The sequence below is a fragment of the Streptomyces sp. NPDC030222 genome, assembly GCF_055573115.1.
Genome location: NZ_JBVICA010000009.1, coordinates 56,476 through 114,146, shown reverse-complemented (window position 1 = coordinate 114,146; position 57,671 = coordinate 56,476). Strand labels below are relative to the sequence as shown.

At 72.0% G+C, this 57,671-nt stretch carries 45 protein-coding genes (1 of these 45 running past the window's edge); 13 read left to right on the top strand and 32 right to left on the bottom strand.

Annotation, left to right across the window (positions count from 1 at the left end; genetic code table 11):
• Positions 1-108: 108 nt before the first annotated feature.
• Positions 109-825 (top strand): hypothetical protein, encoded by a 717-nt coding sequence (locus tag ACZ4Z5_RS15675; RefSeq protein WP_468262318.1) that lies wholly within the window; start codon positions 109-111, stop codon positions 823-825.
• A 98-nt stretch (positions 826-923) separates the two neighbouring features.
• Here ACZ4Z5_RS15675 and ppc read toward each other — a convergent pair whose 3' ends face one another.
• Positions 924-3,650 (bottom strand): phosphoenolpyruvate carboxylase, encoded by a 2,727-nt coding sequence (ppc, locus tag ACZ4Z5_RS15670; protein ID WP_468262315.1) that lies wholly within the window; start codon positions 3,648-3,650, stop codon positions 924-926.
• A 201-nt stretch (positions 3,651-3,851) separates the two neighbouring features.
• On the opposite strand from ppc, the gene ACZ4Z5_RS15665 reads away from it, so the two are divergent.
• Both ACZ4Z5_RS15665 and ACZ4Z5_RS15660 read left to right on the top strand, forming a co-directional pair.
• Positions 3,852-4,835, top strand: a complete 984-nt coding sequence (locus ACZ4Z5_RS15665; protein WP_468262313.1) for an acyl-CoA desaturase — start codon at positions 3,852-3,854, stop codon at positions 4,833-4,835.
• Entirely contained in the window at positions 4,832-5,503 is a 672-nt protein-coding gene (locus ACZ4Z5_RS15660; RefSeq protein ID WP_468262310.1) for a TetR/AcrR family transcriptional regulator, read from the top strand. Before ACZ4Z5_RS15665 ends, ACZ4Z5_RS15660 begins: the two co-directional genes overlap by 4 nt.
• A gap of 104 nt (positions 5,504-5,607) precedes the next feature.
• Here the strand turns inward: ACZ4Z5_RS15660 and ACZ4Z5_RS15655 are convergent, their stop codons facing one another.
• Positions 5,608-5,970 (bottom strand): VOC family protein, encoded by a 363-nt coding sequence (locus ACZ4Z5_RS15655; protein ID WP_468262307.1) that lies wholly within the window; start codon positions 5,968-5,970, stop codon positions 5,608-5,610.
• A complete protein-coding gene (locus tag ACZ4Z5_RS15650) occupies positions 5,967-6,791 on the bottom strand; it encodes a trans-aconitate 2-methyltransferase (RefSeq protein WP_468262305.1) in 825 nt (274 codons plus the stop codon). The genes ACZ4Z5_RS15655 and ACZ4Z5_RS15650 overlap by 4 nt, the downstream gene beginning before the upstream one ends.
• 181 nt (positions 6,792-6,972) lie before the next feature.
• Between ACZ4Z5_RS15650 and ACZ4Z5_RS15645 the strand changes: the two genes are divergently transcribed.
• On the top strand, positions 6,973-7,470 hold the full coding sequence (locus ACZ4Z5_RS15645; RefSeq protein WP_468262302.1) for a MarR family winged helix-turn-helix transcriptional regulator: 498 nt from the start codon (positions 6,973-6,975) through the stop codon (positions 7,468-7,470).
• A 183-nt stretch (positions 7,471-7,653) separates the two neighbouring features.
• Here ACZ4Z5_RS15645 and ACZ4Z5_RS15640 read toward each other — a convergent pair whose 3' ends face one another.
• The 13 genes from ACZ4Z5_RS15640 to rsmI form a co-directional block, all read right to left on the bottom strand.
• Positions 7,654-8,406: a LuxR C-terminal-related transcriptional regulator gene (locus ACZ4Z5_RS15640; protein ID WP_468262299.1), complete on the bottom strand. Its 753-nt coding sequence runs from the start codon at positions 8,404-8,406 to the stop codon at positions 7,654-7,656.
• Between the two features lie 474 nt (positions 8,407-8,880).
• Positions 8,881-9,840: a UDP-glucose 4-epimerase GalE gene (galE, locus tag ACZ4Z5_RS15635; protein WP_468262296.1), complete on the bottom strand. Its 960-nt coding sequence runs from the start codon at positions 9,838-9,840 to the stop codon at positions 8,881-8,883.
• Positions 9,841-10,204: 364 nt separating this feature from the next.
• A complete protein-coding gene (locus ACZ4Z5_RS15630; protein ID WP_468262293.1) occupies positions 10,205-10,918 on the bottom strand; it encodes a helix-turn-helix transcriptional regulator in 714 nt (237 codons plus the stop codon).
• A gap of 233 nt (positions 10,919-11,151) precedes the next feature.
• Positions 11,152-13,071, bottom strand: coding sequence for an outer membrane protein assembly factor BamB family protein (locus ACZ4Z5_RS15625; RefSeq protein ID WP_468262291.1), 1,920 nt, complete (start codon positions 13,069-13,071; stop codon positions 11,152-11,154).
• Positions 13,072-13,117: 46 nt separating this feature from the next.
• Positions 13,118-15,079, bottom strand: a complete 1,962-nt coding sequence (locus tag ACZ4Z5_RS15620; protein ID WP_468262288.1) for an outer membrane protein assembly factor BamB family protein — start codon at positions 15,077-15,079, stop codon at positions 13,118-13,120.
• Between the two features lie 231 nt (positions 15,080-15,310).
• A complete protein-coding gene (locus ACZ4Z5_RS15615; protein ID WP_468262286.1) occupies positions 15,311-17,104 on the bottom strand; it encodes an ABC-F family ATP-binding cassette domain-containing protein in 1,794 nt (597 codons plus the stop codon).
• Between the two features lie 24 nt (positions 17,105-17,128).
• Positions 17,129-18,463, bottom strand: coding sequence for an acyltransferase family protein (locus ACZ4Z5_RS15610; RefSeq protein ID WP_468262283.1), 1,335 nt, complete (start codon positions 18,461-18,463; stop codon positions 17,129-17,131).
• Between the two features lie 330 nt (positions 18,464-18,793).
• A complete protein-coding gene (locus tag ACZ4Z5_RS15605) occupies positions 18,794-19,702 on the bottom strand; it encodes a 4-(cytidine 5'-diphospho)-2-C-methyl-D-erythritol kinase (RefSeq protein WP_468262281.1) in 909 nt (302 codons plus the stop codon).
• A gap of 540 nt (positions 19,703-20,242) precedes the next feature.
• Complete coding sequence (gene rsmA, locus ACZ4Z5_RS15600; RefSeq protein WP_468262279.1) at positions 20,243-21,121, bottom strand: 16S rRNA (adenine(1518)-N(6)/adenine(1519)-N(6))-dimethyltransferase RsmA; 879 nt, start codon at positions 21,119-21,121, stop codon at positions 20,243-20,245.
• Positions 21,118-22,443, bottom strand: coding sequence for a ubiquitin-like domain-containing protein (locus ACZ4Z5_RS15595; RefSeq protein WP_468262628.1), 1,326 nt, complete (start codon positions 22,441-22,443; stop codon positions 21,118-21,120). Before ACZ4Z5_RS15595 ends, rsmA begins: the two co-directional genes overlap by 4 nt.
• Positions 22,444-23,209: 766 nt before the next feature.
• The gene (locus ACZ4Z5_RS15590; protein WP_468262277.1) at positions 23,210-24,094 is read right to left on the bottom strand and encodes a TatD family hydrolase; all 885 of its coding nucleotides are present in this window, start codon (positions 24,092-24,094) and stop codon (positions 23,210-23,212) included.
• A gap of 175 nt (positions 24,095-24,269) precedes the next feature.
• A complete protein-coding gene (locus ACZ4Z5_RS15585) occupies positions 24,270-24,785 on the bottom strand; it encodes a hypothetical protein (protein WP_468262274.1) in 516 nt (171 codons plus the stop codon).
• Between the two features lie 128 nt (positions 24,786-24,913).
• A complete protein-coding gene (gene rsmI, locus ACZ4Z5_RS15580) occupies positions 24,914-25,792 on the bottom strand; it encodes a 16S rRNA (cytidine(1402)-2'-O)-methyltransferase (RefSeq protein ID WP_468262271.1) in 879 nt (292 codons plus the stop codon).
• A gap of 60 nt (positions 25,793-25,852) precedes the next feature.
• On the opposite strand from rsmI, the gene ACZ4Z5_RS15575 reads away from it, so the two are divergent.
• From ACZ4Z5_RS15575 to ACZ4Z5_RS15555, 5 genes are all read left to right on the top strand, one after another.
• On the top strand, positions 25,853-27,622 hold the full coding sequence (locus ACZ4Z5_RS15575) for a dolichyl-phosphate-mannose--protein mannosyltransferase (RefSeq protein ID WP_468262269.1): 1,770 nt from the start codon (positions 25,853-25,855) through the stop codon (positions 27,620-27,622).
• A 169-nt stretch (positions 27,623-27,791) separates the two neighbouring features.
• Positions 27,792-28,310: an RICIN domain-containing protein gene (locus ACZ4Z5_RS15570; RefSeq protein ID WP_468262267.1), complete on the top strand. Its 519-nt coding sequence runs from the start codon at positions 27,792-27,794 to the stop codon at positions 28,308-28,310.
• 395 nt (positions 28,311-28,705) lie between these two features.
• Positions 28,706-28,951, top strand: a complete 246-nt coding sequence (locus ACZ4Z5_RS15565; protein ID WP_468262265.1) for a hypothetical protein — start codon at positions 28,706-28,708, stop codon at positions 28,949-28,951.
• Positions 28,952-30,632: 1,681 nt separating this feature from the next.
• On the top strand, positions 30,633-32,267 hold the full coding sequence (locus ACZ4Z5_RS15560) for a penicillin-binding transpeptidase domain-containing protein (RefSeq protein WP_468262262.1): 1,635 nt from the start codon (positions 30,633-30,635) through the stop codon (positions 32,265-32,267).
• Positions 32,268-32,440: 173 nt separating this feature from the next.
• Complete coding sequence (locus ACZ4Z5_RS15555; protein WP_468262259.1) at positions 32,441-33,325, top strand: EamA family transporter; 885 nt, start codon at positions 32,441-32,443, stop codon at positions 33,323-33,325.
• 173 nt (positions 33,326-33,498) lie between these two features.
• Here ACZ4Z5_RS15555 and ACZ4Z5_RS15550 read toward each other — a convergent pair whose 3' ends face one another.
• From ACZ4Z5_RS15550 to ACZ4Z5_RS15535, 4 genes are all read right to left on the bottom strand, one after another.
• Positions 33,499-34,704, bottom strand: a complete 1,206-nt coding sequence (locus ACZ4Z5_RS15550; RefSeq protein ID WP_468262257.1) for a serine hydrolase domain-containing protein — start codon at positions 34,702-34,704, stop codon at positions 33,499-33,501.
• 168 nt (positions 34,705-34,872) lie between these two features.
• Positions 34,873-35,685, bottom strand: a complete 813-nt coding sequence (locus tag ACZ4Z5_RS15545) for an energy-coupling factor ABC transporter ATP-binding protein (protein ID WP_468262626.1) — start codon at positions 35,683-35,685, stop codon at positions 34,873-34,875.
• A gap of 5 nt (positions 35,686-35,690) precedes the next feature.
• Positions 35,691-36,452 (bottom strand): cobalt ECF transporter T component CbiQ, encoded by a 762-nt coding sequence (cbiQ, locus tag ACZ4Z5_RS15540; RefSeq protein WP_468262255.1) that lies wholly within the window; start codon positions 36,450-36,452, stop codon positions 35,691-35,693.
• Between the two features lie 2 nt (positions 36,453-36,454).
• Positions 36,455-37,531 (bottom strand): energy-coupling factor ABC transporter permease, encoded by a 1,077-nt coding sequence (locus ACZ4Z5_RS15535; protein WP_468262252.1) that lies wholly within the window; start codon positions 37,529-37,531, stop codon positions 36,455-36,457.
• A gap of 251 nt (positions 37,532-37,782) precedes the next feature.
• On the opposite strand from ACZ4Z5_RS15535, the gene ACZ4Z5_RS15530 reads away from it, so the two are divergent.
• Complete coding sequence (locus ACZ4Z5_RS15530) at positions 37,783-38,136, top strand: SsgA family sporulation/cell division regulator (RefSeq protein ID WP_468262250.1); 354 nt, start codon at positions 37,783-37,785, stop codon at positions 38,134-38,136.
• Positions 38,137-38,411: 275 nt separating this feature from the next.
• Here ACZ4Z5_RS15530 and ACZ4Z5_RS15525 read toward each other — a convergent pair whose 3' ends face one another.
• Both ACZ4Z5_RS15525 and ACZ4Z5_RS15520 read right to left on the bottom strand, forming a co-directional pair.
• Positions 38,412-40,700 carry an MMPL family transporter gene (locus tag ACZ4Z5_RS15525; RefSeq protein ID WP_468262248.1) on the bottom strand — a complete coding sequence of 763 codons (2,289 nt, stop codon included), beginning with the start codon at positions 40,698-40,700 and terminating at the stop codon, positions 38,412-38,414.
• 231 nt (positions 40,701-40,931) lie between these two features.
• The gene (locus tag ACZ4Z5_RS15520; RefSeq protein WP_468262245.1) at positions 40,932-41,504 is read right to left on the bottom strand and encodes a TetR/AcrR family transcriptional regulator; all 573 of its coding nucleotides are present in this window, start codon (positions 41,502-41,504) and stop codon (positions 40,932-40,934) included.
• A gap of 228 nt (positions 41,505-41,732) precedes the next feature.
• Here ACZ4Z5_RS15520 and ACZ4Z5_RS15515 point away from each other — a divergent pair, with 228 nt between their 5' ends.
• On the top strand, positions 41,733-44,981 hold the full coding sequence (locus tag ACZ4Z5_RS15515; RefSeq protein WP_468262242.1) for a S41 family peptidase: 3,249 nt from the start codon (positions 41,733-41,735) through the stop codon (positions 44,979-44,981).
• A 206-nt stretch (positions 44,982-45,187) separates the two neighbouring features.
• Here ACZ4Z5_RS15515 and ACZ4Z5_RS15510 read toward each other — a convergent pair whose 3' ends face one another.
• The 4 genes from ACZ4Z5_RS15510 to ACZ4Z5_RS15495 form a co-directional block, all read right to left on the bottom strand.
• Complete coding sequence (locus tag ACZ4Z5_RS15510) at positions 45,188-45,397, bottom strand: hypothetical protein (RefSeq protein WP_468262240.1); 210 nt, start codon at positions 45,395-45,397, stop codon at positions 45,188-45,190.
• Between the two features lie 126 nt (positions 45,398-45,523).
• Entirely contained in the window at positions 45,524-46,426 is a 903-nt protein-coding gene (locus ACZ4Z5_RS15505) for an SDR family oxidoreductase (protein WP_468262237.1), read from the bottom strand.
• Positions 46,423-47,340: an alpha/beta fold hydrolase gene (locus tag ACZ4Z5_RS15500; RefSeq protein WP_468262235.1), complete on the bottom strand. Its 918-nt coding sequence runs from the start codon at positions 47,338-47,340 to the stop codon at positions 46,423-46,425. Before ACZ4Z5_RS15500 ends, ACZ4Z5_RS15505 begins: the two co-directional genes overlap by 4 nt.
• Positions 47,337-48,908, bottom strand: coding sequence for a flavin-containing monooxygenase (locus ACZ4Z5_RS15495; RefSeq protein WP_468262232.1), 1,572 nt, complete (start codon positions 48,906-48,908; stop codon positions 47,337-47,339). Before ACZ4Z5_RS15495 ends, ACZ4Z5_RS15500 begins: the two co-directional genes overlap by 4 nt.
• Before the next feature lie 123 nt (positions 48,909-49,031).
• Between ACZ4Z5_RS15495 and ACZ4Z5_RS15490 the strand changes: the two genes are divergently transcribed.
• The gene (locus tag ACZ4Z5_RS15490; RefSeq protein WP_468262229.1) at positions 49,032-49,682 is read left to right on the top strand and encodes a MerR family transcriptional regulator; all 651 of its coding nucleotides are present in this window, start codon (positions 49,032-49,034) and stop codon (positions 49,680-49,682) included.
• Between the two features lie 117 nt (positions 49,683-49,799).
• Here the strand turns inward: ACZ4Z5_RS15490 and ACZ4Z5_RS15485 are convergent, their stop codons facing one another.
• The gene (locus ACZ4Z5_RS15485) at positions 49,800-50,597 is read right to left on the bottom strand and encodes an exodeoxyribonuclease III (protein ID WP_468262226.1); all 798 of its coding nucleotides are present in this window, start codon (positions 50,595-50,597) and stop codon (positions 49,800-49,802) included.
• A 51-nt stretch (positions 50,598-50,648) separates the two neighbouring features.
• Here ACZ4Z5_RS15485 and ACZ4Z5_RS15480 point away from each other — a divergent pair, with 51 nt between their 5' ends.
• Complete coding sequence (locus ACZ4Z5_RS15480) at positions 50,649-51,122, top strand: GNAT family N-acetyltransferase (protein ID WP_468262223.1); 474 nt, start codon at positions 50,649-50,651, stop codon at positions 51,120-51,122.
• Between the two features lie 114 nt (positions 51,123-51,236).
• Here the strand turns inward: ACZ4Z5_RS15480 and ACZ4Z5_RS15475 are convergent, their stop codons facing one another.
• The 5 genes from ACZ4Z5_RS15475 to ACZ4Z5_RS15455 all read right to left on the bottom strand — a co-directional run.
• Positions 51,237-53,753 carry a hypothetical protein gene (locus ACZ4Z5_RS15475; RefSeq protein WP_468262220.1) on the bottom strand — a complete coding sequence of 839 codons (2,517 nt, stop codon included), beginning with the start codon at positions 53,751-53,753 and terminating at the stop codon, positions 51,237-51,239.
• Positions 53,750-54,454: an ABC transporter ATP-binding protein gene (locus ACZ4Z5_RS15470; protein ID WP_468262218.1), complete on the bottom strand. Its 705-nt coding sequence runs from the start codon at positions 54,452-54,454 to the stop codon at positions 53,750-53,752. Before ACZ4Z5_RS15470 ends, ACZ4Z5_RS15475 begins: the two co-directional genes overlap by 4 nt.
• 79 nt (positions 54,455-54,533) lie before the next feature.
• On the bottom strand, positions 54,534-54,908 hold the full coding sequence (locus ACZ4Z5_RS15465) for a peptidase inhibitor family I36 protein (protein ID WP_468262215.1): 375 nt from the start codon (positions 54,906-54,908) through the stop codon (positions 54,534-54,536).
• Positions 54,909-55,415: 507 nt separating this feature from the next.
• The gene (locus tag ACZ4Z5_RS15460) at positions 55,416-56,768 is read right to left on the bottom strand and encodes an ATP-grasp domain-containing protein (protein ID WP_468262212.1); all 1,353 of its coding nucleotides are present in this window, start codon (positions 56,766-56,768) and stop codon (positions 55,416-55,418) included.
• Positions 56,758-57,671 carry the 3' portion of an MFS transporter gene (locus ACZ4Z5_RS15455; RefSeq protein WP_468262209.1) on the bottom strand. 301 nt of this gene lie beyond the right edge of the window, so the window shows 914 of its 1,215 coding nt (coding positions 302-1,215); its start codon lies beyond the right edge, outside the window; the stop codon is at positions 56,758-56,760. Before ACZ4Z5_RS15455 ends, ACZ4Z5_RS15460 begins: the two co-directional genes overlap by 11 nt.

The following is a 57,671-nucleotide window of genomic DNA, read 5'->3' as shown; positions in this document are numbered from 1 at the left end:
TCAAGTGGTGCACACAGGGCGAGATCTTCCTTGACCGTCCCGTCGGCCGGCACGAGGCTGAGCCGCCTCCACACTTCCTTCACCCCATCCCGGAGTTGGGACGCTCACATGCGCACTGCAGCCTTCGCGGGCGCGGCGACCGTGGCGGCCTTCGCGCTGCTCACACCCGTCGCGTACGCCGCACCGTCCGGCGACAACGGAACCGTCAAGATCCATGACGCCGGCACCGGCGCCGAGATCCCCGCGAACGAGCCGAAGGTCTGCACGTTCTACCTCGACGGCTTCGGCTTCGACGGCGGTCAGGACGTCGCCTGGAAGATCGTCGCGGTTCCGCCCACCGGCGCGTACACCGTGGTGAAGAGCGGTTCGCTCACGCTCGACGCCAAGGGTCACGGCCGCTCCGCCGAACTGGCCCTGCCGGACGGGCACTACAAGCTCTTCTGGAACTTCGACGGCGAGAACGGCAAGGCCAAGCACAAGGTGTTCCGGACCGAGTGCGGGAACGAGGAGCCCGGGAAGCCGGGTGACGAGCCGGGCGGCAAACCCGACGACAAGCCGTCCGGGCCTGCGTCGGCCGAGCCCGGCACCGACTCGCCGACCGGGTCCGCCGAGCAGCCCGCGGCCGATCCGTCGATTCCGGCCGCGGGGCCCTCGGGGCAGGGTTCCGAGCCGAACGGCGAGCCGTCGCCGAACACCGTCGGGGACAGCGACCTCGCGGAGACCGGTTCGGGCGCGCCGGTCGGTCCGATCGCCGTCGCGGCGGCCGCACTGATCGGCGCCGGTGCCGTTCTGGTGGCCCGCCGCCGCAGGGTCCGCCGCCACTGACACCCGGCCTGCGGGCCCCGCGCCCGTGGCAGCCCGCTGACGCACGGTGCCCCCACACCCGACGGGTGTGGGGGCACTGCCGTACGGGACGGCTCCGGTCAGCCGGTGTTGCGCAGGCCCGCCGCCACACCGTTGACGGTGAGGAGCAGGGCACGGGACAGCAGCGGGTCGGGGTCCTCGCCGCGCTCGGCGGCCGCCCGCTGCCGGGCGAGCAGGGACACCTGGAGGTAGGAGATCGGGTCGAGATAGGCGTCGCGGATGGCGAACGTCTGCTGGAGCACCGGGTCGGAGTCGAGCAGCTTCTCGCCGCCCGTCACCCGCAGCACCTCACGGACGGTCAGTTCGTGTTCGGCCTCGATGGTGCCGAACACGTGCTTGAGGTCGTCGGGGACGAGGGTGTCGACGTAGTGGCGGGCGATCCGCAGATCGGTCTTGGCGAGCGTCATCTCCACGTTGGAGATGAAGTTCCGGAAGAAGTGCCACTGCTCGTACATCTCCTCCAGGACGCCGTCGAGTCCGGCCTCGCGCAGGGCGCGCAGTCCGGAGCCGACGCCGAACCAGCCGGGGACGATCTGCCGGGACTGGGTCCAGCCGAACACCCACGGGATGGCGCGCAGCCCGTCCAGGCCGGCGCCGCTGTCCGGGCGGCGGGAGGGCCGGGAGCCGAGGTGGAGGTCGGCGAGCTGGTCGACGGGGGTGGCCGCGAAGAAGTACGCGGGCAGGTCGGGGTCCTCGACCAGCTTGCGGTAGGCGGCGTGCGCGGCGTCCGAGACGGTGTCCATGGCGGCGTCCCAGCGTGCCAGTGCCTCGACGGACTGGCGGGGCGAGGTGTGCAGCGCGGACGCCTGGAGGGTGGCGGCGACGGTGAGTTCCAGGTTCTCCCGGGCGAGGGAGGGGATCAGGTACTTGTCGGAGATCACCTCGCCCTGCTCGGTGACCTTGATCTCGCCTTCGAGGGTGCCCCAGGGCTGGGCGAGGATCGCAGTGTGGGAGGGCCCGCCGCCGCGGCCGACGGTGCCGCCACGGCCGTGGAACAGCCGCAGCCGGACGCCGTACCGGTGCGCGACGTCGCGGAGCCGGCGCTGGGCGCGGTGGATCTCCCACTGGGAGGTGGTGATACCGCCGAACTTGGAGGAGTCGGAGTAGCCGAGCATGACCTCCTGGACGTCGCCGCGCAGGGCGACGAGCCGACGGTAGGAGGGGTCGGCGAGCATCTCGTCGAGGATGACGTCGGCGGCGCGCAGCTCCTCGGTGGTCTCCAGCAGCGGCACGATGCCGATCTTCGCCCAGCCCGCGTGCAGGTCGAGGAGTCCGGCCTCGCGGGCGAGGACCGCGGCGGCGAAGACGTCGTCGGCGCCCTGGCACATGGAGATGATGTACGACTCGATGACCTCGGGGCCGAACCGTTCGAACGCGTCCTTGACGGTGTGGAAGACGCCGAGGGTCTTGGCCCCGGCGGCGTCCAGGGGTGCCGGGGTCGGGGCGAGCGGGCGGCGCGAGCGGAGTTCCTTGGCGAGGAGCCGCTTGCGGTAGTCGCGCGGCATGTCGCTGTAGCGCCAGGACTCCTCGCCGAGGCGGTCGAAGAGCTGGCCGAGCGCGTGGTGGTGGGCGTCGGCGTGTTCGCGGACGTCCATGGTGGCGAGCTGGAGGCCGAACGCGGCGAGGGTACGGATGGTGCGGTCGAGACGGCCGTCGGCGAAGAGTCCGCCGCGGTGCTCGCGCAGTGAGGTCTGGATGAGCCGGAGGTCGGTGAGGAGTTCCGCGGTGCCGAGGTAGTCGCGTCCGGGCTCGTGCGGGGTGCCCTTGGCGAGGCGTTCGCGGGTGTTGACGAGCTTCTGGCGGATGCAGGTGGCCTTGAGCCGGTAGGGCTCCTCGGCGTTGAGCCGCTTGTAGCGGGGGCTGATCTCCGGGAGGAGTTCGAGGTCGTCGCGCAGGGAGTCGAGCAGCTCCTCGGTGGCGCCGGCGTAGCGGATCGAGTTGGAGAGGAGTCCGCGCAGGCTGTCGACGGTCTCCAGGGCGTCGGTGATGCCGTGCTCGTGCTGGAGGATCAGCACGTCCCGGGTGACCTGCGGGGTGACGTTGGGGTTGCCGTCGCGGTCGCCGCCGATCCAGGTGCCGAAGGTGAGGGGGCGGGTCTCCGGGGGGAGTTCGACGCCGACCCGTTCCAGTTCGGCGGCGAGGTCCTCCAGGACGTCGCCGACCGCTCCGACGTGGAGTTCGTCGAGGTAGTAGATGGCGTTGCGGGCCTCGTCGGTGGGTTCGGGGCGCGCGACGCGGAGTTCGTCCGTCTGCCAGACGAGGTCGATGTTCTCGGCGAGGCGCAGATCGTGGCGGCGCCGGTCGGCCTCGCCGACCGGGGTCTCCAGGAGGGCCGCGATCCGGCGGAGCTTGTTGAGGACCGAGCGGCGGGCCGCCTCGGTGGGGTGGGCGGTGAAGACGGGGCGCACATTGAGGTGGGCGACGGCCTCCCTGACGTGTGCCGGGTCGCCGTCCTTGAGCATGTCCGCGGTACGGGCGAGGAGGCCGCCCTCGGCAGCGCGGTGGGCGCGCAGCTCCCGGCCGCGGTGCACCTGCTCGGTGACGTTCGCCAGATGGAAGTACGTGGAGAAGGCTCGTACGAGCTTGGCAGCGGTTTCCACCTCGGTGCCGCCGAGCAGCTCGGCGGCGGCTTCGCCGTCCGTGCGGGTGAGGGCGCGCACCCGCTCGACGAGCTCCAGGAGCTCCGGGCCCTCCTGGCGGACGATCGTCTCGCCCAGGAGGTCACCCAGTCGGCGGATGTCGGCGCGCAGTTCCGCGCTCGTGGTGGGGTTGTCGGCACTGCTCACAGGTGCGGCTCCTTGCAGTTTCGAGCACGTCCGGAGGGGTGTGCGGACCGCGCTGTCCGACGTCACCAGGATAGGTGCCCCTTCGCGCCCTCTTGCCGTCGGCCGCCGCTCCGCTGCCATACTTACGAAGGCGTAGGTTACGGAACCGTAGATACGCAGCCACGCACATCCCGTGACACTCCCACCCCACAGGGGACACCTATGGCACCCACGAGCTCCGACGTGATCGACGAGACCACCAGCAAGACCGATTCCGCGCTGCTCACCGCGACCCTCGGAGGGGAAAAGCGGCGTTCGATCGAGCAGATCACGCTGCTGCTGTTCATCACGGTGCCGTTCCTCGCCCTGGTGGCGGCCGTACCGCTGGCCTGGGGCTGGGGGGTGAGCTGGCTGGATCTGGGCCTGATGGTGGCGATGTACTTCATCGGCTGCCACGGCATCACGATCGGTTTCCACCGCTATTTCACCCATGGTGCCTTCAAGGCGAAGCGTCCGCTGCGGATCGCGCTGGCGATCATGGGATCGCTGGCGGTCGAGGGTCCGCTGGTGCGGTGGGTGGCCGACCACCGCAAGCACCACAAGTTCTCCGACGCGGAGGGCGACCCGCACTCGCCGTGGCGGTACGGCGAGACCGTCCCTGCGCTGCTCAAGGGCCTGTGGTGGGCCCACATCGGCTGGATGTTCGACGAGGAGCAGACGTCGCAGCAGAAGTACGCCCCGGATCTGATCAAGGACCCGGTGATGCGGGCGGTCTCCCGGCAGTTCGTGCTGTGGACGACGGTCTCCCTGTCGGTGCCGGCAGTGATCGGCGGACTGGTGACGATGTCCTGGTGGGGTGCCTTCACCGGCTTCTTCTGGGGTTCGCTGGTGCGGGTGGCGCTGCTGCACCACGTCACGTGGTCGATCAACTCGATCTGTCACGCGGTGGGCAAGCGCCCCTTCAAGTCGCGGGACCGTTCGGGCAACGTGTGGTGGCTGGCGGTGCTGTCCTGCGGCGAGTCCTGGCACAACCTGCACCACGCCGACCCGACGTCGGCTCGGCACGGTGTGCTGCGCGGCCAGGTGGACTCGAGCGCGCGGCTGATCCGCTGGTTCGAGAAACTGGGCTGGGCCTATGACGTGCGGTGGCCGGATGCGGCCCGTATCGACTCCCGGCGCAGGGAGGAGGCCGCGCAGGCGGCATGATGGACGGCGTGGCGATCGACGGCAGTTCCAGCAGCGACAAGAACCGGCGCACCCGGCGCACCCGTATGACCGGCAAGGAGCGCCGGGAACAGTTGCTGGACATCGGTCGCGCGCTGTTCGCCGAGAAGGGCTTCGAGGGCACGTCGGTGGAGGAGATCGCGGCGAAGGCCGGGGTCTCCAAGCCGGTGGTGTACGAGCACTTCGGTGGCAAGGAGGGCCTGTACGCGGTGGTGGTCGACCGCGAGATGCGGTCGCTGCTGGACATGGTGACGGGCGCACTGACCGCCGGCCATCCGCGGGAGCTGCTGGAGCAGGCGGCCTTCGCGCTGCTGGACTACATCGAGACGTACACGGACGGTTTCCGGATCCTGGTGCGGGACTCTCCGGTGGCCCAGTCGACGGGCACGTTCGCGTCGCTGATCAGCGACATCGCCACCCAGGTCGAGGACATCCTCGGTCTGGAGTTCAAGGCGCGCGGCTTCGACCCGAAGCTGGCCCCGCTCTACGCCCAGGCCCTGGTCGGCATGGTGGCCCTGACCGGCCAGTGGTGGCTGGACGTGCGACGCCCCCGCAAGGCGGAGGTGGCGGCCCATCTGGTGAATCTGGCCTGGCACGGCCTGGACGGACTGGAGCCGAAGCCGCGGCTGATCGGCCACCGCAAGAGCTGAGGGCCGCGGGGCGGGGCACCGGGTCGTCCGGCACCGGTCTCTCGCGCACCGGCGTGGGCGCGCGGCGCCCGGGCCGGCCCCCGAAGAGGCCGGCCGGGGCGGGATCAGTCCGTGGGCTCCAGGAACTCGAGGCGGTTGCCGACGGGGTCCTCGGAGTGGAAGCGGCGGTGATGCGGGAGGTCGGCGTCCCACACCACCTTCGCTCCGTGCTCCTCCAGGCGCCGGGCGAAGTCGTCGATCCCGGTCACCCGCAGGCCCGGGTGGGCCTTCCGGGCCGGGCGGAAGTCCTCCTCGATCCCGATGTGCAGCTGGACGGCGCCCGTCCCGAACCAGCACCCGCCGCGTGCGGCCATTACCGGGGGTTTGGGGATCTCCGTCATGCCCAGGGCGTCCCGGTAGTAGGCCCGGAGGAGGTCCTCGGAGCCGGGAGGTGCGGCGAGCTGGACATGGTCGAGAGCAGCGATCACACTGCGGCCTTTCTGGCGGTCGCGAAGATGCGGCGGAACGGGAAGACGGTGCCGTGCGGGCCCGGCGGATAGGCCTTGCGCAGCAGGTCCCGGTACTGGGACAGGAACTCCTCGGTGGCGTCGGGATCGTCGGCGAGGGCGGTGAGGACGGGGCGCAGGGCGGTGCCCTTGACCCAGTCGAGGACCGGATCCTCCCCGGACAGCAGCTGGTAGTAGGTGGTCTCCCAGCAGTCGGCGGTGCAGCCGAGGTCGGTGAGGCGGCCGAGGTAGTCGGCCGGGTCGAGCACATGGACGTAGCGGCGGCCCTGGTGGGCGAGGCGGTCCCGCCACTGGGCCGACTCGCACAGCTCCGCCAGCAGTGCGTGGCTCGGCGAGGCGTAGTTCCCGGGGACCTGGAAGGCGAAGGTGCCGCCCGGGGCGAGTCCGTCGATCCAGCAGGCGAAGGACTCCGGGTGATTGGGCACCCATTGAAGTGCGGCGTTGGAGATGATCAGGTCGTAGGGCGCGTCCGGCGTCCAGTGCGCGGCATCGGCGGACCGGAAGTCCAGCCGGCCGCCGCCCGGGGTGGTACCGGCGTAGTCGCGCTGGGCCCGCTCCAGCATTTCGGGCGAGTTGTCGAAGCCGGTGATACGCGCGTCGGGCCAACGTGCCGCGATGAGGGCGGTGACATTGCCCGGTCCGCAGCCGATGTCGGCGACAAGGGCGGGCCGGTTCCGGTCGGGCGGTTCGGGGATCCGGGCGAGAAGATCGAGGAACGGCCGGGTGCGATGGCCTGAGTGACGCAGGTACTGCCGTGGATCCCATGTCGGCGCGGAATGCATGTGTCGAGCCCCCTTACGACGTATCGGTCCGGGACGGTCCTCTGCGGTGTTCTCCGTCCCCGGATGACCTCCTCCCCGCCGAAGCGGAACGAGGTTTCGGCCCGGACATGCCCAATCGTCAAGCAGAATATATCTTGACGTCAAGAGACTTAACATCGACAGACCATCTACACTGATCGTCATGGAGGACGAGGTCGACCGACTGGTTGCTGCATGGCGCCGCGAGCGCCCCGACCTCGACGTGGAACCGCTCGAGGTACTGAGTCGCGTCAGCAGGCTGGCCCGTCATCTCGACCGGGCCCGTCGGCTTGCGTTCTCCGAGCACCAGCTCGAACCGTGGGAGTTCGACGTGCTCACCTCACTGCGGCGCGCGGGCGCGCCCTACCAGCTCTCCCCGGGCCAGCTGCTGACCCAGACCCTGGTCACCTCGGGCACCATGACCAACCGCATCGACCGGCTCACCAAGAAGGGCCTCGTCGAGCGGCTGCCCGATCCCAGCGACCGGCGCGGCGTCCTGGTCCGGCTCACCCCCGAGGGGCGCGACCGGGCCGACCAGGCGCTCGCCGGACTCCTCGACCAGGAGCGGGCGATCCTCGCCGAGCTCTCGCGCGCCCAGCGCGGCGAACTCGCCGGACTGCTGCGCCGGTTGACCGCCCCGTTCGACAACGTCCCCGGCTGAGACGGCGCCCGGGCGGAGACGGAACGACTGCCGGAACAGCACGGCACAGCACAGCATGTTCACGGCGCCCAGGGCCGGGGCGGCGACCGGGACGACAGGACACCTCGGGCCGGGGCGACATCTGTGCCGGTACGGCGCCCGAACCGGCACGCTTCCCCCTGCCGTCCGGTCGTAACCCGGCGCTCAGCCCGTGCTGCCGACCACCGGACGGTCCAGTTCGACGGGACCCACCCCGGCCCGGCGGGCCAGCGCGACGGCGGCGAGCGTGGAGTGCACCCCCAGCTTGCCCAGCACGTTCTGCATATGCGTACGGACGGTGTGCGGGGACAGGAACAGGCGCTCCGCGACCGCCTTGCGCCCCAGGCCCGCCACCATGCAGCGCAGCACCTCGCGCTCGCGCGGTGTCAGCGACTCCACGAGGCGCTCGCTCTCCGTACGGTGCCGGCGAGCCGCGGTCAGTTCCCGCAGCACGCCGGTGAGCAGCGCGGGCGGCAGATGCGTCTCCTCGCGCAGCACGCCCCGGATGACGGCGAGGAGGCGTTGCAGGGAGCAGTCCTTGGCGACCCAGCCGGACGCCCCTGCCTGCAGCGCGAGCGCCGCGCGATGCGGGTCGTCCCGCTCGGCGAGGACGATCGAGCGGACCGTGGGCCGGCCCGCACGTACACCGGCCACCAGCGATATCCCGTCGACGGGGGCGCCCTCCCCGGTGTCCACGGCGGTCCGGGCGGGCTGGCCACCGGCCGCCCCCAGATCGGCGTCCACCAGCATGACGTCGAACCTGCGCCCCTCGCCGGCCGCCCGTTCCAGGCAGCGCAGGGCTGCCGGACCACTGCCGGCCGCGGCCACCTCCACGTCGGGCTCCGCGGCAAGAGCGGCGGATAGGGACTCGGCGAAGATCCGGTGATCGTCGACCACCAGAACACGGATACGAACCACAGACACCCCCTGCTGCGTCGCGGGGGAGCCCCAGGCCCCCCGGCTAGGAAGGACCGGCGCGGGCACGGCGCCCGGAACGAAAGAACAGCACAGGGCACGGCCGCCGCCGTGCCGGTACTGCTACCCCCACCCCGGGCGTCATACCCGACTGTGTCGACCCCTGATCGGCACCGGCCCCCACCGGTGCTGTGCATCAGAGTACGGACGGGTGCGGGGAGCGGAAGCCGAATTGCAGAACTGGTGGACCGGGGTTCGCGGGGGAGCACGCAGGCTCCACATCACGACATGAAGAGTCATGGAGCGAAAGTTTCATGACAACGGGTGCTATGACCGATGAATCGATCCATCGCTCGGACGCACGGCCGCCGGGGCCGTCGGGGGCACGGCCCGCGGCGCAGGGCCCGCACACCCGGTGCCGGGCTGCCGTTCCGTGCCACAGGCGCAGTGCGCCGCGCGTGCGCCGGGCCGTGCCTCTCAGCGCCCTGAACGGACGAAGTCCCAGGCGTCACGGACGATGTCCGCGAGATCCGGGTGGTCGGGGTACCAGCCGAGCCGTTCGTGGGCGCGGGTGGCCGAGGCCACCAGGACGGCGGGGTCACCCGCGCGGCGCGCCGCGACGGTCTCCGGGACGTCATGGCCCGTCACCTTGCGGACGGTCTCGACGACCTCCCGCACCGAGAAGCCGTTGCCGTTCCCGAGGTTGCAGATCAGGTGCTCCCCCGGGGTGATCGCACGGAGCGCCAGCAGATGAGCCCGGGCCAGGTCGGCGACGTGGATGTAGTCGCGCACGCAGGTGCCGTCCGGGGTCGGATAGTCGTCACCGTAGACGGCGATGGAGTCCCGTACACCGAGGGCCACTTGGAGGACCAGCGGGATGAGGTGCGACTCCGGGCAGTGGCGTTCGCCGTAGGGTCCGTGGGCGCCGGCCACGTTGAAGTAGCGCAGGGACGCGGCGGCCAGGCCGTGGGCGGCGCACTGGTCGCCGATCATGTGGTCGACGGCGAGCTTGGACGAGCCGTAGGGACTGGCGGGCACGGTCGGCGCGGTCTCGGCGAGCGGGACGGCGGCCGGTTCCCCGTAGGTCGCCGCGGTGGACGAGAACACCAGCTTCCGCACACCCGCCGTGCGCATCGCGGCGAGCAGCGCAATGGTCCCGCCGACGTTGTTCGCCCAGTACTTGCCGGGGTCGGCGACGGATTCACCGACCTGGGAGGACGCGGCGAAGTGCAGCACCCCGTCATAGCCGGAGTCCAGCCATTCGGCGCAGTCCTGGACGCGCCCTTCGACGAACTCCGCCCCGGGGGGCACCGCGTCCCGGAACCCCGTGGAGAGGTCGTCGAGCACGGTCACCCGGTGCCCGGCATCCAGCAGATGGGCGGCGACGACGCTGCCGACGTAACCCGCACCGCCCGTGACCAGGTACTTCTCGCTCATGAGATGGATGCCTCCCACAGTCGTCCGGCCGCGGCACCGGCGGCACGTCGCTGCTGAACACGCTCGTCCCGGACCTGGTGTCCGGCGAGGTACGCCAACAGTTACCGACAGACCTGTGGGAACTCTGTGCACCGCGCCAAGGCGTGTCCCGGCGCGGACTCGCACGCGCACACGGACCGGTACGAGGCCGCGCACACGGACCGCGGTACGAGGCCGCGCACACGGACCGCGGTACGAGGCCGCGCACTCGTACGAGGCCGCGCACCGGTACGACTCCGGGCACGACTGCAGGCACGACTCCGGGCACGACTGCGGCCACGGCAGCGACGACAGCAACGGCGGCAGCGGGACGTGTCCGGGCGGGTCAGCCCAGGGGCACGTCGTCCGCCCCCGCGCCGCCTCGCGACGTGGGCAGTACGGCGGCCCGGTCCAGCAGCCCGGTGCGCGCCGCCAGGGCCGCCGCCTCCAGCCGGGAGCCGACGCCCAGTTTCATCAGCACCCGCTGGACATGGGTGCGTGCGGTGCTGGGCGCGATGCCCATGCCGGCCGCGATGAGCCGGGTGTCCTCGCCTTCCGCGACGCGCACCAGCACCTCCGCCTCCCGGGGGGTCAGCAGGGCCAGCAGCCGACGGCCCTCGTCGTCGGGTTCGGCGGTCGGGTTGAGCAGTTCGGTGAAGGCGTTCTGCAGCAGTGCCGGGGCGACGGCCGCCTCACCCGCCCTGGCCTTCATGATGGCCCGTTCGACGCCCTCGATGCGTTCGTCGTGCCGCACGTAGCCGGAGGCCCCGGCGGCGAACGCGGCTGCTATCCCGCGCGGGTTCGGCACCGGCCCCAGCACCACGACGGCCACCTGCGGGCGTTCCCGCTTGATCCGGACGACCGGCTCGAACGCGCCGGGCGCGGCCGGTGCCGCCGTGCCGAGCAGACACACCTCCGGCGCCCGGCCGATCACCAGCTCGGCCGCGCCGGCGCCCGGTGCCGCCGCCGCGAGCACCCGGTGCCCGCGCAGCTTGAGTGCCGAGGCAAGCGCCTCTGCGAGCAGTCGGTGGTCGTCGACCACCATGAGCCGCACGCCCATCGGGCAATCCCCTCCCCCGGGGCCCCTGCCGCACCCCTCGGCCCCGGCCCCACCTCGTTAGACCCGGCAAGCTACACGCATGTTCGACGTTGTGTGCCCCTTACCGGTAAGAAGCCACTCGGATTGTCGAAATCCCTTTCATACGGGACTACTTGGCGGAACGAAAGCCCGCGGCCCCGGCGGGCGGGGGTTCCGCCGGCCGGGGCCGCGCATCCGTGGACCGGAAGGTTCCGTCAGTTCGTGCCGAAGGCGATCGCCAGGGGTTCCGGAGTGCCCGACAGCTTCTGGGCCTGCTTGGCGTACACGCCGGAAACGTACAGCCGGCCGCCGCCGAAGATGAACTCGGCGTACTCCGGGTTGAAGTGGGTCTCCACGAGCCGGGTCGCCTCGTCGGCCGGGTTCTCCATCAGCACGGTCTGCTTGAACGTCGCACCGTCGATGGAGACGATCTGGCCGCCCTTGTCGTACGGGGCCTCCTTGTAGGCGATGACGTTGCCGCCGTCCATGCGCAGCGGGAACACCGTGTACCGCTCGCCCGCGTCGGCCCGTCCGGACACCGGCTTGCCGGTGGTCAGGTCGAAGGCGACGACCTCGTTGGTCTCGGAGATCCGGTCCTCGCCGGTGCCCTCGTGCTCCTCGGTGCGGAGGTACAGCCGGTTGTCGCCCGCGACCACGCCGATGCAGCTCTCGACGTCCGTGGCCCCGCACTCCGCACCGTACTTGGAGTAGTCCGCGGTGATCTTGGTTAGCAGCTTGCCGGTCTTGGCGTCGATGGAGAAGAAGTCGGTGATGCTGCTGCCGTCGTCGGCCGCGTCACCGACGTCGGCCGCCACGACGAGCGGCGTGGTCGACACGATGTGCGGGTACTTGATGCCGGCCGGCATCTCGTACGAGGCCCGGACCGCGCCCTTGGCCTTGACGTCCACCACCTGGATGGACACCTTCTCCGCGCCGAAGTCGCCGCACCTGCGCACCGCGACCAGGGTCTCGCCGCCGCCGTAGCCGCGGTCGACGCAGTTGCCCGTGGTGGCGCCCCCGGGAGCCCACAGCTGGGCGCCGGTGGCCACGTCCCACGCCGCGCCGCCGCTGGTGCCTCCGGCCGCGACCGCGCCGGCGCCGATGGTGACCTCCTTGAAGTCGGCCATCCGGCTGCCGTCCGGCACGTTCTTGCGCCACAGCATCTTGCCGGTTTCCAGGTCGATCGAGGCGACCTCGGAGCAGCCGGAGTACCGCTCGGTCTTGCTGGGCTTCTTCGGCTGGAAGACGATCGCCGCCTTGTTGTCGGCGCTGATGTGGCGGGAGCCCGCGCACATCGGTCCGGGCAGCGGGAGCTTCCACGCCTGGGTGCCCTTGACCGCGTCGTAGCCGACGATCTCGAAGACGCCGCTCTTCACGTAGTACTTGTCGGTCGCCCAGGAGCCCTTGACCGAGATCGAGTCGGCGCCCTTCGGCTGGACCGGCATGGGCACCTGGAACAGCACCTTGGAGTTGACGTCGGCCGGGGGCTTCTCCTTGGCGGCGACGGCGGCTGGTTTGTCGCCGTTCTTGCCGCCCGCGGTGTTGACGGGGCGCTGCGGCTCGTCGTCACTGCTCTTCGCGTACCAGAGACCGCCGACGACGATCAGGGCGATGGCCGCGACCGCAGCGGTGACGATCACCGTCGTGGCGCCGGGCTTCTTCCGGCCGCCGCCGGGACCGCCCTGGACGCCGCTCTGGGGCATGTGGGACTGGTGCATCGGCTGGGTGTACGGCTGCGCCGGGTACCCGTACGGGTTCTGCCCCTGGACGGGCGCACCCATGGGCTGGGTGGGCGGCTGCGCCGGGTAGGCGTTGGCCGGCGGCTGCGCCGGGTAGGCGTTGGCCGGGGGCTGCGGATAGCCGTAGCCGGGCTGTCCGGTGGGCTGCTGCGGCGGCTGGGCGGGGTAGCCGTAGCCGGCAGGGCCGGGCTGCTGGGCGGGCGGCGGGGTCTGCGGATAGCCGTACGACGGCGCGGGAGCGGGGCCGGGCGCGGCCGGGGCCCCGGGTGCGGGGGTCGCCGGCCCGCCCTGCGGCGGCGGGGTCGGGGCGCCGAAGCCGCCGGCGGGCGGCTCCTGGGGCGCCCCGAAACCTCCCTGCGGAGGCGGCTGGTTGGGTGGCTGGGGTGGCTGGGTCATCGTGTGTGTACCTCGGTGTCGGAACGAGCGGGCGCGGGAAGGGGGGTCACTTGCCGTAGGCCATCAGCGTCTTCTCCTCGCCGCTGCTCGACTTCCGGCCCATGACGCGGGTCGTCATCAGGTAGAAGCGGCCGTCCACGTAGTCGATCGCCGGGTCGAAGAAGCTGCGTTCCACCTCCGCCGCGGACCGGGGGAACGGGAGCACCGCCGTGGGCTTGCCGCCGGTGACCGGGATCGTCGCGATCGCGCCGCCGGAGTTGTACTCGGGCTCCAGGTAGACCGTCACGTTCTTGCCGTCGGACTTCAGCGGGAGCATGGTGCGCCCCTTGCCGGCGGGGGAACGCCCCACCGCCTTACCGGTGTTGAGGTCGAAGGCGACGATCTCGTTGGACCGTCCGCCGCCCGCGCCGCCGGCCTTCTCCTTGGTGGGCATGTACAGCCGGTCGGCGTCCGCAGTGACGCCGAAGCAGGCCTGGAGGCTGCGCTCGATGACCGAGATGCCGCAGTCCACCCCGAAGCTGTCCTTGGTGTCGAGCTGGGAGCGGACCTTGCCGTCCGCCTTCAGCGTCGTCACGTTCCAGAGCTTCTTCTCTTCGTTCTCCGAGTAGATCACCAGCGGGTCGACGGAGTAGACCCGCTCGACCTTCCAGCCCTTGGGCAGCTTGAAGGTCCACTTGGGCTTGCCGGTGGCGGGGTCCACCTCCTGCACCTGGTGGAGGGCGCCGTACTCCCCGCCGACCGTGCAGGTGCTGACGCCGACGAGCTTGGGACCGCCCGCGAAGGACTCGATGTGGCAGGCGCCCTCGCCACGGCCGAACAGCTTCTTGCCGTCGACGACACTGAAGGCGCTGGACGTGCCCCAGCGGCTGACGGCGACCGTGTTGCCGGAGATCACCATGTCGAGGGTGCTGCCGCTGTCGAACAGGCCCTCCTTGGGGACCTCGCTCTTCCAGCCCGCCTTGCCGGTGGCCAGGTCGATCTGCTGGAGCTGGTTGCACTGGGCCTTCTCGGTGTTGGCCTTCTTGAAGGCGACCACGATCTTGCCGTCGGCGGTGGTCTGCCGGGACGCGCCGCACAGCGGGGCGGTCATCGGCACGCTCCACTTCTTCGTGCCGTCGACCGCCGAGTACCCGTTGACCTCGCGGTACGTGGCCTTGACGACGATGTCACCGGCGAACCACGGTCCGTAGGCCTCCGCGCCGCCGTCCGGCAGCTTGACGTCATTGGTCTGGAGGAACAGCACCTTCGCGTCGCCGGGCTTGCGGCCCGCGTTGAGGTCCTCGGTGGGGGCCGTGCCGCTGCCGCTGCCGTCGCCCTTGTCGACCGACGGGGAGCCGGTCGGCGTGGGGCTGCCCGAGGGGCCTGCGACGGGCTTCTTCGGGTCCTCGTCGTTGGAGAGGACCGCGTAGGCGCCGCCGCCGACGACGAGCAGTCCCGCGACGGCCGCGGCGACGATCGCGATGACCTTGCCGTTCTTCCGGCCTCCGGTCGCGCCGGGGCCGCCGGCCGGGCCGGGGGCTCCGGCGAACGGCTGGGTCGGGTAGCCGTACTGCGGCTGCTGCCCGTACGGGCCGGGCTGCGCGTAGGGGTTGGCGGCGGTCGGCTGCTGGCCGTGGACCTGCGGGTAGCCGTAACCGGGCGGTACGCCGGGCTGCCCGGCGGGCGGGGTCTGCGGGGCGCCGTAGGGCCCGGAGCCGTACGGGCCGGGTGCGTACGGGCCGGGGGCCGACTGCTGCGGCGCACCGTAGGGACCGGTCTGCGGCGGGGCGCCCGGTGCCGGCGTGCCGGGAGGCGTCGGGGTCGGTGTGCCCGGCGCCTTGCCGAAGTCCGGTCCGCCGGGGGCCGCCTGCGGGGCACCCTGCGCCGGTCCTGCCGGTGCCTGCGGCGGAACCGGCGGCGGCTGCGGCGGCTGGGCTGGCTGCTGCGGGGCACCGGGCGGTGTGCCCTGCGGGTCCTGTGGCGCTCCGAAGCCCCCCTGCGGCGGCTGCTGGCTGGGCGGCTGGCTCATCAGCCCTGTCCCCCTTCGGGCAGGGGTCCCCGTCCGGCCGGCCTCCCCCGCGATTCCGGCGGCCGACTCCCCTGTGTGCCGGGGGTTCGGACATGGACCCCGCAATTTCACGTCAGTAGAGCGGGATTTCTTTCTATCACCGCTCAGCGCGAGCACGACGGGCCGGTACGCCCCTGTACCGAAGGGCGTACCGGCCCGTGATCCCGCCGTTACCGGTCGGGCACAATTCCTCTACGCGTCCTCTGCGAGCTCCAGCCAGCGCATTTCCAACTCCTCGCGCTCGCCCGCCAGTTCCCGCAGTTCCGCGTCGAGTTTCGCGACCTTTTCGAAGTCCGTGGCGTTCTCGGCGATTTGCGTGTGGAGCTTCGACTCCTTGTCGGAGATCTTGTCCAGTTGCCGCTCGATCCGCTGGAGTTCCTTCTTCGCGGCGCGTGCGTCGCCCGCCGAACGGTCCTTGGCTGGCGCCACCGGCACGGGCGCCGCGGCCTCGACCATCGTCCGCCGCCGTTCCAGGTATTCGTCGATCCCGCGCGGCAGCATCCGCAGCGTGCCGTCGCCGAGCAGGGCGAGCACCCGGTCGGTGGTGCGCTCGACGAAGAACCGGTCGTGCGAGATGACCACCAGCGAGCCGGGCCAGCCGTCGAGCACGTCCTCCAGCTGGGTGAGGGTCTCGATGTCCAGGTCGTTGGTGGGCTCGTCGAGGAACAGCACGTTCGGCTCGTCCATCAGCAGCCGCAGCAGCTGGAGGCGGCGCCGCTCACCGCCGGACAGGTCGCCGACGGGCGTCCACTGCTTCTCCTTGCTGAAGCCGAACTGCTCGCACAGCTGGCCGGCCGTCATCTCCCGGCCCTTGCCGAGGTCCACCCGGTCACGGACCCGCTGCACGGCCTCCAGCACCCGCAACGACGGATCGAGTTCGGCGACCTCCTGCGACAGGTACGCCAGCCTGACCGTCTTGCCGACGACGACCCGGCCGGCCACCGGCTGTGCCTCGCCCTGTGTGCGGGCCGCTTCCGCGAGGGTGCGCAGCAGCGACGTCTTGCCCGCCCCGTTCACCCCGACGAGACCGAAGCGGTCGCCGGGGCCGAGCTGCCAGGTGAGGTGCTTCAGCAGCACCTTCGGCCCGGCCTGCACGGTCACGTTCTCCAGGTCGAAGACCGTCTTGCCGAGCCGGGCGTTCGCGAACCGCATCAGCTCGGAGGAGTCCCGGGGCGGCGGCACGTCCTTGATCAGCTCGTTGGCGGCCTCGACGCGGAAACGCGGCTTGGACGTACGGGCCGGGGCGCCGCGGCGCAGCCACGCCAGCTCCTTGCGGACCAGGTTCTGCCGCTTGGCCTCCTCGGTGGCGGCGATCCGCTCCCGCTCGGCGCGGGCGAAGACGTAGTCGGAGTAGCCGCCCTCGTACTCGTAGACGGCGCCGCGCTGCACGTCCCACATGCGGGTGCACACCTGGTCCAGGAACCAGCGGTCGTGGGTGACGCAGACCAGGCCCGAGCGGCGCTCCCTGAGGTGCTGGGCGAGCCAGGCGATGCCCTCCACGTCGAGGTGGTTGGTGGGCTCGTCGAGGACGATCAGGTCGTGCTCGGCGATGAGCAGCTTGGCCAGCGCGATACGGCGCCGCTCGCCGCCGGAGAGCGGCCCGATGACGGTGTCCAGGCCCTGCGGGAACCCGGACAGGTCGAGGCCGTCGAACAGGCCGGTCAGCACGTCGCGGATCTTGGCGTTGCCCGCCCACTCGTGGTCGGCGAGATCGCCGATGACCTCGTGCCGGATGGTCGCCTTCGGGTCGAGCGAGTCGTGCTGGGTGAGCACGCCGAGCCGCAGGCCGCCGCTGTGCGTGACCCGACCGGTGTCGGGCTCCTCCAGTTTCGCGAGCATGCGGATGAGCGTCGTCTTGCCGTCGCCGTTGCGGCCGACGACGCCGATGCGATCGCCCTCGGACACGCCGAGGGACACACCGTCGAGCAGGGCACGGGTGCCGTACACCTTGCCGACTGCCTCGACATTGACCAGATTGACGGCCATCAACGCTCCTGGAAGAGGGATCGATCAGCCTCCCAGCCTATGCCCTGTCCGGGAAGCCGCAGTGCGGCCGCCCGACCGCTCGACCAGGAGCCAGCCGCCGAGCGCCATCCCGACCGCCGCGGGCGCGCTGACCGGAAGGGCGACGAGGACCGCCGTACGGCCCTCCAGCAGGCCTCCGAAGCCGACCATGGACACGCCGAGCACACCGAGCAGGCACAGGGTGACCCCGAGTGCGGCCAGCGGTCCCGACCCGGGTCCGGAGGCCGTCGACGCGGGGCGTTCCGTGCGCCGGAACGCGGCGACGAGCAGCGCGGTCAGGGCGGCCGCGAGGACCAGCCGGACCGGCAGCTGGGCCCACCATGCGGCGCTCGCCGGTTCGGGCAGCGCGGGACCGAGGGCGAGCTGGGCACCGTACACGCCGAGCATCGCCGTCAGGTGCCACAGGAACGCGGTCATGGCGACGCCGTTCGCGGCGACGACCGTGCGCCAGACCCGCGGCCGGGCCGACAGGCGGGCGCCCGGCCCGCGCAGCAGCTCGACCGCGCCGACCAGCCACAGGCCGTGGCACAGCAGCGCGACGGTGGGTGGCGCCATGTTCGAGACCTTCTCCCCCGGCATGCCGACCATGCTCAGCGGATAGGGCCCGACGGCCACCAGCAGTGCCGCCCCGGCGAGGCCGGCACCGGCCAGGACGTGCGGCATCCGTATTCTGCCGTCGGCGCGGAGGAAACCCAGCTGGTGCACGGCGAGCCACACGAACGCGAAGTTGAGGAACTCGACGTACGGCACGTCCAGGGCGAACCGCAACACGTCGACGGCCCCGGCGGCCGCGGCGAGCGCGGCGAACGCGCCCCAGCCGTGGCGCTCGTGCAGTTTCAGCAGTGGCGGTGTGAACGCGACCATCGCGAGGTAGATCCCGATGAACCACAGCGGCTGGGTGACGAGGCGCAGCGCGACACCGGTCAACCCGCCGCCCCCGCCCAGGAGCTGGACGAGGAGCGCACCGGCCCCCCACACGAGGACGAACACCATGGTGGGCCGCAGCAGCCGCTGGAGCCGCGCCCGGAGGAACGCGGAGTACACCGAGTCGTCGGGCCGCCTGCGCTGCAGCGAGCGGTAGGAAAGTGCGTGCGAGAAGCCGCCCACGAAGAAGAACACCGGCATGACCTGCAACGCCCAGGTGAGCACCTGGAGTTCGGGCACCACGCCGAGGAGGTTGCCGATGCCGGATTCGGTGACGGCGGCCATCAGCCAGTGTCCGAGGACGACGGTCCCGAGCGAGGCGACCCTGAGGAGGTCGATGTACCGGTCCCGCGAGTCCGGTGTCCGCTCGGCGAGTTCGCGTACGCGTGTTCCCATGCGGACACCGTGCCGGTGGGCCATGGGTGGACGACAGGGTGCGCGTACTCAGATGCCGGCTGAGTAGCCCCGCCGGTGGCGGAAGGGCGGGGACAGCCTCGGCGAAAGGCTGCTTCCCCGTGCCGGTGCCTTGAAGGTCGGTCCTTGCCGGCCTGTGCAGGTCCTTGCCGACCCGGTGCAGGTCCTTGCCGGTCCAGGTCCTTGCCGGCCCCGTGCAGGTCCTTGCCCGGTCCCGTGCAGGTCCTTGCCGGCCCGTGCAGGTCCCTTACCGGCCCACGTGCAGGTCCCTTGCCGGTCTCTTGTCCCGGCCGCGGCGGGGCTTCCCCTGTCTCAGTGCCGGGACGTGACCGTGGCGCCCGGTGCCGGCGACACGGCGACGCGGGCGGTGCGGCAGGTGCCGGAGGACAGCAGGGCCTCGGCGATCCGTGCCGCCGCGGCTGCGTCCTCGGCGAGGAACGCGGTGGTCGGGCCCGAGCCCGACACCAGCGCGGCGAGCGCGCCCGCCGCCGTGCCCGCGGCCAGGGTCTCGGCGAGGGACGGGCGCAGCGAGAGCGCCGCGGCCTGGAGGTCGTTGGACAGGGCGGCCGCGAGCGCGCCGGAGTCACCGGTACGGAGTGCGTCCAGCAGGGCCGGGGACGCCTCGGGAGCGGGCACGTCGGCGCCCTCGACGAGGCGGTCGAACTCGCGGTACACGGCAGGGGTGGACAGTCCCCCGTCGGCCACCGCGAACACCCAGTGGAACGTGCCGCCGACCTCCAGGGGCGTCAGCAGCTCGCCCCGGCCGGTGCCCAGCGCGGCACCGCCGACCAGGCTGAACGGCACATCGCTGCCGAGCTCCGCGCAGATCGCGAGCAGTTCCTCGCGGGACGCGCCGGTGCCCCACAGCGCGTCGCAGGCGACCAGCGCGCCCGCCCCGTCGGCGCTGCCGCCGGCCATGCCGCCCGCGACGGGGATGTCCTTGGCGATGTGGATGTGGACGTCCGGGGAGATGCCGTGCCGCTCGGCGAGCGCGACGGCCGCGCGGGCGGCGAGGTTGGTGGGGTCGAGCGGCACCTGGCCGGCGTCGGGCCCCTCGCAGGTGATGCGGAGGCTGTCCGCGGCGGTCACCGTGATCTCGTCGTACAGCCCGACCGCGAGGAAGACGTTCGCGAGGTCGTGGAACCCGTCGGGCCGGGCCGCCCCGACCGCGAGCTGGACGTTGACCTTGGCGGGGACTCGTACGGTGACGGAGTCGGACACGTGCGGGGACCTCTCGGAAGCGGAACGGGAACGGATACGGACGTCGGGGCGGTGCGTCGTGGGCGGGGGCGGTGCGTCGTGGGCGGGGGCTGGTGCGTCGTGGGCGGGGGCGGTCCGTGACGTGCCGGCCTCGCCCGGCGACCGGACCGTACGGCGACTGGCCGGCGGCCGGTGACCCCGGTCGCCCCGGGAGACCGTGCCCGGACCAGTAGACCGCACCGGCCCCGGGCGACTCGACGCGGGCCCGCACGGGCCGGTGACGGCGCGTGCGGCGCGGACAGTGTGACGGCCCTGTGCGAACCGGCCTGCGGCCGTACGGAAGCGCCCCTGCCGGAGCGGGAGGGCTGCCCGGACGGGCCGGTCCGAGCAGCCCGGCGTGGACGGACCAGCGTGGACGGACCAGCGTGGACGGACCAGCGTGGACGGACCAGCGTGGACGGACCAGCGTGGACCGACCGGCGTGGACGGACCGGCGTGGACGGACCGGCGTGGACGGACCGGCGTGGACGGACCGGCGTGGACGGACCGGCGTGGGTGCGGTCAGAGTGCCGGGGCGGGGGCCGGCCTGCGCTCGGCGATCGCCGCGAACTCGTGAACGGTGAGCGATTCACCGCGGGCCTGCGGTGACACCCCCGCGGCGACGAGTGCCGCCTCTGCCGCGGCCGCGGAGCCGGCCCAGCCGGCCAGGGCGGCGCGGAGCGTCTTGCGGCGCTGCGCGAAGGCGGCGTCGACGACGGCGAAGACCTCCGACCTGCTCGCCGTGGTCCTGATCGGCTCGGCGCGGCGGACCAGGGAGACGAGGCCGGAGTCGACGTTGGGCGCGGGCCAGAAGACATTGCGGCCGATCGCGCCCGCCCGCTTGACCTCGGCGTACCAGTTGGCCTTCACGGACGGCACGCCGTACACCTTGTTGCCGGGGTCGGCGGCGAGCCGGTCGGCGACCTCGGCCTGGACCATGACGAGGGTCCGCTCGATGGTCGGGAAGCGGTCGAGCATGTGCAGGAGGACCGGCACGGCCACGTTGTACGGCAGGTTGGCGACGAGCGCGGTGGGCGGGGGGCCGGGCAGCTCTTCGATGTGCATCGCGTCGGAGTGGACCAGCGCGAACCGGTCGGCCTTCGCCGGCATGCGGGCCGCGATCGTCGAGGGGAGCGCGGCGGCGAGCACGTCGTCGATCTCGACGGCGGTGACCCGGTCGGCGGCCTCCAGCAGGGCCAGCGTCAGCGAGCCGAGCCCCGGACCGACCTCGACGACCACGTCGTCGGGCCGTACCTCGGCGGTGCGGACGATCCGCCGGACGGTGTTGGCGTCGATGACGAAGTTCTGGCCGCGCTGCTTGGTGGGGCGTACCCCCAGCGCTGCGGCGAGTTCGCGGATGTCGGCGGGGCCCAGGAGGGCGTCGGGCTCTGTGGTGCTCACCCGTAAAGCCTACGGCCGCAGTGCGGCCACGGACTCGCCCCCCGCTGCACGAAGAGCATCTTGGCGCGGTAGGTCTGCTCGGCGGCGGGCGCGTTCTGGGGCAGGCCCTTGCCGCCGAGCCGGTGCCAGGTGCGGCGGTCGAACTGGTACAGCCCGCCGTACGTCCCGGAGGGGTCGACCGCGTTGACGCGGCCGCCCGACTCGCACCGGGCGAGTCCGGCCCAGTTCAGACCGTCTACGTCGCCGGCGGACGAAGGCAGGGGGCGCGTGCCGATCTTGACGATCCGGGTGACCGGCCGGCGGAGCGTTTCCTCCGCGATCCTCTCCGGTGTCTGCACGACGCCGTTGACCCGGCGCAGGCTGTAGACGACCCGTCGGGTGCCGTTGCGGCCCGGGCGTTCGACGACCTCGGTCCCGGCGAACAGGCGGGGGTCACGGGTCCGCTCCACGGCGTACGGGATGGGTTCCTCCCGCACCTCCCGGGAGCCGGTGATCCGCATGACCGTGACCGTCTGGCCGTCGAGGGGGAAGCCGTCGAGCGGTGCCGAGGCGGTGTCCTGCGCGCCGAGGGTGATGCCGGCCTGTTCGAGGGCCTCGCGGACGGTGGCCGCGTTGGTGCGCACGGTGCGTTCCCGGCCGTCGGCCATGAAGGTGACGGTGCGTTCGGTGCGTACGTCGAGGACGAGGCCGCTGCGGGAGATCCGGGAGGAGCGGGAGGCCGACAGATAGGCGCCCTCGGCTCGGACACCGAGCTGTCCGAGCGCCCCGTCGACCGTTGCCGCCGTGGTCCACACCCGCCGCCGTTCGCCGTCGAGGGTGAGGGTGACGGGTCTGCCGAAGCGGACGGCCACCTCGTCCCCGCTGACGAGGTCCGCGCGGTGTCCGGGGGCGACGATGTCGTGCGACCCGACGGCGACGCCCTCGTCCTCGAGGAGGCCGGCGACATCGGCCGCGAACGTGTGCACCATACGCGGCTCGCCGCCGTCGACGGTGAGGGTGACGGTCTTGTCGTGGACCACGAAAGCGGTGGTGCCGCCCGCGAGGACGGCGAGGACGAGGGCCTGCGGGATGAGCCGGCGCAGCGCCTCGGGCGCGGAACCGCCCCGGGCCCGGCGACGCGCCGCTCTGCGCGCCTCGGCTCGCCCTCCGGAGCGGGGGGCCGGATCCGACGGGCCGACGGGGCCGGGGTCGTTGGATCCCGGTCGCCCGGTGAGTGCGGCGGACGCCTCGGGGGCCTGGTGCACGACCTCTTGCGCGATCCCCTGCCCCGGCTCGCGCGGGGCCGTGCGCCGGGCACCGGAGACCGGGAAGTCCACGAACACGGGCCGCGGAACGGCCGGCGGCGCCGCGGGGGGACCTGCGGGCGCCGCCCGCAACGCCCTGTCGGCGACGTCACCAGGTCCAGGCCGCTCGGAGGGCTCTGCCCCGGGCGCCACCGGGCCATCGTGTGCCGGGAGGTCCACGAGCGCTCGGAAGTCCACGAGGGTCGGCCGGGGAACGACCGGCGGCCGCACCAGCGTGGCGGCGGGGGCTGCGGGCTCGGCCGGCAGCTCGTCGAGGACCGCGCCGGGCCCGGGCTGTCCCGCGGGGCCCGCCGGGCCCCCGCCGAAGGCCCCGGGCGTCCGGAAGTCGACGAGGGTGGGCAGGGGGACGATCAGCGGCGCGGCCAGGGTGGCGGCGGTGTACAGGTCCGGCGGCGGGCTCGGCGGTACGGGTGCGGCCGGTGCGCCCCGTGTACCCCGTGCGCCCGATGTCCTTGGTGCTGCTGGAGCGGCGGGTGCAGCCTTGCCGCCCGGTGCCGGCTCGGCCGCCGACGCGGCGGACGCCGGATCCGCGGCCGGTGTACCCGGTGCGGCGGTTCTGCCTGCGGCGCGGCGCCCGCCGCGTGCGGCACGGTGACTGCCCTGCGAATTGCCCACGACACTCCGTCCGTCCCGGCCGGTGCGCCTGACGCACGGCGTCGGGCCGATGCCCGACGACGTGCTGACGCCTGACGACGTCTCGGCGGAGGTCGCCTGCCGAAGACGTCGCGGCCCGGGACACTAGCGGAGCGGGCGTCACTCTCCAAAGCGACGCGACTGCGTGGAGTTATGATCGAATATCGAAGGCACGTGCGGTATTGGCCGCGATGGCGGTGGCCAGCGTGTCCTCGTCGACGCCCCTGACGGCTGCCATGGCCCTCACCGTGACCGGAATGAGGTAAGGGGCGTTGGGCCGTCCGCGGTACGGCGCAGGGGTGAGGAACGGGGCGTCGGTCTCGACGAGGACCAGCTCCGCCGGGGCGACGGCGAGGGCGTCCCGCAACGGCTGGGCGTTCTTGAAGGTGACGTTGCCCGCGAAGGACATGAAGTACCCGGCGTCCGCGCAGGTCTTGGCCATCTCGGCGTCACCCGAGTAGCAGTGGAACACGGTCCGCTCCGGGGCGCCCTCCTCGGCGAGGATGCGGAGGACGTCGGCGTGGGCGTCGCGGTCGTGGATGACCAGCGCCTTGCCGTGGCGCTTGGCGATCTCGATGTGGGCGCGGAACGACCGTTCCTGGGCGGCCATGCCTTCGGGGCCGGTGCGGAAGAAGTCGAGGCCGGTCTCGCCGACGGCCCGCACGTGCGGGAGCGCGGCGAGCCGGTCGATCTCGGCGAGCGCCTCGTCGAGGGCGGCGTCCCCGCCGGGCTGCCGGGCACCCTGCCGTGACCAGCCGTCGGGGTCGCCGTGGACGATCCGGGGCGCCTCGTTGGGGTGCAGGGCCACTGCGGCGTGGACGTTCTCGTACGCGGCGGCCGTCGCCGCCGCCCAGCGGGAGCCGTTCAGGTCGCAGCCCACCTGGACGACGGTGGTCACACCGACGGACGCGGCCTTGGCGAGGGCTTCCTCGACGGTGCCGTCCTGCATGTCCAGGTGGGTGTGCGAGTCCGCGACCGGTACCGCGAGCGGCCGGGGCAGCGGCGGCGGGGCATGCTTGACGTCCTTGGGGCTCATGGACGCGATCCTACGAGCCCCCGTCGGTCATGCGTTCCCGTCACCGTTCGGGCAGCCACCGGTTCCTGTGGTCTCCCGCGACGGTCTCCCGTTCCCGCAGCGGTCCCGTCCCCGCGACGGTCACCCGCGCCTGCGGCGATCCCGCCCCCGCGACGGTCACCCGTTCCCGCAGCGGTCACCCGCGCCTGCGGTGGGACGGGCGGAAGAGGTCGGACAGGCGCCTGCGGCGGACCGGTCCGGGGAGATCCCCCTCGGTCCCGGACTGCGCTGCGGCCGGCTCCGCGGCCACAGCGGACTGTCCCGGCCCGGCCGGTCCGGGCTCCGCCTCACCGCGCCCGGCTTTCCGGGGCTTGGCGGAGTGGGCCTTCCTGGGCGCCGAGTAGGACGCAGGGACCGGGCCGGCGATTCCCGGCGCTACGGGGTAGTGGTACAGCGAGTCGAGGGTGTTGACCACGGACGAGACCTGGCCCGCCCGCATGATGCGCACCTTGTGCTCACCGCAGTTCAAGCACGTCGGCCGGGACAGCGGCGAGGGGACCCGCGCGCCGTCGGCCTTGTAGATGATGAAGTCGTTCCCCGAGGCGTCGGTGTGGTGCTCTATCTCGTACGCCTGCTCCCAGCCGTATCCGCAGCGCATGCAGGCGAAGGCATAGGCCTCGTGGGCGACGCGGATACCTGCGATCTCACTCATGCCAGCTCCCTTCCACTGCTCCAGTGGATGCCCGGTCCGGCCGAAAGGCATCGGGCTCTGTCAAACGTTGAAGCGCTTTTTGGCCTTTCGATGAGAAATGGGCCGGAGCACGGCTCGCGCTTTGCTTTTCACGATAGACCTTTGGCATCTTCGGGTGCCGTCCGAGCCGAATTCTTTGCCGCGACGACGGCATCGAACACATCCCGCTTGGGTACTCCGGCGGCGGCCGCGACGGCGGCGATCGCGTCCTTGCGGCTCTCCCCGGCCTCCTCCCGCACCCTGACCCTGGCCACCAGCTCGGCCGGGTCGAGTGCGGCCGGCCCCGGTTCGGGCGCCCCCTCGACCACCACCGTGATCTCGCCGCGCACACCACCGGAGGCCCAGGCAGCCAGTTCCCCCAGGGGGCCGCGCCTGACCTCCTCGTACGTCTTCGTCAGCTCGCGGCAGACCGCCGCCCGGCGGTCGGCACCGAACACGACGGCCATGGCGGCGAGGGTGTCGTCGAGCCGGTGCGGGGCCTCGAAGTAGACGAGCGTCCGGCGCTCCTTCGCCACCTCGCGGAGCCGGGCCAGGCGTTCGCCCGGCTTGCGCGGGAGGAAGCCCTCGAAGCAGAACCGGTCGACCGGGAGCCCCGAGAGGGCCAGCGCCGTCAGGACCGCGGAGGGGCCGGGCACGGCCGTGACCCGGACCCCCTTCTCGACCGCGGCGGCGACCAGCCGGTAGCCGGGGTCGGACACGGACGGCATGCCCGCGTCGGTGACGAGCAGCACCCGCGCCCCGCCCACCAGGGCCTCGACGAGCTCGGGGGTGCGGGCCGACTCGTTGCCCTCGAAGTAGGACACGATGCGGCCGCGCACATGGACGCCGAGCGCCTGGGTGAGCCGGCGGAGCCGCCGGGTGTCCTCGGCGGCGATCACGTCCGCCGTCTCCAGTTCGGCGGCGAGCCGGGGCGGTGCGTCCGCGATGTCGCCGATGGGGGTGCCTGCGAGTACCAGCGTTCCTGTCACACCGCCATCCTCGCAGCCGCGCCGCGCCCCGCGCACGGACGCGTTCCCTACGATGGCGCGGTGACCAGTACAGCGTCTGAAGCCCAGCAGGGACGGGCCGTGGGGGAACAGCCGCCCGCCTGGCAGCAGCGGCTGCGCCGATTCGGGTACGTGCCCGGGCGCGGACCGGGCCTGCGTGAACGCCTGGTGCCCCCGTTCGCAAGGCCCGGCCCACAGCTGTGGTCGGTCCTCGGCGTGCCGCCCGCACTCGCCGGCCTGATCGTGCGCTGGGCGGCGTGGGGCGGGCCGCTGCTGGTCGCGCTGGCCGCGGGACTGCTGCGGTTCTGGCAGCTGGGCGACCCGAAGGCCGTGATATTCGACGAGACGTACTACGCCAAGGACGCCTGGGCCCTGATCAACCAGGGCTATGAGGGCAGCTGGCCGAAGGAGATCGACAAATCGATCCTCCGCGACCCGTCGTCCGTGGCGGTGCCCACCGATCCCGGCTATGTGGTGCATCCGCCGGTCGGCAAGTGGGTCATCGGGCTCGGCGAGCAGCTGTTCGGGTTCACCCCGTTCGGCTGGCGCTTCATGGTGTGCGTCCTGGGCACGCTGTCGGTGCTGATGCTGTGCCGGATCGGCCGCAGGCTCTTCCGTTCGACGTTCCTGGGCTGTCTGGCCGGCACACTCCTCGCGGTGGACGGTCTGCACTTCGTGATGAGCCGCACGGCACTGCTCGACCAGGTGCTGATGTTCTTCGTGCTGGGGGCGTTCGGCTGTCTGCTCGTCGACCGCGACCGCGCCCGGGCACGGCTGGCGTCCGCACTGCCCGTCGACGCGGAAGGGAGGCTCCGCCCGGACGCGGCAGTGGCCGAACGCCTGCGTCTCGGGCTGCGTCCGTGGCGGCTCGCGGCCGGTGTGTGCCTGGGGCTGGCGTGCGCGACGAAGTGGAACGGCCTGTACATCCTGGCCGCGTTCGGGCTGCTGACCGTCGCGTGGGACGTGGGCGCCCGGCGCACCGCGGGCGCGGTGCGCCCGTACGCGGCGGTGCTGCGCCGTGATGTGGTCCCGGCGTTCGTGTCGACCGTTCCGGTGGCCGTGGCCACGTACTTCGTGTCGTGGACTGGATGGTTCGCGACGAAGGACGGCTACTTCAGGGACTGGGCGGCGAACCGCAAGGGCCTCTCCCCGGACCATGTGAAGCTCCCGCTGCTCGGCGAGGTGAAGCTGCCGCAGTTCGACATGACATGGGTGCCGGAGTCGCTGCGCAGTTTCTGGCACTACGAGACCGAGGTCTACAGCTTCCATGTGAACCTCACGGACGGGCACTCGTACGAGTCGAACCCGTGGAGCTGGATCGTGCTGGGTCGGCCGGTCTCCTACTACTACGAGTCGCCGAAGCCGGGAACGCCCGGCTGCCGCGCCGGTGGCGGTGACTGCGCGAGCGAGGTGCTGGCGCTGGGCACCCCGCTGCTGTGGTGGACTGCCTGCGTCGCACTGCTCTACGTGCTGTGGCGCTGGTTCTTCCGCCGCGACTGGCGCGCCGGGGCCATCGCGTGCGGGGTCGCGGCGGGCTATCTGCCCTGGTTCTTCTACCAGGAGCGGACCATCTTCCTGTTCTACGCGGTCGTGTTCGTCCCGTTCCTCTGCCTGGCCGTCGCCATGCTGATCGGCGCCCTCCTGGGCCCGCCCGGCGCCACCGAACGCCGCCGCGTGGTCGGCGCGGTCGGCTCCGGCGTACTGGTCCTGCTGATCATCTGGAACTTCATCTACTTCTGGCCGATCTACACGGGCCAGGTGATCCCGATGGAGCAGTGGCGGGGGCGGATGTGGCTGGACACGTGGGTCTAGCGGCACGTACGGACTGAGGGTGCGCGGCCGATGGCCGCGCCAAGTTGGACAAAGGGTGAGGCCGTTGTCATGATCATCGGGCAGGACACGGGGCGTGATCTGCGCGTTGATTCTTGGACTTGGGGGGATTGTGAAGTTCACGTTCGGTCGCAGGGCGAGGAGCCGTGCGGTGGCGGTGGCTGCGGCGGCGCTCGCACTGACGGCAACTCAGGTGGTGAATGCGGGCGGGGCTTCGGCCGCCACCGGCACGGTCTACAGGAACGTCAAGTCGAACCTGTGCCTGGACGCGGCCGGTACTCATCCGGGTGCTTGGGTCATCCAGTACGGCTGCCACGGCGGCCAGAACCAGCAGTGGTACTCGACCCGCGACGGCCAGCTGGTGAACGCCGCGAACGGCCTCTGCCTGTCGATCCACAACGGCAGCGGGGAATACGGCGCTGGGCTCGTGCTGTGGTACTGCGACGGGGGTTGGTCCCAGAACTGGACCGTGGCCGACGCGGGCAAGACGCCTACGAACCAGTTCGCATTCATGATCGAGAACCCGGCGTGGGAGGAGACGCCCGAGAAGCACCGGGTCGTCGACGTGCCGGGCGGCACAACCGCCCAGGGAACACAGTTGATCTCCTGGTTGGCCAACGGCGGCTGGAACCAGAAGTGGACCAAGCACCAGCCGGTGGAGGTCCAGTAGCACGTTTCCTGTCTGCGGGAGTGACGTTGGAAGCCATCCGCATGCCGATCAGCAAGCCTGCTTGTCGAACGGGCTTCCTGACCGGTGATCGCAGGCGGCTCAGCGCGTGAGGACAGGGCCTCTTGGCAGCTCGGATGCGACCCCATCCGCTGCGCCAGGAGGCCCTGTTGCGCGGGCTGCCGCGACACCTGCCCACCGCCCCCGCCCAGCATGACCTGCCGGCTTCCTGGACGTCGGCGATCCTGCCTGCAGGGCGAGCGGTACGCGTCCGCGCCCGAACGTCGAAACCGGGGTGCCCTGACCCCCTTGCCGAACGTGCCCGCAGCGCCGTCTCGGCAATCACAGTGGACGAGGCTGCGTTCGTCGAGTCGGGCCTGTCCCCAGTGAAGGAGGGTGTGCACAACCTTTCCGCCCTCACGCAAGGGAAGAGGTACGAGGCCGTCGTCGCGTGTGCCGGCACGGGCACCGTCGACGTGACCATGGGCTCCTCCCCGCCACAGGTACAGAACTGCGACGCCGAAGCCGTCACCTACCGGATAGCCAAGGCGCCCGCAGAACTGGCCCTCACCATCAAGGGCAGGCAGGGGGCATCCGGCGCGATCGCGTGGCAGATCAACTCGGAAAAGGAATCGTCGCCGTAGCGCCCCGGCGCGGGGAAGGTGCTCAGTACCCGCGTCGGCGGGCCGCGGATGCTCTGTCGGGGCTCCGCCGCACGTCACTTCGGGGCAAGGTGCTCGTTGCGGACTTGCGGCCCCGTCGATTCATCCGGCGGGGCCACCCCGTGTTGCAGGACGGCGCCACGCGGCCGCCGGAGCGGGCTTCCGCACCCGGCCGTACCTTTCGAGACCGGCACTCCCGGATTCGGACGACGACCCGGCCGGAATGCGTGTGCGGGGACAGATCGAAACAGTGGCCCATTTGCCGCACGACCGGCGACGCGCCGGAATACGAAAAGCGCCACGCGAATTTATCGGTTACTCCAACTTACTGATGATCGGCGTGTTCCGGCGGGAGGTGCCGGTCACGCGGCCGTGCCCGGGGCAGGCTCGCTCTGTGGGTCGGAGCAAGCGCGTGGAAGAGGGAGCATGTACATGAGACCTGGCGACCGGACTGGATCCCGGCTCGGACCCCTGCCCCGTCGAGCCAGGCAGCGGACCGGCGGCACGATGGCCTCGCTCGCGCTGGTCCTGGTGGCTGCAGTGGTCAGTCCGGCTGCCTCCGCGGCTCAGGACACAGGCGAACGTGTGAGCGCGTCGAGCAGCACGGACGGCGGAGAGGGCAAGTGCGAGGACTCGTCGCACCACACCGGCAAGGACAACTGCAAGCGGGGAGCGACGGGTGCGACCGGACCGACCGGTCCGACGGGACCGGTCGGACCGACGGGTGCAACCGGACCGACCGGGGCCACGGGTCCCACCGGTCCCACGGGAGAAGCAGGAGTTTCCGGATACGAGATCGTTTCGCAGCCCCTCTCTGTTCTCGCCGGGAACAACCTTGTCAACATCAACGTCCCCTGCCCGGCGGGCAAAAGGGTGGTCGGCGGCGGATTGGTTGCGAATTTCCCCTATTCAACGCACTTCTCGGTGTACGAAAGCGGACCGAATCCAGGGGGAACCGGCTGGGTCGCAGGTGCGAACAATGTCGAGGGTAATATCACTCAGGCTTTCACGGTCTTCGCCGTTTGCGTCAACGCGACCTGAGGCCGCCCCGCATGAGCAGGACTTCGTCGTTCTCGTGATCGGCGCGGAATGATCACGTGAGTCCTGGGGCGGCCGGCGGCCGGGTCATGTCCCGCCCGTGGTGGTGCGGGCCTCGGCGATGTTCTCCCATCCGGCCAGACGGAGTGCGCCGATGGCCAGGTCCCTCAGGTCGCATCGAAGCACACGCCTCGGCCCACGGGTTCACTCGTGCCTGTCATGGCCGCCCGGGCCTTGGCCATGGCCGTGGCGGCCGGCTGTACGGAAGGAAGCCCCGCTGCGGTGCCGAAGCCGGCCACCCACGCCGGGGGCATTCGCGGCCGTCGCCTGCTCGGGGGGCACCGGCTCACGTCGCGATCCTGGTGGGGCCGCCCGCGGTACGAAGGCACCCGGGACGTCCCGGCGCCCGATCGGCCGAACAAGATCACCTGCGTGCGGACCCACGCCGGCTCGCCCCGAAGACGGATCGGCGACGCGCTCACGGGACACCGGGAGCGATTGTCTGCCAGGTCCCGGTCCGATAACTGCCCTCCCTGTGACCCCAGATGTGACGGTAGAGTCACCGACGACCAACACTTGAACATGTTCAATCCAAACGGGGAAGCTCCACGGGGAGGGGAAGCCCATGCGCACCGGAGCAAAAATCGCCATCGTGGGCGCAGTGTTCACCGTCGCCGCCGGCGGTGTCGGATACGCCGGCTACACCATGGTGGGCGACATGATGGACGGCGACGACGACTCGAAGGCGTCCACCGTCTCGTACAGGAGATCCGGGCCGCCGGACGCCACGGAGATCGACCGGACGGCGAAGGACTTCCTCGCCGCCTGGGCACGGGGGGACGTGGACCGGGCCGCGAGGCTGACCAACAACAAGGAGGCGGCCGGAGGTTACGTCGGAGGCTTCCGTTCCGAGGCGCACATCGACAAGGTCACCATCATCCCGGGCAAGGCCACCGGGTCCAAGGTGCCGTTCACGGTCCAGGGGGTCGTCTCGTACGACGGCCGGACCGCGCCCCTGAAGTACAGCTCCGAACTGACCGTGGTGCGCGGACTGACCACCGGCGCACCGCTCGTCGACTGGCAGCCGGCCGTCGTCCACCCGGAGTTGGGGACCGGAGAGACCCTGGTCACCGGCGAGGCGTCCGCGCCGCCCATCACCGCCGTCGACCGCGCCGGCCGCGAACTGGCCAAGGAGACGTACCCGTCCCTCGGGCCGGTGCTGGACGCCCTGCGCGAGAGGTTCGGCAACAGCGCGGGCGGCGAGCCCGGCGTCGAGCTGATGATCAAGAGCAAGGACGAGACCGGCGGCAAGCCCGACCGGACGCTCGTCACCCTCGTCAAAGGGCAGCCCGGCAAGCTGAGGACGACGCTCGACGCCGGTGTCCAGGCGGCGGCGGAGAAGGCGGTGGCCGGACACAAGGAGGCCTCCGTCGTCGCGGTGAAGCCCAGTACTGGCGAGATCCTGGCGGTGGCCAACCACCGCTCCGACTCCTTCAACGCGGCGATGCTCGGCAAGATGGCTCCCGGCTCCACCATGAAGATCGTCACCGCCGCGATGCTCCTGGAGAAGGGGCTGGCCGCCGCGGACAAGCCCGCCGAATGCCCGAAGACGGCGTCCTGGGGCGGCCGCGACTTCCGCAACCTCGACGGCTTCTCCATCGAGGGCGGAACGTTCGCGCAGAGCTTCGCCCGTTCCTGCAACACCGCGTTCATCAAGCTGATCGACGACACCAAGGACGAGGAGGCGCTGACCAAGGAGGCCCAGGAGGTCTTCGGCATCGGCCTGGACTGGAAGACCGGGGTCGCCTCCTTCGACGGCAGCGTGCCCGCCGCCTCCGGCGCGAACGCGGCCGCCGCGTACATCGGCCAGGGCCAGGTCCAGATGAACCCCCTGACCATGGCGTCCGTGACCGCCACCGCCAAGGCGGGGGTCTTCCGGCAGCCCGTCCTGGTCCCGCCGGGCACCGACGACCGTTCCCCGGTCACCGCACCGCGCCGGCTGCCCGGCGCCGTGGCCGGCCAGCTCCGCGACATGATGCGTCTCACCGCGAGGAGCGGCACCGGCGCGTCCTCGATGTCCGGCCTCGGCGGCGACGTCGGCGCCAAGACCGGGTCCGCGGAGGTCGACGGCCAGGCCACGTCCGACAGCTGGTTCGCCGCCTTCCGCAACGACGTCGCCGCGGCCGCGGTCGTCCAGTCGGGCGGCCACGGCGGGGACGCGGCGGGCCCGGTGGTGGCGGCGGTCCTCCGTGCGGGCTGAACCGGGTCCGCCCGGCGGCGTGCGCACGCCGCCGCCCGACGCGGTTCGGGTCCCGATGCGCGGTGGGCGCGGGGCCGCGAGGGTCACGGACGTCGTGGGCGGCCGGCCGTCCCACGGGCGGGCGTCGCGGCGCCCGCCCGCCGGGGCGCCGGCCGCCCGGCCGGCCCGGTGATATGACGCCGCTCGTCGTCGCGGCCGTGCTGGCGGCCGCGATCACCCACGCCGCCTGGAACGCGCTCGCGCACGCCATCAAGGACCAGCTCATCGCGTTCACCCTGATATCCGGCGGCGGGGCCGCGATCTGCGCGGTCCTCGTCTGCTTCGTCCCGGTGCCTGCGGCCGGTGCCTGGCCGTACCTGATCGCCTCCGTCGTCCTGCACGTCGGCTACCAGGCGCTGCTCATGCGCTCGTTCAGCCTGGGCGACTTCGGCCAGATGTACCCGATCGCCCGCGGTACGGCGCCGCTGGTGGTGACGTTCGCGGCGACGGTGTTCGTCGGCGAGACCCCGGACCCGTGGCAGACCGCCGGTGTCGCAGTGGCCTCCGCGGGGCTGGTCGGCGTGGCACTGTGGGGCGTCCTCCCGCTCGGCCGGCCCGCCCGGACCGCGGGCCCGGGAACCCGCAGGCTCCCTCAGGCACCCGCGCTCCTGGCGGCACTCGCCACGGGCCTGTCCATCGCGGTCTACACGGTCGTGGACGGCGTGGGCGTACGGGCCTCCGGCAGCGTCCTCGGGTACACGGTCTGGCTGCTCGTGCTCCAGGGGATCGCCATCCCCGCGTACACCCTGTACCGGTACGGCCGCGCCCTGCCCGCGATGCTCCGGCCGCACGCGGAGCGCGGCCTGCTCGGTGCCGCGATGGCCATGTCGGCGTACGCCCTGGTGCTCTGGGCGCAGACCCGCGCCCCGCTCGCACCGGTGGCGGCACTGCGGGAATCGTCGGTCCTGGCGGGTGCGGCCATCGGCACGTTCCTCCTGAAGGAACGATTCGGCGGGCCGCGGATCGCCGCGTCCGCGTTCATGGTGCTGGGCATCGCGCTGATGCTCGTACCGAGCTGATGTCCGTACGGATCCGATGCCCGTACGCCCCGATGCCCGTCCCTCGCCGATGCCCGTACGGATCCGATGCGGGCCCGGGTGCCCGGTGGCCGCAGGGCCGGCTTCGACTCCGGCTCCGGCTTCGACCCCGGCTCCGGCTCCGGACGGACATCCGGTCCGGTCCTGCCTCCCCGCTACCCGACCGCGGACCGCACCGCGCGCACCAGTGCCTGTGCACGCGGGTCGGCGGTGACGCCCTTCTGCATTCCGTTGGTGACGTAGCCGAAGGCGATGCCCGACTCGGGGTCGGCGAAGGCAAGCGATCCGCCGCGGCCGGGGTGGCCGAAGGAGCCCGGCGCGAGGAGCGGCGACGCGGGACCGTGGAGCATGAAGCCGAGGCCGAAGCGGGTGTTCACGACGAGGACGCGGTCGGGCCCGGAGGACTCCTCGGCGCGGGCCAGTCCGAGGGTCTCCGGCGTGAACAGCCGGTGCCCGTCGACGGGGCCGATCATCGCGGCGTAGCAGCGGGCCAGCGCGCGGGCCGTGGCGATGCCGTTGGACGCGGGCAGCTCGGCGGCCCGGTAGGCGGGGGCGTTCTCGTCCGGGGCGGGGTCTATCGCCGCGAACGCACGGCGGGTCACGGACCCGGGGTCCCGGTACGCCTCGACGACGGACGGCTTGGGCCGGAGCTTGAGGCCCGGGTCGGCGGGCGGCGTCTCGACCGGGCCGATCCGGCCGACCCGGTGGGCCTCCTCCTCCGGCAGGCCTATCCACAGGTCGAGGCCGAGCGGACCGGCCACCTCCTCCGCGACCAGGCGGCCGATGCCGTGCCCGACGATGCGGCGGACCAGTTCGCCGAGGAGCCAGCTGTAGGTCTGCGCGTGGTAGCCGTGCGCGGCACCGGGCTCCCAGAGGGGCTGCTGGGCGGCGACGGCCCGTGCGCCGAGTACGGGGTCTGCGGCCTCGGCGGCGGTCAGCGGCCGGTCCAGTACGGGAACCCCGGCCCGGTGGCCGAGCAGATGGCGGACCAGCACGCGTTCCTTGCCGCCCGTCTTGAACTCGGGCCAGTAGGTGCCGACGGGGGCGTCCAGGTCGAGCCGTCCGCGCTGGTGCAGCACCAGCAGCGCGGCCGCCGCGACGCCCTTGGTGGCGGAGCGCACGATCTGCGCGGTGCCGGCCGCCCAGGGTTCGCCGCCGTCGGCGTCCTCGGTGCCGCCCCAGAGGTCGACGACCTTGCGGCCGTGCCGGTAGACCGTGACGGCGGCGCCGCGCTCGCCGCGCAGTTCGAAGTTGCGTGCGAAGGCTTCGCCGACCGCCTCGAACCCGGACTCCGCCGTCCCCTGTACCGCGACCACTGTGTGCTCCCGCTGCTCGTCCGCGCCCCTGTGGCGCCCTTCCATGGTGCAGGGCATCCGTCGTGTCCCCGCGTGCGGGGCTCGGCGGGCGCGACGAGGGGGCCGCGACGAGGGGCGGCGGCCGCGCCGGGCCCAGCCCACGGTCAGCCGTTCCTCGTCGAGGACCCCGTCGGCCGTTCCCCGTCACAGGCCCGTCAGCAGTTCCCGGACCCGTCAGCCGTTCCCCGTCACGGCCCGCGGGGCCACCGACCGCGGGTCGAAGCCGAACGGCAGCTCCAGCCGGTGGGCCCGCATGGTCTCCTCGTCGGACAGCAGCGTGGCGGTGGGGCCGTCCGCAGCGATGACGCCCTCGCTGAGGATCACCGAGCGCGGGCACAGCTCCAGGGCGTACGGCAGGTCGTGCGTGACCATCAGCACGGTGACGTCCAACGACCTCAGGATGTCGGCGAGTTCGCGACGGGAGGCGGGGTCGAGGTTCGAGGACGGCTCGTCGAGGACGAGGATCTCGGGTTCCATGGCGAGGACGGTCGCGACCGCGACCCGGCGGCGCTGCCCGAAGGACAGGTGGTGCGGGGGCCGGTCGGCGTACTCGGCCATGCCGACCTTGTCGAGGGCGGCCCGGACCCGCGCCTCCAGTTCCGCGCCGCGCAGTCCGGATGCCGCCGGTCCGAAGGCGACGTCCTCCCGCACGGTGGGCATGAACAGCTGGTCGTCCGGGTCCTGGAAGACGATGCCGACCCGGCGCCGGATCTCGGCGAGGTGCTGCCGGGCGACCGGCAGCCCGGCGACCTTCACGGTGCCGACGCCGCCGCCGAGGATGCCGTTCAGGTGCAGGACGAGGGTGGTCTTGCCCGCGCCGTTCGGGCCGAGCAGGGCGACCCGCTCCCGGCGGCCGACGGTCAGGTCGACACCGAACAGGGCCTGGTGGCCGTCGGGGTAGGCGTAGGCGAGCCCGGACACCTCCAGCGAGGGGGGCTGCGGGGCGGGCGTTCCGGTCGTGGGGGACGCGGAGGTCGACGAGGACATGGAGGTCACAGGAGCCATCCCAGCAGACAGACGAAGGCGGCGGTGAACGGGGGCGCGGCGGCGTACGACCACTGGGCGCGGGTCGCGGCCGTGTCGTCGAGGACGGGCATGGTGCCGGCGTAGCCCCGGCTGAGCATCGCCAGGTGGACGCGTTCGCCGCGCTCGTAGGAGCGGATGAACAGGGCGCCGGCGGACTTGGCGAGGACGCCCCAGTGCCGCGGCCCGCGCGCCTCGAAGCCGCGTGAGCGCCGGGCGACGGACATGCGCCGCATCTCGCCGGTGATCACATCGCCGTACCTGATCATGAAGGAGGCGATCTGGACCAGCAGCGGGGGCATCCTCAGCCGCTGGAGGCCGAGCAGCAGGGCGCGCATCTCGGTGGTGGAGGCGAGGATCACCGATGCGGCGACCCCGAGGGTGCCCTTGGCGAGCACGTTCCAGGCACCCCAGAGTCCGGGCACGCTGACCGTCAGTCCGAGCAGTTCGGTCTGCTCACCGGGCACGACGAACGGCATCAGCACCGCGAACGCCACGAAGGGCACCTCGATCAGCAGCCGCTTCAGGAGGAAGCCCACAGGGATGCGGGCCACGGCGGCGACCGCTGCCAGCAGCACCGCGTACAGACCGAACGCCCAGACGGCCTCTCGGGGCGTGGAGACGACCGCCACGACGAAGCAGAGGACAGCGGCGATCTTGCAGTGTGCCGGAAGCATGTGCACCGGCGAGTGCCCGTGCCGGTAGAGCCTGTGCGCGTGGCCGGCGCCCACGGTCAGGCCGCTTCCGCAGCGGTCTCGGCCTTGGCCGCCGGCTGTGTCCGGCGGCGCACCGCCCAGAAGAGGCCGCTGCCCACGGCGAGGGTGGCGCCGACGCCGATGGTGCCGGCGAGGCCGCCGGACAGCCGGGCGTCGGTGATGTCCCGGACGCCGTAGTCGGCGAGGGGCGAGCCGGCGGCGGCGTGCTCCTGGACGTTCCTGTCGAAGCCCTTGTCGGCGGCGACCTTCTCCAGTCCGTCGGGGCTGGCGGAGGCATAGAAGGAGACGAAGCCGGCGAGCAGCAGCGAGGTGGCGAGGCCGGCCACCCAGACCTTCCGGGCCGGGCGGGGGGCCGCGGGCGAGGCCGCCGGAGCCGCGTCGACGAGCTCGCCGCCGACCCGCAGCTTGAGCGGCGCGGACAGACCGCGGGCGCCGTACACCAGGTCGGGCCGGACGGCGAGGACGGCACCCACGGTGAGTGCGGTGATCGTGGCCTCGCCGGCACCGATCAGGGTGTGGACGCCGACCATGGCGGTGAGGACCTTGCCGATGGGGACGTCCGTGGTGCCGCCGAGCGCGTACAGCAGGGTGAACGAGGCGGCCGAGGCCGGCACCGAGACGAGCGCGGCGACGAAGGTCGCCGCGGTCACCGAACGGCGGGACTTCGGCAGCACCTTGACCAGGCCGCGGAACAGCGCGTACGCGACGAGGACGGTCACCACGCCCATGACGGTGATGTTCACGCCAAGCGCGGTGAGACCGCCGTCGGCGAAGAGGATGCCCTGCATCAGCAGGACGACGGAGATGACCAGGACGCCGGTGTACGGGCCGACGAGTATTGCGGCGAGGGCGCCGCCGAGCAGATGCCCGCTGGTGCCGGCGGCGACGGGGAAGTTCAGCATCTGTACCGCGAAGACGAACGCCGCGACCAGACCGGCGAGCGGCGCGGTCCGGTCTCCTCCGAGGTCTCCGGCGGGCGACGCTCCCCCGAGCTCCCTGCGTGCTCCGCGCAGGCTGATCGCGACGGCGCCGACGGCGAGGGCTCCGGCTGCGACGGACACGGGTGCGTCGATGAATCCGTCGGGCACATGCATGGCGGGCTCCGCTTTCACGCAGGATGGTTAACCGCTCGATAATAGGGCCCTCTTGCGAACTATTTGCAAGAGCGCGAGCAGCACAACACGCGCGGAGCGCCACGAGACGGCGAGGCACGAACCCCCCGCGCGACAGCGGCTCCTGTCGCCGCCGCGGCCGCACTCGCCCGGCATGGAATATGCGGGGGATGTGTAATACGGCAAATATGGGACATTGGATAACGAAACAAGCGAGTGGGAGGAGCCGTCAGATGACCCCCGCCGTCCAGCAGCACATACAGGCCCGCATCGTCGCCGACGCCCCGCTCAACCGGCCGATCCCGGTCGCCCTGCGCTACGACCCGGACGGTGATCCCGGCTCGGTGCACGTGGCCCTGCCGGGCGGCACCGAATGGATCTTCCCCCGCACACTGCTCGAAACCGGACTGCGCAGCCCCGCCCGCAGCGGTGACGTGGGGGTCTGGCCGTGCGGCCGGGTGCAGACGGTCCTGGAGTTCCACACCCCGCAGGGCGTGGCGATGGTCCAGCTCGACACCGCGCCCCTGATCCGTTTCCTGCGCCGCACCTACGCGCCCGTCCCCACGGCTGCGCCCGCCCGCCGGTGAGCACGGGGCCGGTCCCCCGTGCCGCTCGCACGGGGGACCGCCCCTCTCTCCCCTGTCCGGCCGGTCCCCACCGGCCGGACCACCGGGGCGCACCCGCTCAGCGGGCCCCGGATTCCTCATGTCTCGAAATGTTCCGGCCGACTGCCGGGTGACTCGGGTCGTGTCCCGAGCGACTCGGCTCAGGCCGCGGCCCGAGTGGCTCCGGAGCGGCCCAGGCCGCGGCCCGAGTGACTCCCGGGTGAATCAGGCCATGCCCCGAGTGGCTCCGGAGCGGTTCAGGCGCGCACCAGCTCCCGCTCGCCCGCCGGGTCGTCACCGGCGGAACGGTCTCCGTCGCGGTCCTCACCCGACGGCCCGGCGTCCTCGCCCAGGGCCTTGCGCAGTCCCTCGCCCTCGACGTCGACGTTCGGCAGGATCCGGTCGAGCCACCGGGGCAGCCACCAGGCGTGCCGGCCGAGCAGCGCGAGAACTGCGGGCACGATCGCCATGCGGACGACGAAGGCGTCGAAGAGGACTGCGACCGCGAGGCCGAAGCCGATCATCTTGACCATCTGCTCGCTGGAGCCGATGAACCCGGCGAACACCGCGATCATGATCACCGCTGCGGCGGTGACGACCCGTGCTCCGTGACGGAAGCCGGTCACCACGGCCTGGCCGGGCCGCTCCCCGTGGACGAAAGCCTCCCGCATCCGGGTGACGAGGAAGACCTCGTAGTCCATGGCGAGTCCGAAGACCACACCCACCATGAAGATCGGCATCATCGACATGACCGGCCCGGTCTGCTCGACACCGAACAGGTCGCCGAGCCAGCCCCACTGGAAGACCGCCACGACCGCGCCGAGGGCGGCGACGACGGAGAGCAGGAAGCCGAGGGCGGCCTTGAGCGGCACCAGCACCGAGCGGAAGACCACGGTCAGCAGCAGGAACGCGAGGCCGACGACGAGCGCCAGGTAGGGCACCAGGGCGTCGTTCATCCGCTGCGAGAAGTCGACGTTCATCGCGGTGGCGCCGGTGACCAGGACCTCGTCGCCGGTCTTGTCGCGGATCGCGTGGACGAGTTCCTCGGTGTCCGAGGAGCTGGGCTTGGACTCGGGGATGACGGTGATGGTGGCGGTGTCACCGGCCTTGTTGAGCGTGGCCGGGGTGACGTAGGCGACGTCGTCCAGGCCTGAGATCACCTTGGCGGTGCGGTCGGCGGCGGCCTTGGTGCCGCCACTGCCCTTGCCGTCCACGACGACCATCAGCGGGCCGTTGAAGCCGGGGCCGAAGCTGTCGGAGAGCAGGTCGTAGGCCTTGCGCTGGGTGGTGGAGAGGGGCTGGGAGCCGTCGTCGGGCAGGCCCATCTCGAGGGAGGCGGCCGGTACCGCGACGGCCCCGAGGCCGATGACGCCGACGAGGAGCACCGTCACCGGGCGGCGCAGTACGAACCGTGCCCAGCGGGTTCCCATGTTGGGCTTGCCGGCGTCCTCGCCGCTGCCGGACGCGCGGCCCTCCTCGACGGACACTCCGGCGCCGGACGCGCGGTCCTTCTCGACGGCCTGCTTGCGGGCCTTGCGGCCCAGCACGCGCCTGCCCGCGAAACCGAGCAGTGCGGGGATGAAGGTGAGGGCGATGAGGACGGCGATCACAACGGTGCCGGCGGCGGCGACGCCCATCTTGGTGAGCATCGGGATGTTGACGACGGCGAGGCCGACCAGGGCGATGACGACCGTGAGTCCGGCGAAGACGACCGCCGACCCCGCGGTGCCCACGGCCCGGCCCGCGGCGTCCTCGCGTTCACGGCCCTCGGCCAGCTCGGCGCGGTAGCGGGACACGATGAACAGGGCGTAGTCGATGCCGACCGCGAGACCGATCATCGTGGCGAGCGTCGCGGTGGTGGAGCCGAGGTCCAGGACGTCGGCCAGTGCGGCAATGGTGGAGACGCCGATGCCGACACCGATGATCGCGGTGAGCAGCGGAAGCCCGGCGGCGACCAGGGAGCCGAAGGTGATGACCAGGACCACGGCGGCGACGGCCACCCCGACGATCTCACCGGATCCCGTCTCGGGTACGGACTGGAGGGCGTCACCGCCGATCTCCACCGTGAGTCCCTTGTCGCGCGCCTTCTTGCCGGTGTCCTTGAGGGCGTCCCGGGTCTCGTCGGTCAGCTCCATCGCGTTGACCTTGTAGGAGACCTGGATGTAGACGGTCGAGGCGTCCTTGCTGATCGCCTGCGCCGCGTACGGGTCGACGACCGCGACGACCTGGTCGGATCCCTTCTTCAGCTCGCGGGCGACCTCGTCGACCTGGGCCTTGTTGGCCGGGTCGGTCATCTTCCGGCCCGCGGGGGCCTTGAAGACGACCCGGGCGGTGGCGCCGTCGGCGCCCGATCCGGGGAAGCGCTCCTCGAGCAGGTCGAAGGCCTTCTGCGCCTCGGTGCCCGGCATGGAGAAGGAGCTGGAGGTGGCTTTGGACGCGGAGGCGGCGCCGACGCCGGCGACCGCGAGCAGCAGTACCCACACGAAGGAGACGAGCAGGCGGCGCCTGAAGGCGAACCGGCCGAGCCGGTAGAGGAAGGTGGCCACGGAGGCGTACTCCGATCAGGTCGTTGGGACAACAGGGCAGGAATGACCAGCCCGACGACGTGAGCGGTGCGCGTCAGGTGGGACTTTGCGGGTGGTGCGCTGGTGGGCGGCCGCGCTTGCGTGCGCTGCGCCTTGCGCGTGTTGCGCCTTGCGTGTGTTGCGCTTCCCGGTGGCGCTTCTCAGCGGCGCCTGTCGGTGTTCCGCTGGGGTGTGGTGCCTGTGGGGAAGGGATCAGACGCCGAGGGCGGGGAGGATCACGGCGTCGATGTAGTCGCGGAGGAAGCCCTGGGTCATGGGCTCGTCCTGGATCAACGGATGGGCGACGAAGGCACCGACGAGCATGTGGGACATGTACGCCAGCGCGGGGTTGTCCGCGGAGATCTCACCGCGGTCGACGGCCCGCTTGAGGAGGACGTCGAGGCCGGTCATCTCCGGCTCGATGAACAGCTCGCGCAGCGCCCGCAGCAGGTCGGGGTTCTCGTGGACGGCTCGGGTGAGACCGCGCATCAGGGCGGTGTCCCGCTCCATACGGCAGTCGTCCGAGCGCGCCACCATCTCGTGGATGTCGCCGCGCAGGCTGCCGGTGTCGATCTCGGAGACGTCCACCGGCGTGCTGTTCCGCAGTGCCGTGGCGACCAGCTCCGGCTTGCTCCCCCACTGGCGGTAGAGGGTGGCCTTGCTGGAACGGGTCCGGGCGGCGACGGCATCCATGGTGAGGGCGTCGTAGCCGACCTCGCGCAGCAGGTCGAGCACGGCTTCGTACAGCTCTGCCTCGCGTTCCGACGTGAGTCTGCCGCGTGCCATGCCGTTCTCCATCCGAACGAAACGGTTTCGTACACCTCGAAGGTACCCCCGCTCACCGCAGCACGCAACGAAACGAAACCGTTTCGTACGTGTTCTGGGTCACCGTGCGCCGCGAGCACGGCGCCGGCACGACTTCCGCGCCCCTCGCACCACTGCCTTCGCGCCCCGGCGCGGATCGATGGCCCAGCACGAGTTGCCGCGCCCCCCTGGCGCGGAAAGCATTGTGGAGTGAGTGACGACGTCGCGTATCTCCGTTTCCCGCACCTTCACGAGGACTTGCTGTGCTTCGCCGCCGAGGACGATCTGTGGGTCGCACCGCTCGTCCCCGCAGGCCACCGTCCCGGCCGGGCATGGCGGCTGACCGTCGACCGCACGCGGGTCAGTCATCCCCGGTTCTCCCCGGACGGCACCCGCATCGCCTACACGACCTGGCGCAGCCTCGACCCGGAGATCCACCTCGCACCGGTCGAGGGCGGACCCACCGGCAGGCTCACCTACTGGGGCTCCACCGACACCCGGGTGTGCGGCTGGGACCCGGACGGCAACATCCTGGCCGTCGCCTCGCACGGCCAGCCGTTCTCCCACTTCTCCTGGGCCTACAAGGTGCCCACCGACGGCAGCCCCGGCGGCCGGCTCCCCTGGGGCCCCTGCTCCGACATCCAGGTCGCCGACGTCGACGGCGAGCACCGCACCCTGCTGCTCACCGGCAAGCCGCCGCACGAGCCCGCCGCCTGGAAGCGCTATCGCGGCGGGGCCACCGGCCGGCTCTGGCTGCACGGCAGGCGACTGCTCCCCGACATCGGCGGCCACGTCGACTGCCCGATGTTCGTCGGCGGCCGCATCGCGTTCCTCTCCGACCACGAAGGCGTCGGCAACCTCTACTCCTGCCTGCCCGACGGCAGCGGTCTCCGCCGCCACACCGACCACGACGAGTTCTACGCCCGGCACGCCTCCAGCGACGGCCACCGGGTCGTCTACCAGTGCGCGGGGGACCTCTGGATCGTGGACGACCTCGGCACCGACTCCGAACCCCGCAGGCTGGACGTCCGGCTCGGCGGCCCGCGCGCCGGCCGGCGCAGCTACCAGGTGCCGGCTGCCAGCAACGTCGACGCCATCTCCGTCGACGCCACGGGCCGGGCCAGCGCCGTCACCGTGCGCGGCAGCCTGTACTGGCTGACCCACCGCGACGGGCCCGCCCGGACCATCGCCGACACGCCGGGCGTACGGGTGCGGCTGCCCGAGATGCTCGGCGCCGGCGGCCAGGTCGCCTACGTCACGGACGCGGAGGGCGAGGACGCGATCGAGATCGCCTACCTCCCGCGGGCCACCGGGGACCGCGAGCCGCGCAGGCTCGCCGCGGGGGAACTCGGCCGGGTCCACGAGATGGTCGCCGACCCCGAGGGCGAACGCCTCGCGATCGCCTCCCACGACGGCCGGCTGCTGCTCCTCAACGCCAGCGAGGACTCCACAGGCGAGGTCACCGAACTGATCCGGTCCATCAACGGCCCCGTCCGCGACCTGGCGTTCTCCCCCGACGGCGCCTGGCTGACGTGGTCGCACCCCGGGATCGGACGGACCCTGCGGCAGATCAAGATGGCCCGTATCAAGGACCGCACCATCGTCGACGTCACCAACGGCCGCTTCGAGGACGAGAACCCGGTCTTCACCCGCGACGGACGCTATCTGGCCTTCCTGTCCTGGCGCGGCTTCGACCCGGTGTACGACGTGCACACCGGCGACCTGTCGTTCCCGCTGGGCTGCCGCCCCTACCTCGTACCCCTGTCGTCGGCGACGCCGTCGCCGTTCGCCCTGCTGCCGGACGGCCGGCCCGCGGCCGGCGGGCGGGACCCGGAGGACGAGGACGAGGGCGAGGGCACCGTGACCGTGGAGGTCGAGGGGCTGGAGAGCCGCGTCACGCCCATCCCGGTCGCCGCGTCCAAGTACTCGGCGCTGCGCCCGGTGAGCGGCGGCGGGCTGGTGTGGCTGCGCTGGCCGATCTCGGGCGCACTCGGCGAGACGTTCGCCAATCCGGCCGACACCACCGGCCGGCCGACCCTCGAGCACTACGACATCACCAAGGCGCGCCGGACCGAACTCGTGGGCCACCTCGACTGGTTCGCCGTCAGCGGCGACGGGACCCGGCTGGTCGTCGTCGACGAGGGCGATCTGCGGGCCGTACCGGCGACGGAGAGCGGCGACAGCGACTCGACGGTCTACCTGGACCTGCGCCGCATCATGCACGAGGTCGACCCGGGGTCCGAGTGGCGCCAGGCGTACGACGAGGCGGGACGGATCATCCGCTCCTACTTCTGGGACCCGGGCATGTGCGGCATCGACTGGGACGCGGTACTGGATCAGTACCGGCCGCTGGTCGAACGGGTCGCCTCCCCCGACGAGTTCGCCGATCTGCTGCGCGAGGCGCTCGGCGAGCTCGGCACCTCCCACGCGTACGTCTCACCCGCCCGCCGGAACGAGGGGCCGCCGCACTACCAGCGGGCCCTCGGCCTGCTCGGCGCCAACTTCGTGTGCCGGGACGGCGCGTGGACCATCAGCCGGATCCTTCCCGGCGACTCCTCCGACTCCAAGGCCAGGTCGCCCCTGGCGGGCACCGGCATCCGGGAGGGAGCCGTCCTCACCCATGTGGACGGCCGCCCGGTCGACCCGGTCACCGGCCCGTACCCGCTGCTGGCGGGGTCGGGCGGCACGACCGTCGAGCTGACGTTCCGGCCCGCCGAGGGCGAGGGGCGGTCCCGGCGGGTCGCCGTGGTCCCGCTGATCGACGAACGGCCGCTGCGCTACCAGGACTGGGTCGCCAAACGCCGTGAGGTCGTCCGGGAGCTGAGCGGCGGCAAGTGCGGCTATCTGCACATCCCCGACATGGGCGGCTCCGGCTGGGCCCAGTTCAACCGGGACGTGCGGCTGGAGGTGTCGCGGCCGTCGCTGCTGGTGGACGTGCGCGGCAACGCCGGCGGCAACATCAGCGAGCTCGTCGTCGAGAAACTGACCCGGAAGATCATCGGCTGGGACCTCACCCGGGACGCCCAGCCCGTCTCGTACACCTCCAACGCACCGCGCGGACCGATCGTGGCGCTCGCCGACGAGGCGACCTCGTCCGACGGTGACATGATCACCGCGGCGTTCCGGGTGCTGGGGCTGGGCCCGGTCGTGGGCCAGCGGACCTGGGGCGGGGTGGTGGGCATGACCGGACGCCACCGGCTCGGCGACGGCACGGTGATCACCGTGCCGATGAACGCCGCCTGGTTCGACGCCTACGGCTGGTCCGTCGAGAACCACGGCGTCGCACCGGACATCGAGTCCGAACGGACGCCACTGGACTGGGCCGAGGGCAAGCGCACCGACCTGGAGACCGCGGTGCAGGTGGCGGTCGACCTGTTGAACCGCCATCCGGCCGCCGACCCGCCCGGCCTCGCGAACGTCCCCGACCGGCGCCGGCCCAAACTGCCACCGCGGCCCTGACGGGGTTCCGGTCGGGGACGGGGTCTCTCTCGGACGGGGGCTGCCTCAGGCTCTTGGGCCTGGGCGGGTCAGGCTCTTGGGCTTGGGCGGGCCGCATGGCCTCACGGTCCAACCGTCGACCGGTCACGCCCTGTCGACACGCTCAACGCAAGGAAGGGGCGCGTCCCTTGAGGAACGCGCCCCTTCGTCACCGAACCGGCACGGCGTCAGATGTCGTAGTCCGTGTCCTGGCGCTCCTGCTCCTGCTGGCGCCGGCGCTGCTCGTCCATCTCCGGGGAGCGCTCGTCTCCGCGCCGCTGCTTGCGCTGCTGGCCGCGCTGCGGCTGGGGCTCGCTCTTGGAGCCCTGCATCCGCTGCCTGGACTGCTGCTGCTTGTTCTCGTGCGCCGGGTTCTGCTGCTTCTCCGACATGCCCATGCTGGCTCACTCCTAAGGGGTGATCGGGGGATTGGGCCTCGACCAGACTGACACGGCCGGACACAAGCCGCATGTCGGACAGTCACTCCCCGTAACGCCATTCCGGTCGCCTGTCGGCCGCCGCCGCTACCGCCTTCGCGCGCCCCCGGACGAGCCACCGGTACGCTCCTTCTCGTCGGCCGCGCCGCCGGCGCCCACGAGGCCCTTCGCGACGGCCCCGAGCCGCGGCTCGAACCGCCGCATCTCGCGCTGCCCCACGGTCGCGATGATCCCCGGGAGATACCCGCGCACCGACTGCATACCGCGCAGCCACCACTGGCCGTAGACATGGGCGGACCGCCGCTCGATGCCCGCGACGATCCGGTCGACGGAGGGGCCCAGCGGGTACGTACGGTTCGAAGGCCACGGCAGCCGTTGCCGCAACTCCCGCATCACACCGTCCAGATCGGCGCCGCGCACCATGTCGGTGTCGGTCCAGCTGAGGTAGCCGACGCCGACCTTGACGCCCTTGTGCGCGACCTCGGCCCGCAGACTGTGCGCGAACGCCTCGACTCCCGACTTCGACGCGCAGTACGCCGTCATCATCGGCGCCGGAACGATCGCGGCGAGCGAGGCGATCTGCAGGAAGTAGCCCCGGCTCTCGGCCAGTACCGGCAGGAACGCCCGGGCCGTGACCGCGCCCCCGATCAGATTGACCTCGATGACGCGCCGCCAGGCACCCGGGTCCGAGTCCGCGAACGGGCCGCCGGCCGCGACACCGGCGTTGGCCACCACGATGTCGACCTTGCCGAACCGCTCCTTGACCTCGCGGGCGACCCGCCCCATCGCCTCGTCGTCGGTGACGTCCGCGAACCAGTGCTCGCAGTCGGTGTGCAGCCGCGACGCGACCCGCTTCAGCTCCTCCGGCTCCAGGCCGACCAGCGCCACCTTGGCGCCGCGCGCGGACAACTTGCGGGCGAGCTGCTCGCCCACGCCGCGTGCCGCGCCGGTGACGACCGCGACCTGGCCCTGCAGACTCGTCCGGCTCACAGTGTGCTCTCCTTGGGGGTGACGTCCGTCGTACCGTCGCCGTCCTCGGCGCCGGCAGCGGTGATGTAGGTGGCGGCCAGCTCGCGGATGACCTCGGTGACCGCCTCGGGGGCCTCCACCGGGGACATGTGCCCGACGCCCGTGAGCTCGGTCAGTCCGACGCAGCGCGGCAGCTCCGCCGCGAGGAACCGGCCGTGCACCGGCGGGGTGAGCCGGTCCGCCGTGCCCGCGATCACGGCGGTGGGCACCGTCAGCCGCCGTACGCCGGCGTCCAGGTCGAGTTCCCCGAGGACCCGTGACCATGCGACGCGTACCCCGCGCGGGCAGGCGTGCACGATACGGGCGCAGGCGTCGACGCGGTCGGGAGCCGTGCCCGGCCCCATCGTCGCGTACTTCAGGATCCGCTTCGAGACGGGCGTGACCGGTCCGAGCGGGGGACGCGCCCTGAGCACCGCCTCGGTGATGCGGGTGCGCAGTCGTCCGGCGCGCATCGGCAGCACCAGCGATTCGGCGGTCAGCCGCCTGCTGCCCGTGCTGCACAGCAGGACGGCCGCGGCGTGCTCGGTCACCTTCGGCCGGCCGGCCGCCGCCATCAGCGTCATCCCGCCCATGGAGTGTCCGGCGAGCACAGCCTGCTCCCCCGGTTCCAGGGCGGTGGCGAGCACGGCCTCCAGGTCGTCGGCGAGGGCGCCGATGCTGTAGCCGCCGGGCCCCACGACCGGGCTACGGCCGTGGCCGCGCTGGTCGTAGGCGATCACCCGGTGGTCGGCGGCCAGTTCTCTGGTCTGCGCGGCCCAGAAGGCGGTGGAGCAGGTCCAGCCGTGGGCCAGGACGACCGCCGGGGCGCCCGCGGGGCCGTGCACCTCGACGTGGATCCGCGCCCCGTCGGTGGAGACGGCGGTCAGGCGGGTCACGCGACCGTCTCCTGCTGCTCGTTCTCCCTCTGCCCGTTCTCTCTCTGCTCGCTCCCCGTCGGCTCGTCGGTGTGCCTCCCGCCGGCGGCCCCCTGAGCCGGAGCCCGGAGGACCGCGTACTCCGAGAGGTCGACCTCGCGGGTCATCCGGCGGAACTCCCCCGTCGTGCCCGGCCAGACGGTGGTGTTGCGGCCGTTCGCGTCCAGGTACCAGCTGGTGCAGCCGCCGGTGTTCCACACGGTCCGCTTCATCCGCTCCTGGACGCGCCGGTTCCAGGCCTGTACCGCGGACGGCCGGGCGTCGAGGGCGACGCGGCCGCCCAGCACACGGAGCTGCCGCAGGTAGTCGGCCATGTAGTTCAACTGGGACTCGATCATCAGGATCATCGAGGAGTTCCCGAGGCCGGTATTCGGGCCGATGATCGTCATCCAGTTGGGGAAGCCCGCCGCGCTCGCGCCGCGCAGCGCCTCCATGCCGTCCTTCCAGGCCTCGGCCAGCGTGACGCCCTCGGCGCCGACGACCCGTTCGGCGATCGGCATGTCGGTGACGTGGAACCCGGTGCCGAGGACGATCACGTCGGCCTCGGTCTCGGTCCCGTCGGCCGCGACCAGCGTCGAGCCGCGCACCTCCCCGAGCCCGGAGGCGACGACGTCCACATTGGGCTGCGCGAGCGCGGGGTAGTAATCGCTGGACAGCAGGATGCGCTTGCAGCCGATGCGGTACGACGGGGTGAGCTTCTCCCGCAGCACGGGATCCTTGATGGACTTGGCCATATTGGCCTTGGCCAGGCGCTCGATCATCCCGAGCTGGTCGGGGCGTTTGGTGAACGCGCCGACCTGGAGTTCCCGGATGCCCCACAGCAGTCCGCGGCGGACGGTCCCGGTGAAGGGCAGCTGCCGGTGCAACCAGCGTTCCGTACCGGTGATGGCCCGGTCCATCCGCGGCATGACCCAGGGCGGGGTGCGCTGGAACAGGGTCAGCTTCCTCGCCCGGGGCTGGACGGCGGGGACGATCTGGATCGCGGAGGCGCCGGTGCCGATCATCGCGACGCGCTTGCCCGTGAGGTCGTGGTCGTGGTCCCAGCGGGCGGAGTGGAAGACCTTTCCGGGGAACTCGGCGAGTCCCGGGATGTCGGGGATCTTCGGGTCGGAGAGCGGCCCGGTCGCGGAGACGACGACGTCGGCGGTGATCGTGCCCCCGGTCGTCTCGATCGTCCACCGCAGGGCCGCGGTATCCCAGCGCATCAGCGTGACTTCGTGGTGGAAGCGGATGTGCGGGCGCAGGCCGAAGGTGTCGGCGACGTGCTCCAGGTACGCGCGGATGTGCTCCTGTCCGGAGAAGGTGCGGGGCCAGTCCGGGTTGGGGGCGAAGGAGAACGAGTACAGGTGCGAGGGCACGTCGCAGGCGCACCCGGGATAGCTGTTGTCGCGCCAGGTCCCGCCCACGGACCCGGCCCGCTCCAGGACGACGAAGTCGGTGATGCCTTCGCGGCGCAGCCGGACGGCGGCGCCGAGGCCCCCGAAACCGGATCCGATCACCGCCACGCGAACATGCTCGTGCTGGGCCATGCCTGCGCCTCCTCATGACTCCGCCAGCAATCACTGGCGCGATTGGGAGAGTAGAGCAGGCGCGTACTCCTGGGTAGAGGTGCGGCGGGCCAAGTTACCGGCGGTACAACATAGGCTTCCCCTGTGGCAGATGGACCCGAGCACCGCGAGTACCGCATGGAGGAGCTGGCCAAGGAGGCCGGCATCACGGTGCGCACCCTGCGCTTCTACCGCGAGCGCGGACTGATCCCGCCGCCCCGGAAGGAGGGCAGGATCGCCTGGTACGACGACCGCCATCTGGCCCGGCTCCGCACGATCGCCGCGCTGCTGGAGCGCGGCCACACCCTCAGCGGGATCGCCGACCTCGCCGCAGCCTTCGAGAGCGGCCGCGACGTGGGGGCGGCCCTCGGCCTGGCGGTCCAGCCGAGCGAGGAGACGCCGATCCGGCTGACCCCGGAGGAGCTGGCCGACCGCTTCGCGGGCCAGGTCACCGCCGAGAACCTGGCCGCGGCCATGGACCTCGGCTATCTCACCGCCGACGGCGAGGAGATCGTCCATATCAGCCGTCGGCTGCTCGACGTCTCGGCGGCACTGGTCCGCGAGGGCGTTCCGCTCTCCGAGGTCCTGGCCGCGGGCCGCCGGGTCCGCGAACACGCCGACGCGCTCGCCGACCTCTTCGTCACGCTCGTCCGCACCCACTCCGCGGACGCCGAACGCCTGCGCCCCCTGGCGAAGAGCGTCGTCGACGCGGAGCTCTCCCTGGCCATGGACCGCAGACTCCGCGAGGAGAACTGAAGCGACGGAGCGACGTGGCGCACCGAATCGGCGGACTGAAGCGGCGGACCCAAGCGGCTGGCCGAAGCGGATGGCTGAAACGGACCGGGCGGAATCGCGGCGGCGCGCAGCCGGTTGTCAGAGGTTGTAGACCGCCGTGACGGGTGCATGGTCGCTCCAGCGCTCCGGGTGCGTGGCCGCCCTCTCGACCCAGGCCTTCACTGCGCGCTCGGCGAGCCCAGGGGTTGCCACGTGGTAGTCGATGCGCCATCCGGTGTCGTTGTCGAAGGCCCGCCCCCGGTACGACCACCAGGTGTACGGCCCCTCGACGTCCGGGTGCAGGGCGCGCACCACGTCGACGTAGCCCGCCTCGTCGAAGACCCGGGTGAGCCATGCGCGTTCCTCGGGCAGGAAGCCGGACTTCTTGGTGTTCAGCTTCCAGTTCTTGAGGTCGGCGGGCTGGTGTGCGATGTTCCAGTCGCCGCAGACCAGCACATGGCGGCCGTCGGCCGCGGCCCGCTCCCTGAGCCGTCCGAGGTAGGGCAGGAACTCGTCCAGGAAACGCGTCTTCTCGTCCTGGCGCTCGGTGCCGACGTCCCCGGACGGCAGGTAGAGGCTGGCGACCGTGACCCCGGGCAGATCGGCCTCCACATAGCGGCCGCTGCCGTCGAACTCGCTGCTGCCGAATCCGATCTGCACTCGCTCGGGCTCGCGCCGGGACAGCAGGCCGACCCCCGCGCGGCCCTTGGCCGCCGCAGGGGCGTAGACGGTGTACCAGCCGTCCGGGCGCCGGACCTCCTCGGGCAGCTGCTCGGGTTCGGCCCGCACCTCCTGGAGCAGGACCACGTCGGCCGTGGTGCCGGCGAGCCACTCGACGTAGCCTTTCTTGGCGGCGGCGCGCAGCCCGTTCACATTCGCGGTCGTCACAGTGAGCATCCCGGCACTTTACCGTCAGCCCCTATTCTGCATGAATGTACGATCTTTAGCATGAACATACGTCCACTCCGCTACAACCACCCCGACGCCGTCGAGCTGAACGACCAGGTGCAGCTGGAGTACGTCGAGCGCTACGGCGGCGGTGACGACACCCCGCTCGACCCCGCGATGTTCGACCCTCCGCACGGCCTCTACCTGATCGCCTACGACGACGGGTCCCGCCCGGTGGCCAGCGGCGGCTGGCGCACCCAGGACACCAACGGCGAGGGCTACTCCGACGGCGACGCCGAACTGAAGCGGATGTACGTGGTCCCCGAGGCCCGCGGTCTGGGCCTCGCGCGGCGCATCCTGGCCGCCCTGGAGGACGACGCGCGGGCGGCCGGCCGGACCCGGATGGTCCTGGAGACCGGCGTCCTGCAGCCGGAGGCCATGGCCCTGTACGAGTCGAGCGGCTACGAGCCGTGCGTGAAGTTCGGCTTCTACCGCGAGTACGAGGAGAGCCGCTGCTACGCCAAGCCGCTGTGACCCGGGCCGGGCACCTGGCCGAGGTGCCGGTCCCGGCCGAGGCGGCCGGGCCGGGTCGGCCCGAGCCGGGCAGCGGTGCTCCGGTCCGTACGGCGGCGGCCCGCCGGGAGCCGGTCAGGCCTCCGTGCGGTTGAGCGTGTTGCCGATGCGGCGCGGCGCCGCGAACACTCCGTACACCCAGCCGAGCAGCAGCATCAGGACCAGCACGGCGCAGACCGCGGGCCAGTCCATCACGACGGGGGCGCCGTGCGGCCAGATCCGCGCGGCGGTCAGTCCCCATCCGGTGGCGAGTCCGAGTACCGCCGCGAGCACCGCGATCGTCAGGGACTGCCAGACGACGATGCGGCGGATGGCACGCGGCGCCAGACCGACACGGTGCAGGCGCACGAGGTCGGGCCGCAGCTCCGTCGCCGAGGCGGTCACGACCACACCGAGCGTCGTCACCACGGCTGCGAGGGCGAGACCGAGCAGCAGGTACCACAGGCTCCGCGGGGGGCTCTCCGGGCCCGTCTCGATCCGTACGTCGGACATGACGACGTCGACCGGTTCCAGGACCTTCGCGAGCCGGTCCTCCAGGGCCCCGTCCGGGGAGCGGTCCGCCGGCGAGGCGATGACGGAGTAGTCCATCGTCACCGCACCGAGGGAACGGGCGGTGGCGGTGGTGACATATGCCACGGCCCGGGTGCGCGAGGTGGCGTCCACGGGGTCGGAGAGCACGGCGCCGCTCGTGTCGCGGCGTTTGTCCGGTCCGTCGCCGCCGGTGGGCAGGGACAGCGTGACACGGTCCCGGGCGATGTATTCCGGAGCCAGCACCAGGACCCGCCCCTGGGCGAGCGCCCGCTGCTCTCGGGGGGACCAGTCCCTGCCCGTCAGGGCCTTGAACTTGACCGCGGTGTCGACGACTTCGACGGGCTGTACCCGTCCGGTGAACTCGCCGCCCGACTGCGCGGCGATGCTCCAGCCCGGTGTGAGGGCCGGCGTCGTGGCGGCTTCGAGCAGGCGCTTCTCGACCAGGGTCGTACCGCGGACCACGGGAGTGCCCTCGGGGAAGGCCGTGGCCATCGCCTGTTCGACCATGCGGGGACTGCTTCCCGCGTACAGCAGGGCCTCGACCTGTCCCAGATGCCGGCTGCCCACGTAGGTGGCCCGCTCCTGGGCGGCGACGCTGGACAGTGTGCCGAGCACGCCCACCGTGACGGCGAGCGCCACGGAACCGATCACGATCGCCGATACGGGCCGACGCGGGTCACGGGCGAACGTCCTCAGGGCGATCCGCGCGCTGAGGGAGCGGTCGGCCAGGCGCGCGCATCCGCGCAACACGTCTCCGATCCGGGTGAGCGTGGCGGCGGCGAGGCACACGATCCCGGCGACGGCGGCGACGGCAGCGGTCTCCTCCTGCGACGCGACCCTCGCCAGGGCGATGCACAGCGCGGCGAGTCCGCACAGCACCGGAGCCCAGAGACGGGCCCGGCCGCCACCCCGCCGGGGGGTGGCACGGGCCCTGTCACGGGCGGGGAGTCCCGCCGGATGCTGCGAGGTCAGGACGGCGGCCGTGGCCGCGGCCGCGATGGACAGCAGGACGGTCAGCAAGCCCTCCGCGAGGAGCGGATCGTAGGGAGAGACATCGCGGTCCGTCAGGCGCGGCACCATGGGCCGCGCGGCGAATGCGAGCAGGCTGCCGGTGATCCACCCGACGGGCACGGCGATCGCACCGGCCGAGACCGCACCGGAGACGGCGGCGATCCGCAGGTCCCGGTCGGAGAAACCCAGACCGGAGAGGATCGCGAACTCGGAGCGGGTGCGCCGCATGCGCAGCGCGAACGCGCCCGCGGCGACCACACCGAGGACGACGACACCGGGGACCAGCAGCAGGGCCGGTTCGCGCTCGACCAGCGTGCGTCCGTCGGCGATTCCGGAACGGGTCTGCAGCAGCAGTTCGCGCCCGGTGACGATGTCCTGTGCGGCCGCGATCCGGCGTGCGTCGCCCGCTACGAGAAGGCCGTAGTCGGGAGGCATGACGTTGGTCGTGTCGCTGCCCGTCCTGGGCCACTGGCGCAGCTGGCCCGGGGCGGCGAGATAGTCGTAGGCGGCGTGCGCCTGCGGGTTCTCGACGAGGCCGACGATGCGGGCGGGAGCGTCGCGCTTCCATCGGTAGGGCAGGACGTCACCCAGGCCGAGGGAGAGGTCGGCGGCCAGAGCACCGCTCACCGCGATCTCGCCGGTCCTGGCGGGGAAGCGGCCCTTGAGCAGGCGGTACTGTCCACGCGCCAGCGGGGAGGACCAGTCCGTGTCCAGGTAGCGCACCTCGACGGTGCGGTTTTGGGCCCATGCGGGGAAGCGGACGTTGCCGTCGATCGCGAGCAGGGTGATGCCCGGGACCCGGCGCTGCAGCTCCGCCCGCAGCTTGTCCGTCACCGCGGCGTCGGAGCTGGTCACGAATCCGTCGGCGTGGCCCATCACCTGGTCGGCTCGCTGCTTGGCGGACGGTGCCGCCGCGGCGAAGAGGCCGGCGGCGAGTGTGGCGAGCAGCACGGGCAGCGCCAGCAGCACGAGGAGCCCGATGCGCCGGCTGCCGCGCCCGATGACGGTGCGCCGGCCCACCAGGTGCAGGTGTCCGAGGAGGGCGCTCATTCCGCGCCGTCCGAGGAATCGTCGAAGGAGACCAGCACACCGTCGTGGAGCACGGCGACCAGGTCGGCATAGGTGAGGTTCGCGGAGTTGTGGGTGCTCAGCACCACCGTGACGCCGTCGTCGCGGAGTTCGCCCAGGATGGCCATGATCTCCGCACCCGTCTTGGAGTCCAGGGACCCGGTCGGTTCGTCCGCGAGCACCAGCCTGCGGTCGCCGACGATCGCCCTGGCGATGGCGGCGCGCTGCTGCTGCCCTCCGGAGACCTCGGAGGGGAACCGCTCCTCCAGGCCCTCCAGGCCGACGCGGGCCATCGCCTCGCGGGCCGACTCGTTGGCGCTCTGGCGGCCGGCTCCCGCGCCTTCCAGCGGCAGCCGCACGTTCTCGATCAGGGTGAGATCCGCGAGCAGACTGAAGTCCTGGTGGACGAAGCCGATTTCGCGCAGGCGCAGCGCGGCCGTCTCGGCCTGCGTCGCCGCATGGACGGGGTGCCCCAGTACCTCCAGGGTTCCCGAGTCGACCCGCTCGAGACCCGCGATGAGGTGGAGCAGGGTGCTCTTGCCGGAGCCGCTGGGCCCGGTCAGCGCGGTCATGGTGCCGACGGGCAGGGACAAGGACACGTCACGCAGTGCGGTCACCTCTTGCCGGCCCATGGGGAACGACTTGCCGACACCTGTGGCCGTGATCGCCGCGTCCTTGGTCACGTGGACCCTCTCTCTCGTACGCGCGTGGGGCGGCCGGAATCCGGCCGCCCCACCGATGAATCGTTCTCCGGCGACGCCGTCAGCAGGCCGTGGGCGAGCTGAACTTCTTCGCCGAGCTGGCGTCGTCGGAGTCACTGACGCTGAAGCTGTGGTTGCTGCTGTAGCTGTGCATGCAGTGCTTGGAGCCCTTGTAGTTGGCGTCCCAGTACCAGGCTGCGTCGTTCTTGTAGTTGCTGAAGTACGAGTCGACCTCGTCGTTGAAGCCGTAGTTGCTCAGGTGCGTGATCGCGGTCCTGCTGTTGGTCAGGTTGACCGAGCCGCCCTTGTAGTCGTCGTCCCGGTACATGCAGACCCAACCCGACTCGCAGCCGGCAGGCGCGGCATTGGCCGTGCCGAGCCCGCCGAGGATCATCGCAGTTCCGAACAGGCCGATCGTCAGCTTCTTACGCATCATGCGTCAGTCCCCCTTGGAAAACGCACAGTTGGTCTCTGCGCGCAGCGGAGGGGGACGGGTGCGGACACACCGATGCAGCCAACAGCCGTCCCCCGAACAGGTGTTGTGCGCGACGAACATACATTCACATGCGTCTCGTTGCATACCGATAGCCGATCTTCTTTGCGCGGAGCCCGTGCTGGCGGCGCTGGGAACGCCCTCACGACCGGACCACCGGCGAGCAATCCCATGGCGGAGGGGCCCCCGCCCCCGATCTCCGCGGTCACCCGCCCGCGACCACGGCCCTCCCGCTGTTCGCAGCCGCGACCCCGGCCGCGGCCGGGACTCCCCCGCGAGCCGCTCGCCCGGAGACGGGACACCCGAGCCGACGGGTGCGCCCGGGCCTCAGCGACCGGGACGTGCCGCGCGTCTCGATTCCGCCCGGCACCGCCGGACGGCGAAGAGCCAGGTGGTCGGCGGCTGCGGGCCCGGCGCCGCCCGGGGCGCACGGACCGCTGGAAGGACGCTTCAGCATGGACGCTCATCCGTCACGGCGGCCCGGTCGCTCACCCGCCGGAGGGCTCCTTCGCCGGCCGGCTCGGCCAGCCGGTAGACGCGCTCATCGAGTTCGCCGATCGTCTTGCGGTCGGCCTCGAGCGCCGCCGGGTCCGCGCTCGCCATGTAGACGGTGAGCGGGCTGCTGGGCAGGTCGACGGTCGGGCGGATGCGGCGACCGGGCCGGTACTTCACGGTGAGGTCGCGCACGGTGGGCAGGGCGGCGATCTCGTCGACCACGGCCTGGTCGACGCCGGCGACCACCCCGTCCAGCCGGGTCGTGGTGTCGTGCACGTACGCCTCCAGGCGCTTGGTGTACGTGCGGCCGCCGTACCGCTGCCGGAACTCCTCGGGTCGCGCGTAGGCGAGCGCGGTCACGGCGGCCTGGTTGGTGCCGAGACAGAGGTCCTGGAAGGCGGCGTGCAGGCCGCCGTTGAGACGGGCGGCGATCTCCACCAGTACCGGTCCCGACACGGTCATGATGACCTCGGCGTGGGCGGGGCCGTGCCGGATGTCGAGGGCCGCGAGGACGGTGTCGACATAGGCGACGAGCTCGGGCACGGGGTGCTCGCGCGGGTCGAGGAGGACGTCGCGGTCGTAGACGCGCCGCCCGGAGCCGATGTCGCGCTTGCGGTACTCCCAGACGCCGCACACGTACCGCGCCCCCTGGGAGCAGACCACGTCCACCACGTACTCGGTGCCGTCGAGGTACGACTGCGCGAGGGCCTCGGTATTGGGCTGCTGGAACAGGTCCTTGGCGGCCATGATCGAGTGGGCGGCACGGACGACGGCGTCGCCGTCGCGGCAGATGTGGACGTTGTCCGCACCGGAGGAGCTGATCGGCTTCACCACCACGGGCCGGCCGCCCTCCTGCTCGGCCCAGGCGCGCAGCTCCTCGGGGTCGGCGGAGCGGTGCTGGCGTGCGCACCGAATGCCCGCAGCCCGCAGGGCCTCGATCATCAGGAACTTGTCCCGGCGCGCGGCGGACAGGCGGATGCCGTTGGTCGGCAGTCCCAGGCGCTCGCTGAGTTCGTCGGCGAGCCGGACGCCGAACTCCGCTCCGGCGAGCACCGCCAGCGGCCGACGGCGGGCCAGCTCGCAGACCGCGACCTCCGGATCCGCGCCGACGAGGTTCTCCCGGTACGCGTCGAGCCGGGGCGGGGTCAGCGGGGCGATCAGTTCGGGGGTGCTCTGCACGTGGACGGCCTCGACGCCGAGCCGGGCGAACTCCGGTGGCAGGAAGTTGCCGGTCGAGTAGCCGTCCACGATCGCCACGATCTCGTTCATCGTCCACCTGCCCATGTCGCGATCTCGTTCATCGTCCACCTGCCCATCCCACGAGCGGCCCGCTGCCCAGGCCGACCACCAACAACACCGCGCCGAGCGCCAGCCAGCCGGGCAGCCCCATACCGAGCGGCAGCAGGCTCATCACGGCGGGCGCGACGGCCTCGACGGCCCCGCTGCCGAGCCCGAACACCCCCGCGTACTGGCCCTGGAGACGCGCGGGCGCGAGCCCGAAGCAGTATTCGTACGAGGCGGCCGCGTACCACAGCTCGCCGAGCGTGAAGACCGCCATGCCGACGAGCAGCAAGGCCGCCGCCGTCCACCGGGAGGAGCCCGACGCCAGGGCCATGAGCATGAGGCCTGCGGCGAAGGCGGCGCCCGCCCAGGCCATGCGCCGACCGGCCGTCCGTACGTCGTGCACGCCCCGGCTCACCGGGACCTGGAGCAGCACGATGAAGACCATGTTGAGCACCAGCACCGCGGAGACCATCCACCGGGGTGCGCTGGTGTGGCCGACGATCCACAGCGGGAGGAGGAAGCCGGAGACGGCGTAGTTCAGCGACAGCACCGCGTTCACCAGCGTGGCGCTGAGGTACGTGCGGTCCCGCAGCGCGGCCCAGCCCCGCTCGGTCTCCTCGGGGGCGTCGGCGCCGATCCGCGGCAGCCGCAGCAGGATGAGGCCGCAGCCGAGGTATGCCAGGGCACGGCACACCACGAGGGCCAGGTAGGCGGGCCGGCTGTCGATCTGGATGGCGAAGCCGGCCGCGACCGAGCCGAGCGCGAGGGCGAGGTTGGTGACCGACCGCAGGTAGCCGATGAACACGGTCGGGGTGCCGTCGGCGACGCCGCGGATGAGCGGGGCCTTGCTGGCCTCGTCGGCGGGGATGATCACGCCGGCGAAGAGGGAGACAGCGAGGAAGGACCAGAACGAGCCGACCAGCGTGA

What these genes read in the sequence shown, in the direction of transcription:
- ACZ4Z5_RS15560 (WP_468262262.1), top strand. Translation starts at nt 30,633, where the DNA reads ATGCGCACCGGAGCAAAAATCGCCATCGTGGGCGCAGTGTTCACCGTC.
- ACZ4Z5_RS15620 (WP_468262288.1), bottom strand. Translation starts at nt 15,079, where the DNA reads ATGAGCCAGCCGCCCAGCCAGCAGCCGCCGCAGGGGGGCTTCGGAGCG.
- ACZ4Z5_RS15550 (WP_468262257.1), bottom strand. Translation starts at nt 34,704, where the DNA reads ATGGAAGGGCGCCACAGGGGCGCGGACGAGCAGCGGGAGCACACAGTG.
- ACZ4Z5_RS15510 (WP_468262240.1), bottom strand. Translation starts at nt 45,397, where the DNA reads ATGGGCATGTCGGAGAAGCAGCAGAACCCGGCGCACGAGAACAAGCAG.
- ACZ4Z5_RS15665 (WP_468262313.1), top strand. Translation starts at nt 3,852, where the DNA reads ATGGCACCCACGAGCTCCGACGTGATCGACGAGACCACCAGCAAGACC.
- ACZ4Z5_RS15475 (WP_468262220.1), bottom strand. Translation starts at nt 53,753, where the DNA reads ATGAGCGCCCTCCTCGGACACCTGCACCTGGTGGGCCGGCGCACCGTC.
- ACZ4Z5_RS15535 (WP_468262252.1), bottom strand. Translation starts at nt 37,531, where the DNA reads ATGCATGTGCCCGACGGATTCATCGACGCACCCGTGTCCGTCGCAGCC.
- ACZ4Z5_RS15545 (WP_468262626.1), bottom strand. Translation starts at nt 35,685, where the DNA reads ATGTCCTCGTCGACCTCCGCGTCCCCCACGACCGGAACGCCCGCCCCG.
- ACZ4Z5_RS15555 (WP_468262259.1), top strand. Translation starts at nt 32,441, where the DNA reads ATGACGCCGCTCGTCGTCGCGGCCGTGCTGGCGGCCGCGATCACCCAC.
- ACZ4Z5_RS15480 (WP_468262223.1), top strand. Translation starts at nt 50,649, where the DNA reads ATGAACATACGTCCACTCCGCTACAACCACCCCGACGCCGTCGAGCTG.
- galE (WP_468262296.1), bottom strand. Translation starts at nt 9,840, where the DNA reads ATGAGCGAGAAGTACCTGGTCACGGGCGGTGCGGGTTACGTCGGCAGC.
- ACZ4Z5_RS15485 (WP_468262226.1), bottom strand. Translation starts at nt 50,597, where the DNA reads ATGCTCACTGTGACGACCGCGAATGTGAACGGGCTGCGCGCCGCCGCC.
- ACZ4Z5_RS15465 (WP_468262215.1), bottom strand. Translation starts at nt 54,908, where the DNA reads ATGATGCGTAAGAAGCTGACGATCGGCCTGTTCGGAACTGCGATGATC.
- ACZ4Z5_RS15610 (WP_468262283.1), bottom strand. Translation starts at nt 18,463, where the DNA reads ATGGGAACACGCGTACGCGAACTCGCCGAGCGGACACCGGACTCGCGG.
- ACZ4Z5_RS15630 (WP_468262293.1), bottom strand. Translation starts at nt 10,918, where the DNA reads ATGGGCGTGCGGCTCATGGTGGTCGACGACCACCGACTGCTCGCAGAG.
- ACZ4Z5_RS15590 (WP_468262277.1), bottom strand. Translation starts at nt 24,094, where the DNA reads ATGAGCCCCAAGGACGTCAAGCATGCCCCGCCGCCGCTGCCCCGGCCG.
- ACZ4Z5_RS15660 (WP_468262310.1), top strand. Translation starts at nt 4,832, where the DNA reads ATGATGGACGGCGTGGCGATCGACGGCAGTTCCAGCAGCGACAAGAAC.
- ACZ4Z5_RS15615 (WP_468262286.1), bottom strand. Translation starts at nt 17,104, where the DNA reads ATGGCCGTCAATCTGGTCAATGTCGAGGCAGTCGGCAAGGTGTACGGC.
- ACZ4Z5_RS15530 (WP_468262250.1), top strand. Translation starts at nt 37,783, where the DNA reads ATGACCCCCGCCGTCCAGCAGCACATACAGGCCCGCATCGTCGCCGAC.
- ACZ4Z5_RS15520 (WP_468262245.1), bottom strand. Translation starts at nt 41,504, where the DNA reads ATGGCACGCGGCAGACTCACGTCGGAACGCGAGGCAGAGCTGTACGAA.
- ACZ4Z5_RS15645 (WP_468262302.1), top strand. Translation starts at nt 6,973, where the DNA reads ATGGAGGACGAGGTCGACCGACTGGTTGCTGCATGGCGCCGCGAGCGC.
- ACZ4Z5_RS15675 (WP_468262318.1), top strand. Translation starts at nt 109, where the DNA reads ATGCGCACTGCAGCCTTCGCGGGCGCGGCGACCGTGGCGGCCTTCGCG.
- ACZ4Z5_RS15625 (WP_468262291.1), bottom strand. Translation starts at nt 13,071, where the DNA reads ATGACCCAGCCACCCCAGCCACCCAACCAGCCGCCTCCGCAGGGAGGT.
- ACZ4Z5_RS15650 (WP_468262305.1), bottom strand. Translation starts at nt 6,791, where the DNA reads ATGCATTCCGCGCCGACATGGGATCCACGGCAGTACCTGCGTCACTCA.
- ACZ4Z5_RS15585 (WP_468262274.1), bottom strand. Translation starts at nt 24,785, where the DNA reads ATGAGTGAGATCGCAGGTATCCGCGTCGCCCACGAGGCCTATGCCTTC.
- ACZ4Z5_RS15495 (WP_468262232.1), bottom strand. Translation starts at nt 48,908, where the DNA reads ATGGCCCAGCACGAGCATGTTCGCGTGGCGGTGATCGGATCCGGTTTC.